Annotated in this window: 45 protein-coding genes and 1 pseudogene (1 of these 46 running past the window's edge); 28 read left to right on the top strand and 18 right to left on the bottom strand. The window is 73.0% G+C overall.

All coding sequences use genetic code 11. The features are described 5' to 3' along the window. A partial coding sequence (locus tag ACFQS1_RS27700; protein WP_378973836.1) for an IS4 family transposase occupies nucleotides 1–1,142 on the top strand: 1,142 nt, incomplete at its 5' end. Here the strand turns inward: ACFQS1_RS27700 and ACFQS1_RS27705 are convergent. The 5 genes from ACFQS1_RS27705 to ACFQS1_RS27725 all read right to left on the bottom strand — a co-directional run bounded on the left by ACFQS1_RS27705 (nucleotide 1,110) and on the right by ACFQS1_RS27725 (nucleotide 3,906). Continuing rightward, entirely contained in the window at nucleotides 1,110–1,652 is a 543-nt protein-coding gene (locus ACFQS1_RS27705; RefSeq protein ID WP_378973838.1) for a hypothetical protein, read from the bottom strand. The genes ACFQS1_RS27700 and ACFQS1_RS27705 overlap by 33 nt on opposite strands. Nucleotides 1,653–1,782: 130 nt before the next feature. Then, complete coding sequence (locus ACFQS1_RS27710; RefSeq protein ID WP_378973840.1) at nucleotides 1,783–2,361, bottom strand: TetR/AcrR family transcriptional regulator; 579 nt, start codon at nucleotides 2,359–2,361, stop codon at nucleotides 1,783–1,785. A gap of 22 nt (nucleotides 2,362–2,383) precedes the next feature. Continuing rightward, nucleotides 2,384–3,067, bottom strand: coding sequence for an ABC transporter ATP-binding protein (locus tag ACFQS1_RS27715; RefSeq protein ID WP_378973842.1), 684 nt, complete (start codon nucleotides 3,065–3,067; stop codon nucleotides 2,384–2,386). Further along, nucleotides 3,064–3,510, bottom strand: coding sequence for an FtsX-like permease family protein (locus tag ACFQS1_RS27720; RefSeq protein ID WP_378973844.1), 447 nt, complete (start codon nucleotides 3,508–3,510; stop codon nucleotides 3,064–3,066). Before ACFQS1_RS27720 ends, ACFQS1_RS27715 begins: the two co-directional genes overlap by 4 nt. 117 nt (nucleotides 3,511–3,627) lie before the next feature. Continuing rightward, nucleotides 3,628–3,906 (bottom strand): ABC transporter permease, encoded by a 279-nt coding sequence (locus ACFQS1_RS27725; protein WP_378973846.1) that lies wholly within the window; start codon nucleotides 3,904–3,906, stop codon nucleotides 3,628–3,630. A 232-nt stretch (nucleotides 3,907–4,138) separates the two neighbouring features. Here ACFQS1_RS27725 and gndA point away from each other — a divergent pair, with 232 nt between their 5' ends. Then, nucleotides 4,139–5,575, top strand: a complete 1,437-nt coding sequence (gndA, locus tag ACFQS1_RS27730; RefSeq protein WP_378973848.1) for an NADP-dependent phosphogluconate dehydrogenase — start codon at nucleotides 4,139–4,141, stop codon at nucleotides 5,573–5,575. 249 nt (nucleotides 5,576–5,824) lie between these two features. On the opposite strand, the gene ACFQS1_RS27735 is transcribed toward gndA, so the two are convergent. The 5 genes from ACFQS1_RS27735 to pgm all read right to left on the bottom strand — a co-directional run bounded on the left by ACFQS1_RS27735 (nucleotide 5,825) and on the right by pgm (nucleotide 13,299). Then, the gene (locus ACFQS1_RS27735) at nucleotides 5,825–6,484 is read right to left on the bottom strand and encodes a response regulator (protein ID WP_378973850.1); all 660 of its coding nucleotides are present in this window, start codon (nucleotides 6,482–6,484) and stop codon (nucleotides 5,825–5,827) included. Next, a complete protein-coding gene (locus ACFQS1_RS27740; RefSeq protein WP_378973852.1) occupies nucleotides 6,481–7,032 on the bottom strand; it encodes a hypothetical protein in 552 nt (183 codons plus the stop codon). Before ACFQS1_RS27740 ends, ACFQS1_RS27735 begins: the two co-directional genes overlap by 4 nt. Nucleotides 7,033–7,154: 122 nt before the next feature. Beyond that, nucleotides 7,155–8,432: a sensor histidine kinase gene (locus ACFQS1_RS27745; RefSeq protein WP_378973854.1), complete on the bottom strand. Its 1,278-nt coding sequence runs from the start codon at nucleotides 8,430–8,432 to the stop codon at nucleotides 7,155–7,157. Between the two features lie 816 nt (nucleotides 8,433–9,248). Further along, nucleotides 9,249–11,582, bottom strand: a complete 2,334-nt coding sequence (locus ACFQS1_RS27750; RefSeq protein ID WP_378973856.1) for a putative bifunctional diguanylate cyclase/phosphodiesterase — start codon at nucleotides 11,580–11,582, stop codon at nucleotides 9,249–9,251. Between the two features lie 73 nt (nucleotides 11,583–11,655). Next, nucleotides 11,656–13,299, bottom strand: a complete 1,644-nt coding sequence (pgm, locus tag ACFQS1_RS27755; RefSeq protein ID WP_378973858.1) for a phosphoglucomutase (alpha-D-glucose-1,6-bisphosphate-dependent) — start codon at nucleotides 13,297–13,299, stop codon at nucleotides 11,656–11,658. Between the two features lie 92 nt (nucleotides 13,300–13,391). On the opposite strand from pgm, the gene ACFQS1_RS27760 reads away from it, so the two are divergent. Continuing rightward, nucleotides 13,392–15,038: a copper resistance CopC/CopD family protein gene (locus ACFQS1_RS27760; protein WP_378973860.1), complete on the top strand. Its 1,647-nt coding sequence runs from the start codon at nucleotides 13,392–13,394 to the stop codon at nucleotides 15,036–15,038. Between the two features lie 92 nt (nucleotides 15,039–15,130). Beyond that, nucleotides 15,131–15,931, top strand: coding sequence for a YaaA family protein (locus tag ACFQS1_RS27765; protein WP_378973862.1), 801 nt, complete (start codon nucleotides 15,131–15,133; stop codon nucleotides 15,929–15,931). Nucleotides 15,932–15,946: 15 nt separating this feature from the next. Here ACFQS1_RS27765 and ACFQS1_RS27770 read toward each other — a convergent pair whose 3' ends face one another. After that, entirely contained in the window at nucleotides 15,947–16,534 is a 588-nt protein-coding gene (locus tag ACFQS1_RS27770) for an FKBP-type peptidyl-prolyl cis-trans isomerase (RefSeq protein ID WP_378973864.1), read from the bottom strand. A gap of 259 nt (nucleotides 16,535–16,793) precedes the next feature. Between ACFQS1_RS27770 and ACFQS1_RS27775 the strand changes: the two genes are divergently transcribed. Continuing rightward, nucleotides 16,794–17,741: a hypothetical protein gene (locus tag ACFQS1_RS27775; RefSeq protein WP_378973866.1), complete on the top strand. Its 948-nt coding sequence runs from the start codon at nucleotides 16,794–16,796 to the stop codon at nucleotides 17,739–17,741. 41 nt (nucleotides 17,742–17,782) lie between these two features. Then, nucleotides 17,783–22,357 (top strand): MMPL family transporter, encoded by a 4,575-nt coding sequence (locus tag ACFQS1_RS27780; RefSeq protein ID WP_378973868.1) that lies wholly within the window; start codon nucleotides 17,783–17,785, stop codon nucleotides 22,355–22,357. A 330-nt stretch (nucleotides 22,358–22,687) separates the two neighbouring features. Here ACFQS1_RS27780 and ACFQS1_RS27785 read toward each other — a convergent pair whose 3' ends face one another. Next, a complete protein-coding gene (locus ACFQS1_RS27785; RefSeq protein WP_378973870.1) occupies nucleotides 22,688–23,425 on the bottom strand; it encodes an SDR family NAD(P)-dependent oxidoreductase in 738 nt (245 codons plus the stop codon). 207 nt (nucleotides 23,426–23,632) lie between these two features. After that, on the bottom strand, nucleotides 23,633–24,994 hold the full coding sequence (locus ACFQS1_RS27790) for a dihydrolipoyl dehydrogenase family protein (RefSeq protein ID WP_378973872.1): 1,362 nt from the start codon (nucleotides 24,992–24,994) through the stop codon (nucleotides 23,633–23,635). Nucleotides 24,995–25,082: 88 nt separating this feature from the next. Between ACFQS1_RS27790 and ACFQS1_RS27795 the strand changes: the two genes are divergently transcribed. Next, on the top strand, nucleotides 25,083–26,210 hold the full coding sequence (locus ACFQS1_RS27795; RefSeq protein WP_378973874.1) for an AI-2E family transporter: 1,128 nt from the start codon (nucleotides 25,083–25,085) through the stop codon (nucleotides 26,208–26,210). 205 nt (nucleotides 26,211–26,415) lie between these two features. Next, nucleotides 26,416–27,245 (top strand): annotated as a pseudogene (locus tag ACFQS1_RS27800) (DUF1028 domain-containing protein). A gap of 92 nt (nucleotides 27,246–27,337) precedes the next feature. On the opposite strand, the gene ACFQS1_RS27805 reads toward ACFQS1_RS27800, so the two are convergent. Beyond that, nucleotides 27,338–28,255 (bottom strand): LysR family transcriptional regulator, encoded by a 918-nt coding sequence (locus tag ACFQS1_RS27805; RefSeq protein ID WP_378973876.1) that lies wholly within the window; start codon nucleotides 28,253–28,255, stop codon nucleotides 27,338–27,340. 70 nt (nucleotides 28,256–28,325) lie between these two features. Between ACFQS1_RS27805 and ACFQS1_RS27810 the strand changes: the two genes are divergently transcribed. After that, nucleotides 28,326–29,213, top strand: a complete 888-nt coding sequence (locus tag ACFQS1_RS27810) for a DMT family transporter (protein WP_378973878.1) — start codon at nucleotides 28,326–28,328, stop codon at nucleotides 29,211–29,213. A gap of 57 nt (nucleotides 29,214–29,270) precedes the next feature. Here the strand turns inward: ACFQS1_RS27810 and map are convergent, their stop codons facing one another. Beyond that, complete coding sequence (map, locus tag ACFQS1_RS27815; protein ID WP_378973880.1) at nucleotides 29,271–30,089, bottom strand: type I methionyl aminopeptidase; 819 nt, start codon at nucleotides 30,087–30,089, stop codon at nucleotides 29,271–29,273. Between the two features lie 74 nt (nucleotides 30,090–30,163). On the opposite strand from map, the gene ACFQS1_RS27820 reads away from it, so the two are divergent. Further along, a complete protein-coding gene (locus tag ACFQS1_RS27820; protein WP_378973882.1) occupies nucleotides 30,164–30,430 on the top strand; it encodes a helix-turn-helix domain-containing protein in 267 nt (88 codons plus the stop codon). 77 nt (nucleotides 30,431–30,507) lie between these two features. Here the strand turns inward: ACFQS1_RS27820 and ACFQS1_RS27825 are convergent, their stop codons facing one another. Then, nucleotides 30,508–32,301, bottom strand: a complete 1,794-nt coding sequence (locus tag ACFQS1_RS27825) for a polysaccharide biosynthesis protein (RefSeq protein WP_378973884.1) — start codon at nucleotides 32,299–32,301, stop codon at nucleotides 30,508–30,510. Between the two features lie 178 nt (nucleotides 32,302–32,479). On the opposite strand from ACFQS1_RS27825, the gene ACFQS1_RS27830 reads away from it, so the two are divergent. The 7 genes from ACFQS1_RS27830 to ACFQS1_RS27860 all read left to right on the top strand — a co-directional run bounded on the left by ACFQS1_RS27830 (nucleotide 32,480) and on the right by ACFQS1_RS27860 (nucleotide 40,285). Then, entirely contained in the window at nucleotides 32,480–33,886 is a 1,407-nt protein-coding gene (locus ACFQS1_RS27830; RefSeq protein ID WP_378973886.1) for a tyrosine-protein kinase domain-containing protein, read from the top strand. A gap of 4 nt (nucleotides 33,887–33,890) precedes the next feature. Next, nucleotides 33,891–35,195, top strand: coding sequence for a hypothetical protein (locus tag ACFQS1_RS27835; RefSeq protein ID WP_378973888.1), 1,305 nt, complete (start codon nucleotides 33,891–33,893; stop codon nucleotides 35,193–35,195). After that, on the top strand, nucleotides 35,192–36,418 hold the full coding sequence (locus ACFQS1_RS27840) for an O-antigen ligase family protein (protein WP_378973890.1): 1,227 nt from the start codon (nucleotides 35,192–35,194) through the stop codon (nucleotides 36,416–36,418). The genes ACFQS1_RS27835 and ACFQS1_RS27840 overlap by 4 nt, the downstream gene beginning before the upstream one ends. A gap of 198 nt (nucleotides 36,419–36,616) precedes the next feature. Next, nucleotides 36,617–37,759: a DegT/DnrJ/EryC1/StrS family aminotransferase gene (locus ACFQS1_RS27845; protein WP_378973892.1), complete on the top strand. Its 1,143-nt coding sequence runs from the start codon at nucleotides 36,617–36,619 to the stop codon at nucleotides 37,757–37,759. Then, complete coding sequence (locus tag ACFQS1_RS27850; protein WP_378973894.1) at nucleotides 37,756–38,403, top strand: sugar transferase; 648 nt, start codon at nucleotides 37,756–37,758, stop codon at nucleotides 38,401–38,403. The genes ACFQS1_RS27845 and ACFQS1_RS27850 overlap by 4 nt, the downstream gene beginning before the upstream one ends. Further along, nucleotides 38,396–39,031: an acetyltransferase gene (locus ACFQS1_RS27855; protein WP_378973897.1), complete on the top strand. Its 636-nt coding sequence runs from the start codon at nucleotides 38,396–38,398 to the stop codon at nucleotides 39,029–39,031. The genes ACFQS1_RS27850 and ACFQS1_RS27855 overlap by 8 nt, the downstream gene beginning before the upstream one ends. 63 nt (nucleotides 39,032–39,094) lie before the next feature. Next, nucleotides 39,095–40,285 carry a glycosyltransferase family 4 protein gene (locus tag ACFQS1_RS27860; protein WP_378973900.1) on the top strand — a complete coding sequence of 397 codons (1,191 nt, stop codon included), beginning with the start codon at nucleotides 39,095–39,097 and terminating at the stop codon, nucleotides 40,283–40,285. Here ACFQS1_RS27860 and ACFQS1_RS27865 read toward each other — a convergent pair. Together ACFQS1_RS27865 and ACFQS1_RS27870 are read right to left on the bottom strand one after the other, a co-directional pair. Beyond that, nucleotides 40,270–41,022: a response regulator gene (locus ACFQS1_RS27865; protein WP_378973902.1), complete on the bottom strand. Its 753-nt coding sequence runs from the start codon at nucleotides 41,020–41,022 to the stop codon at nucleotides 40,270–40,272. The genes ACFQS1_RS27860 and ACFQS1_RS27865 overlap by 16 nt on opposite strands. Nucleotides 41,023–41,094: 72 nt before the next feature. Then, complete coding sequence (locus tag ACFQS1_RS27870) at nucleotides 41,095–42,333, bottom strand: sensor histidine kinase (RefSeq protein ID WP_378973904.1); 1,239 nt, start codon at nucleotides 42,331–42,333, stop codon at nucleotides 41,095–41,097. A 92-nt stretch (nucleotides 42,334–42,425) separates the two neighbouring features. Here ACFQS1_RS27870 and ACFQS1_RS27875 point away from each other — a divergent pair, with 92 nt between their 5' ends. The 11 genes from ACFQS1_RS27875 to ACFQS1_RS27925 all read left to right on the top strand — a co-directional run. Beyond that, nucleotides 42,426–43,274 carry an ion transporter gene (locus tag ACFQS1_RS27875; RefSeq protein WP_378973907.1) on the top strand — a complete coding sequence of 283 codons (849 nt, stop codon included), beginning with the start codon at nucleotides 42,426–42,428 and terminating at the stop codon, nucleotides 43,272–43,274. Nucleotides 43,275–43,383: 109 nt separating this feature from the next. Continuing rightward, nucleotides 43,384–44,193 carry an ABC transporter ATP-binding protein gene (locus ACFQS1_RS27880; RefSeq protein WP_378973909.1) on the top strand — a complete coding sequence of 270 codons (810 nt, stop codon included), beginning with the start codon at nucleotides 43,384–43,386 and terminating at the stop codon, nucleotides 44,191–44,193. Then, nucleotides 44,190–46,760: an FtsX-like permease family protein gene (locus ACFQS1_RS27885; RefSeq protein ID WP_378973912.1), complete on the top strand. Its 2,571-nt coding sequence runs from the start codon at nucleotides 44,190–44,192 to the stop codon at nucleotides 46,758–46,760. The genes ACFQS1_RS27880 and ACFQS1_RS27885 overlap by 4 nt, the downstream gene beginning before the upstream one ends. Nucleotides 46,761–46,874: 114 nt before the next feature. Continuing rightward, on the top strand, nucleotides 46,875–48,422 hold the full coding sequence (locus ACFQS1_RS27890) for a long-chain-fatty-acid--CoA ligase (RefSeq protein ID WP_378973914.1): 1,548 nt from the start codon (nucleotides 46,875–46,877) through the stop codon (nucleotides 48,420–48,422). A gap of 586 nt (nucleotides 48,423–49,008) precedes the next feature. Further along, nucleotides 49,009–50,346, top strand: a complete 1,338-nt coding sequence (locus ACFQS1_RS27895) for a hypothetical protein (protein WP_378973917.1) — start codon at nucleotides 49,009–49,011, stop codon at nucleotides 50,344–50,346. After that, complete coding sequence (locus tag ACFQS1_RS27900) at nucleotides 50,343–51,317, top strand: glutamate ABC transporter substrate-binding protein (protein WP_378973919.1); 975 nt, start codon at nucleotides 50,343–50,345, stop codon at nucleotides 51,315–51,317. Before ACFQS1_RS27895 ends, ACFQS1_RS27900 begins: the two co-directional genes overlap by 4 nt. Continuing rightward, entirely contained in the window at nucleotides 51,314–52,504 is a 1,191-nt protein-coding gene (locus ACFQS1_RS27905) for a hypothetical protein (RefSeq protein ID WP_378973922.1), read from the top strand. Before ACFQS1_RS27900 ends, ACFQS1_RS27905 begins: the two co-directional genes overlap by 4 nt. After that, nucleotides 52,501–54,828, top strand: a complete 2,328-nt coding sequence (locus tag ACFQS1_RS27910; RefSeq protein WP_378973924.1) for a serine/threonine-protein kinase — start codon at nucleotides 52,501–52,503, stop codon at nucleotides 54,826–54,828. The genes ACFQS1_RS27905 and ACFQS1_RS27910 overlap by 4 nt, the downstream gene beginning before the upstream one ends. Nucleotides 54,829–54,883: 55 nt before the next feature. Further along, the gene (locus tag ACFQS1_RS27915; protein ID WP_378973927.1) at nucleotides 54,884–55,918 is read left to right on the top strand and encodes a PP2C family serine/threonine-protein phosphatase; all 1,035 of its coding nucleotides are present in this window, start codon (nucleotides 54,884–54,886) and stop codon (nucleotides 55,916–55,918) included. Between the two features lie 2 nt (nucleotides 55,919–55,920). After that, nucleotides 55,921–57,186, top strand: a complete 1,266-nt coding sequence (locus tag ACFQS1_RS27920) for a vWA domain-containing protein (protein ID WP_378973929.1) — start codon at nucleotides 55,921–55,923, stop codon at nucleotides 57,184–57,186. Further along, nucleotides 57,183–57,671: the 5' portion of an FHA domain-containing protein gene (locus tag ACFQS1_RS27925; RefSeq protein WP_378973932.1), read on the top strand. The gene runs 177 nt beyond the window's last position; 489 of the gene's 666 nt are visible here — the first part of the coding sequence; it begins with the start codon at nucleotides 57,183–57,185; its stop codon lies off the right edge, out of view. The genes ACFQS1_RS27920 and ACFQS1_RS27925 overlap by 4 nt, the downstream gene beginning before the upstream one ends.

Here is a 57,671-nt window from a genome sequence, read left to right on the forward strand (position 1 = left end):
TGCCCAAGGCGACGTGCTCAAACTCATCGGTCAGTGTCATGATCGTGATCCTGTCTGCCCCATCAGGTCATATCTGGCGGAAAACGGATAATCCACTCATCCGTTACACAGACCTACCGACACGCCCGTTCGACCTGGCCGACACCACGCCGATGCGGGCCGTGTTCACCACCCCTTCGAAAGGCCGGTTCCCTCAGGCCCGGATGGTCGCCTTGGTGACCTGCGGTAACCGGTGGATCCTCGCCGCCCGGATCGGCTCGTCCGGGACCAGCGAGCAGGTCCTGGCCGACTCGCTGATCGGCGAGTTACAGGCGGGCACGATCAACCTCGCCGACCGCGGGTTCTTCTCGATGGACCGGTGGATCCGCGCCGCCGCGACCGGGGCGCACCTGGTGTGGCGGGTCAAGAACGGCGCCCGGAGTCTGCCCGCCCGTCTGGACCGGACGTTGCCCGACGCTTCCGCGTGGGTCGTGTTGCACGAGTCCGGACAGATGCTCGCCCGGCGCCGTAAAACCTGTGACGACAAGACCTTGCCCAGGCTGGCCCCGACGCTCGCCCGGCTGGTCGAGTTCACCGTGACCAGCCGCGACCGCTCCGGCCGGCCGGTCAAGACCAGCCGGTACCGGGTGTTGACCACCCTGCTCGACCACACCCGCCATCCCGCCGATCAGATTGCCGCGCTCTACGCCGAAAGATGGCAGATCGAACTGACCTACGCGAGATTGAAGACGACTCTGCGTGAGCCGGGCACTCGGTTGCGCGGGCAGACCCCGGACTTGGCCTACCAGGAACTCTGGGCCCTACTCACCGTCTATAACGCCCTCGTACGCCTTGCCGTGACCACTGCAGCCGATCTGAACGTCGACCCTGACGCGATCAGCTTCACCGCGGTGCTCGCCCTGACCCGCGACCGGTTCACCGCCGACAGCGGCCCCTGCGTCAACTGTGGACACCACGACTCCGATCCGGCCACCGCACTGATCGCCGCCATCGCCGGCCAGCCCCTCACCCGCCACGACCGACAACGCAACGGACCCCGCACGCCCACTCAACGCGAAACAGAACGTACCCGCGACGTCACGTACGAGACAGCCATCACCTCGCCAGACCTATCCAAAACAACCAAACCGACCAAAGTTTAGGTCAGTGCACCAAGAGTCTTGGCATTGTTCATCACTGGGCTGTACGACGTTGGACCTGATGGAGAAGCGGTTCACGCTGAAGTCGGAAAGGAGGCCGGACGCGGCGTCGACTATGAAGTTGGAGTAGGTGTCGCATTCTTCGCTCGACTTGGCCTCCGTGGGGCACTTGATCAGGGTGGTGCCGGATCTGCGTAACGTGTATGCGGGAGGTTTTGCCTCGGAGTCGACACGTCTCTGGGCCACCCAGGTGAGGTATTCGGTACGAGCAAAATTACGTGCCGGGCTGCCGACGGCGGTATAGCCCTGGGCCTCCGCCAGTCCGTCCACGGTGCCCAGGGTGTATGCCGAGAGGAACTTCTTCGCCACCAGATATTCAGGAGATTGATAGCCTGGGAGATGCCAATTGAGGGCGGTGACGACGGTCAGCGCAGCCAACGCTGCCGACAACAAGAAAGATGCGATCGAAATGCCGACAGCCCAGCGTTCCGCCCTCGTCCAACTGGTTGCCACCTCTCGCTCCCACCGTCATTCGTCGGGCGCCAATCGTGGCACGAGTCGCGGCCGGAACGGTAGATCCACTCGGGTGGTATGACATCGGCTCATCGGCAGATCCGAATTCCTCAGCCTGGCCGTGCCGCAGCTAGCTGACGTGGAGGAACGGGGCCAGCAGCTCGCGGACCCGCGCGTCGATGGGGGCCGGGTCGGCTCCGTCCTCGATCATGCGGCTGGCGGTGTAGACGACCGAGCTGATCAGGGCCGCGGTGGTGGCGGGGTCGGGCACGCCCAACTCTTCCAGGGCCGCGGACAACGGCTGGCTCATCTGGTCGTGCATGAGCTGGGTGCTGGCGTTGACCTGATCGCCGGGGATGGACTGGATCAGTGCGGTGGCCAGGGCGTGCTCCCCCTCGGCGACCAGGCGCAGGTTGGCGGCGGCGTACGCCAGCACCTTCTCGCCGGGGGTGCCGGCGGCGTCCATCGCGGCCTTGACCCGGCGGGACCAGTTCGGCAGGACCTCCTGTGCCAGCTCGAGGAGCACGTCATTGCTCGACGCAAAGTATTCGTACACCGAGGACCGGGGCACCCCGGCCCGGGTGGCGACGGCGGTGAGGCTCGGGGTCTCGTGCGGGTTGTCGACCAGCAGGGCGCGTGCGGCGTCGAGGAGGACCCGGCGGCGGTGCGCACGGTGCTCGGCGATCGTGGGTGCGTCGATGCGCGGCACGGGCCCTCCCCTTTCGCGTCGCTCAGCCGGCGGACAGCCGCCCATCGGTCGTCTCGACCACCCGGTCACAGTGCTCCAGCACGTCGTGGTCGTGAGTCACCATAACGGTAGCGACGTCGCACTCCTTCGTCTCGCGGGCGAGCAACTGCACCACGTCGTGGCTGCGTGCCCGGTCCAGGGCGGCGGTCGGCTCGTCGACCAGCAGCAGCGACGGCCGGCCCAGCAGCGCGCGGGCGATCCCGACCCGCTGGCGTTCGCCGCCGGAGAGCTGGTGCGGCCGGCGGGCCGCCTTGTGCGCCATGCCGACGTCGGCGAGCAGTCCGGCCGGTTCCCGGCCGTCCGCCCGGCGGCGGCTGAGCTTGGCGACCAGCCGCAGTTGCTCGATCGCGGTGAGGGCCGGGATCAGGTTGCCGCTCTGGAACACGAATCCGATGTGGTCGCGCCGGTACTCCGCACGCTGCTTGACAGTCATGCCGCCGAGGTCGCGGCCGTCGACGGTGACCGTGCCCTGGTCCGGGACGGTCAGCGCGCCGGCGACCGCGAGCAGGCTCGACTTGCCCGCGCCGGAGGGGCCGACCACGGCGACCAGCTCGCCCGGCGCCACCGTCAGATCGACATCGTCCAGCGCGGTGACCATCGCGTCGCCGTCGCCGAGACGTACGGTCACGCCCGACAGCCGAAGGCCGGTACGGTCGCCGTTGTTCATCGCTGTGCTCCCAGAGCCGTGAGGGGGTCGATGGCCGCGACGCGGACGATGGCGACGGTGGCGCCGGCCAGGCCGAGCGCGGCCAGCAGGAGGCCGGCGATCGTCACCGCGGGCGCCTCGATGGCGAACGGCACCGCGCTGCCGCTGATCAGCGCGCCGAGCCCGACGCCGAGGGCGATACCCACGCCGGTGGCGGCGCCGAGCACCACCAGCGCCTGGACGAGGTCGTCCCGCAGCAGGTACGACCGGGCCGCGCCCGTCGCCCGCAACACCGCGAGCTCGTGCTTGCGGTTGATGGTCCAGACGGTGAAGAACGCGCCGACGACCAGTGCCGAGATGGCGTAGAGGAACACCTGGATGAGTCTCAGCGTCGAGGTCTCGGCGCTGTAGCCGGGCGAGGCGCCGTACGCCTCGGTCTTGCCGAAGCTGGTCGTGCCGGCCACAGCGTCGCCGGCGGCCAGGTCGGCGTCGTCGTCCGCCTGGACGGCGATCGCGGTGGCTTCGGTGGCCGCCGAGCCGCGCAGGTCCTCGCCGGGGCCGGCGCCCTCGTGCAGGCGCTGTCACGCGTCCAGGGGCACGTAGGCGACGTCGACGTGGCCGTACGTGTGCTGGTCCGCCGTCACGCCGACCACGGTGAACCGGGTGCCGATCCGGTCGATGACGACGGTGTCGCCGAGCCGCAGGCCGGCGTCGAGGGCGGTGCGGGACACCACGATGCCGTCCGGGCTGCCCAGTCCGGTGCCCTGTGCGGCGGCCGGAGCCAGGAACGAGCCCGGCTCCACCCCGAACATGGCCAGGTCGATCGGCACGCCCTCGGCGCTGCGGGCGTTGACCAGCATGTTCCCGAAGAGGGCGGAGCTCGCGCAGTGCCAGGAACATCCATCCTCCAGCCGCAGGTTTTTCGACGTAGCGTCGGAAGCTATACCGACACCGAGTCGGAAAAAGCGCCGCGGGCCCCTCTCGCGATCACCGGCCGGTCGCGCGCGGGCCGCACCCGGATCGAACCAAGATCGCCCCAAGCCCGTAGGTAAGAATGGGGGCGTCGAAGCAGCTACGGAAGGACTGGGGAAGATGTCGGAGAAGGCACAGATCGGGGTCACCGGTCTGGCGGTGATGGGTCGCAACCTGGCGCGCAACTTCGCCCGGCACGGTCACACCGTGGCCCTGCACAACCGCTCCTACGGCCGCACCAAGGAGCTGGTGGAGCAGTTCGGCCACGAGGGCACGTTCATCCCGGCCGAGACGGCCGAGGAGTTCGTGGCCAGCCTCGAGCGTCCCCGCCGCGTGGTGATCATGGTGAAGGCCGGCGGGCCGACCGACGCGGTGATCGACGAGTTCGCGCCGCTGCTCGAGCCGGGCGACATGCTGATCGACGCCGGCAACGCCCACTACCTGGACACCCGCCGCCGCGAGGCCGCGCTGAAGGAGAAGGGCCTGCATTTCGTGGGCGCGGGCGTCTCCGGCGGCGAGGAGGGCGCGCTGCACGGCCCGAGCATCATGCCCGGCGGCCCCAAGGAGTCCTACGACGCGCTCGGCCCGCTGCTGGAGGACATCGCGGCCAAGGTGGACGGCGAGCCCTGCTGCGTGCACGTGGGCCCGGACGGCGCCGGTCACTTCGTGAAGATGGTGCACAACGGCATCGAGTACGCGGACATGCAGCTCATCGCCGAGGCGTACGACCTGCTGCGCCAGGTCGGCGGGCACGAGCCGGGCGAGATCGCGGAGATCTTCTCCGGCTGGAACGAGGGCCGGCTCGGCTCGTACCTGATCGAGATCACCGCCGAGGTGCTCAAGCAGGTCGACGCGGCGAGCGGCAAGCCGTTCGTGGACATCGTGCTCGACCAGGCCGAGCAGAAGGGCACCGGCCGCTGGACCGTGCAGGCCGCCCTCGACCTGGGCGTCCCGGTCAGCGGCATCGCCGAGTCGGTGTTCGCGCGGGCGCTCTCCGGCGGCGCGGACGTCCGCAAGGCCGCCGCCGACGCGGGCCTGCCGGGCCCGAGCGCGGCCGCCGCGCACCCGGGCGACCTGCAGGCGGACGTCGAGCAGGCTCTGTTCGCCTCCAAGATCGTCGCCTACGCGCAGGGCTTCCAGCAGATCCAGGCGGCCAGCAAGGAATACGACTGGGAGATCGACCCGGGCGCGATGGCCAAGATCTGGCGGGCCGGCTGCATCATCCGGGCCAAATTCCTGGACTTCATCAAGCAGGCGTACGACAAACAGCCCGAGCTCGCCACGCTGCTGGTCGACGACTACTTCCTGGACGCGGTCAGCGGCGCCCAGGACGCGTGGCGGCGGGTGGTGGCCACGTCGGCCGCCCACGGCATCCCGTCGCCGGGGTTCTCGTCCGCCCTGGCCTACTACGACGGGCTGCGGGCCGAGCGCCTGCCGGCCGCGCTGATCCAGGGCCAGCGCGACTTCTTCGGCGCCCACACCTACCGCCGCGTCGACAAGCCCGGCTCGTTCCACACCCTCTGGGCCACCGACGACCGCACGGAGATCGAAAGCTGAGCTGAGCTGAGCTGGCTGGCTCCGCTCCGCTCCGCGGGCGATCGCCCCTACGGGGCGGATGATGAGCTGAGCTGGCTGGCTCCGCTTCGCTCCGCGGGCGATCGCCCCTTTCACGCTGATGAGGAGCCAGTCGGCTTTCCGGCGCCGCAAACCCCGCGGCGACGGAAAGCCGACTGTCTCCTCATCAGCGGGGCGATCGCGGGGTGGTGCGCTCGCCGAATACGGGGCTTGCGCGACGGCGTCCCGGGGTCAGCGGTCGGGGCGGACCAGGCCCGTCTCGTAAGCCAGGACGACGACCTGGACGCGGTCGCGCAAGCCCAGCTTGGTGAGCAAGTGGCCGACGTGGGTCTTCACGGTCGCCTCGGAGAGGAACAGGCGGGCGGCGATCTCGGCGTTCGAGGCGCCGGTGGCGACCTCGAGCAGGACGTCGCGCTCGCGCTCGGTGAGCCGGGCGACCTCCGGCGGCACCCGGGCAGGCCCGGGCAGGCTGCCGGCGACGGCGTCGAGCAGCCGGCGGGTGGTGCTCGGCGCCACCACCGCGTCGCCCCGGTGCACCGCCCGGATCGCCTGGAGCACGTCCTCGGCCCGCGAGTTCTTGAGCAGGAACCCGCTGGCGCCGGCCCGCAGCGCCGCGAAGGCGTGCTCGTCGACGTCGAAGGTCGTCAGCATCACGATCCGCGGCGGATCCGGGTGGCCCAGGATCCGCTCGGCGGCCCGCACGCCGTCCAGCACCGGCATGCGGACGTCCATCAGCACCACGTCGGGCCGGGCGCGCAGCACGCCCGCGACCGCGGCCTCGCCGTCGGCCGCCTCGCCCGCCACCTCGAGGTCGTCCTGCGACTCGACGATCATGGCGAGACCGGACCGGACCAGCTCCTGGTCGTCGGCGAGGAAGACGCGGATGGTCATCCTCCGATCGTACGGACCGGGCTTGGGCGCGCGGCGGTTCCGGCCCGCCGCCGGTGGTAGAGGTAGGTGACGCGGAGCAGCAGCGGGCCCCACAGCAGGGCCGGCAGGTAGCAGCCGACCATGAGCACCCACCATCCGGTCCCGCCGGTGAACTCCTCGACGCCGGCGAGGAACAGGCGGGCGACCGCGAAGCCCCAGATGGCGATCAGCAGGATCCCGCCGACCGCGGCCGGGACGACGACCGCCGCCGGTGGGATCGGCCGGCCGCGCAGCCACGGCACCCAGGCGGGCACCACCTCGCCCCACGGTCGGACCAGGCCGAGGGTCAGCAGGGCCAGGGCCTCGGACGCGATGGTGAGGAAGAAGACCCACGCCGACCCCCACCCGGGGATGTGCGAGGCGCGCAGGGCGTCGGCGCTGAAGCCCAGGCCGAAGCCGAAGCCCATGATCGACCGCCAGACGCCCGCGGGCAGCACGGTCAGCGGCACCAGGTGCGCCAGGATCACGGCCTGCCGGGGAACGGGCCGGCCGGAAACGGTGGAGGTCATCGTCTTTCCCTCGAGGTCACCGGGCGCCACGGTGGCGCTCCGTCACATCGAGGGTGGCTCGCCGGGGCCCCGGCCGGCGTCGGTCTCAGGTCGCGGGCGCATCCGTCCCAGGGATGATCCGGTCAGGCCCCGGCCGCCCGCGCCGGCAGGACGGCGTCGACCCGGAACCCGCCGTCGCCGTTGGCCGCGGCGGTCAGCGTGCCGCCGAGCAGCGCCAGCCGCTCGGTCAGACCGGGCAGCCCCCGCCCGCCCGGGGCGGCCAGCACCGGGCCACGGCCGGGACCGTTGCGCACGGTCAGGCGCAGGGCATCGGGCTGCCAGTCCAGGCAGACGCTCGCCTCGGCCTCCGGGCCGGCGTGCTTGAGCACGTTGGTGAGGGCCTCCTGGACGACCCGGTACGCGGCCAGCTCGCCCGCCGCGCCCAGGCGCCGCCGCTCGCCGCGCTCGGTGACGCGTACCGCCGGACCGGCCTGCCGGACCCGGTCGATCAGCTCGGCCAGGTCGTCCAGGCCCGGCTGGGCGGCGTCGGCCGGCGCCGCGTCGTGGTCGTCGAGGGCGCGCAGCAGCTGCCGCATGTCCCCCATCGCCTCCTGCCCTGCGCGGGCGACCGTCTCCAGCACCGGGACGGCCGCGGCCGGGTCCTTGCGGGCCATCAGCCGGCCGCCCTCGGCCTGGGTCACCATCACCGAGAGGGAATGCGCCACCACGTCGTGCATCTCGCGGGCGATCCGGACCCGCTCGTCCCGCGCCGCGCGGCGGGCGTTCTCCCGCCGGTCCTCCGCCTCGCGCCGGGCGCGTTCCTCCAGCTCCAGCAGGTAGCTACGGCGCAGCCGGCGGTAGCGCCCCAGCGCCCACGGCGCCAGCACCGTCGCGAGCACGGCCAGCACGAGGAACAACGGCCAGCTCCGCACCGGGTCGGCCGGATCGGTGAGGCCCGGCTCGGTGAGCGTCAGGTAATCGGCGCCCCACAGCCGCGCCACCACCAGGGCCGCGCCCGCGCCGGACAGGGCCAGCGCCAGCCGCGCCACCCGGCGGGGGCGCCAGGCGGCCACGGAGTACAGCGCGATCGGGAAGATGACGACGCTGGGCACCAGGACGGGCGCGAACGGGCCGACGCCGCCGGCCTCCACCCCGGGCAGGGCCACCAGCAGGAGCATGACGGCGCCGGCCACCCCGAACGCGGCGCGCGGCGCGGTCCGGCGTACGGCGACGGCGGCGTGCCCGATCGCCAGCGCCGCGACCGTCACCACCCGCAGGGCGCGCGGCCACGAGCTGTCCAGGATCACGCCGGCCGAGATCGGCAGCGTCAGCACCGCGACGGCGGCCGCGAACACCCCGTCGACCAGCCACCGGCGGCGCCGGACCCACTGCTCGACGGACGTCCCGATGCCCGTGCCCACCCGGCCATCCTAGATTCGGCACCCGCCCGCGAGCTCCGTCCACCGGCGGCGCGGCCGCCCGCCTGTGGACACCACCGCATTCTTGTCGTACCCCCCTGCTCTACTCGTCCCCACCCAGTGCCGGGGCGGGGGATGGACTGTGGGCGGCTCCGGAGATCAAAAACTGCTTGCGGAGCTGTGCTTGCCATGGCCGGGGCGGGTACGGCCGGCCCCGGCAGATGCGGGGGATCCCGAAATGTGATATGCGCCTCCTGCAAGGTGGGAGGCAGTCTCGCTTGGTGAGCATGGCGGGTGGCGGGGTCCCACATGTTGGCTGAGCGGTCCACGTCATGGGACCGCCGCCGGGAATATCGGTTTATGTCGGTTCGGCTCGGATGGGCGCGGGCAAGGATGGTGAGTCCCGGCTCGACCCGCACCGGAGGTCATCAAGATCCCGCGGAGGCACCGGCGACGAGGCCCGGGCGCAGTTCGCGCGGGCAAGGATGGTGAGTCCCGGCTCGACCCGCACCGGAGGTCATCAAGATCCCGCGGAGGCACCGGCGACGAGGCCCGGGCGCAGTTCGCGCGGGCAAGGATGATGAGTCCCGGCTCGACCCGCACCGGAGGTCATCAAGATCCCGCGGAGGCACCGGCGACGAGGCCCGGGCGCAGTTCGCGCGGGCAATCGCGCCGAAGCGCAAGACGCACACAGCGCAAGACGCACACAGCGCAAGGCGCACGCTGCACCAGGCGCAAGCAGCGCAAGGCGCCCGCAGCACCAGGCGCGAGCAGCACGACGCACATGCAGCGCAAAGCGCAAGCAGCGACCGCGAAAGGCTAGACGACCGGGATCGGGTTGGCGGCCATCAAGTTGCCGGCCTCCTCGGCCGGGAGCGGCTTGGCCATGAAGAAGCCCTGCCCGAGCCGGTATCCCATGTCCCGCAGCCGGTCCAGCTGGGCCGCCGACTCGATGCCCTCGGCCACCGCCGACAACTGCAGGTACTCGGCCAGCTGGGCGACCGCCGCGGCCACCGCGAGGCGCCCTCGGTCCTCGCCGTCGGCGATGCCGTCGACGAACGACTTGTCCAGCTTGAGCACGTCCACCGGGAACGCCCGCAGCAGCGACAGCGACGACTGCCCGGTGCCGAAGTCGTCCAGCGCCAGGCGCACGCCCATCTCGTGCAGCGCGGTCAGCGTCTCGCGCACCTGCCGCCCGTCCGCCACCGACGACTCGGTGATCTCGATGACCAGGTTGTCCGGCAGCAGGCCGGTCTCCGACAGCACGGCCGCGACCTCGTCCACGAAGCCGGGCTCGCGCAGCTGCCGGACCGCGACGTTGACGTTGATCGCCTTGATCGCGCCGTCGCCGTGGGCCGCCTGCCAGCGGGCCAGCTGCGCACAGGCCTCGCGCAGCACCCACGAGCCGAGCGGCACGATCAAGCCGGAGCGCTCGGCGACCGGGATGAAGTCGCCGGGCGAGACGAACCCGCGCGCCGGGTGCTTCCAGCGCACCAGCGCCTCGGCGCCGTGCAGCCGGCCGGTGCCGATGTCGAACACGGGCTGGTACAGCAGGTACAGCTCGTCGCGGATGATGGCGTTGTGCAGCTCGCTGCCGAGCCGGGCGTGGTTGACCACGTCCTGGCGCATCCGCGGCTCGAAGCGCACCCACGCCGCCTTGCCGCCGGCCTTGGCCTGGTACATGGCGATGTCGGCGTTGCGCAGCACCTCGTCCGCGCTGTCGCCCGGCCCGGCGATCGCGACGCCGAGGCTGGCGTGCGCCAGCAGGTGGTCCTCCCCCACCCGGAACGGCTCGGCGAGCGCCTGCAGCACCCGGCCGGCCGCCTCCTCGGCGATCGGGACGTCGTCGGCGTCGAGCAGCACCGCGAACTCGTCGCCGCCGAGCCGGGCCGGCAGGTCGTGCGCGGCGCTGCTCTGCCGCAGCCGCTGGGCGACCTGGTAGAGCAGCTGGTCGCCGAAGGCCGGGCCCATCGTGTCGTTGATCGTCTTGAAGTCGTCGATGTCGATCAGCAGCACGGTGACCGGCCGGTGCGCGCCCAGGCGCTCGGCGAGCGCGCCGGCGAACCGGGTGCGGTTGGCCAGCCCGGTCAGCGGGTCGGTCATGGCGAGGCGCTCGAGCTCGGTCTGCTGGGTGCGGATGCCGGCGAGCAGCCGCTTGTTCTCGCGCAGCCCGAGCAGTTGCCGCGCCACCACGCACACCACGATCAGCACCCCGCCGATGATCACCGCCCGCTCACGGCCGGCCATGTTCCGGGCCGACACGGTGATCACCAGGCCCGCGGTGGTGGTGACGGCCAGGAAGGGCAGCAAATCCCATAGCGTACGGCGGGAGCGCGCCGTCCCCGCGGCCGGCGGGGCGGAGCCGGGCCCGTGCGGGGCCGGGGCGGCCAGCGTGATGCGCTGGCGATACGCCGAGGTGGTGAACGCGACCGCGACCAGCGGGCCGCCGAGCACCGCGAGGGCCAGGCGGGGTCCGGGCGGCCCGGCGATCAGCACCACCGCCATCACCACCGCGACCATCGGGGCGATCGCGAGCAACCGCAGGGCGAGCGAGTCGACCGGGGCGCCGGGGACGGCCGCGGCCTTGCCGATGATCACCAGGCCGAGGAGCCCGGCCACGCCGACCATGCCGGCCGCGACCCGGGCGCTCATCCCGGTGCCGGCCGGGGCGAAGCTGAGCACGACGTACCAGAAGATCAGCGTGCCGGCGACGGCGACGGTGACCGCGTCGAGCAGGATCCGCAGCCGGGCGAGCGGGGTCTTGTCGCTCAGCGGCAGCCGGCCGAGCGCGAACATGCCCCAGAAGATGCCGACGACATTCGGCACGGCGGTGTACATCGACATGCCGACGTCGTCGTTGGCCAGCACGGCCCCGGCGCACGAGGCGAAGATCAGCAGGATCGAGGCGTGCGAGATCTGCCGCCAGAACCCGCGCACCGGGCGGGAGATCCGGATCTGGGAGCCGATCCGCCGGCACGCGAAGAACGAGGCGGCCATCGCCACCGGCGCGCCGAGATAGCCGGGAACGAGGTTGTCCGAGTCGTGCGCGACCAGCCACACCGACACGTACGCCACGCAGGCGACCGCCAGCACCACGGGTCCGAGCCCGCCGCCCAGCCGGATCCCGGCGGCGCGCACCACGGGACTTGACATGCGCTCCCTCGGCTCCCGAGTCGACAGGTACTGTGCGGCATACCTGTCGGCGGGTGCCGGGAAAAACTGAGACTTATCCCTTCAGGGCGGCGGAGACGACCGCGCGGGCCTCCTCCTGGATCCGGGCGAGGGCGTCGGCCCCCCGGAACGACTCGGCGTAGATCTTGTAGACGTCCTCGGTGCCGGACGGGCGGGCCGCGAACCAGCCCGACGCGGTGGCGACCTTGAGCCCGCCGATGGCGGCGCCGTTGCCGGGCGCGGTGGTCAGCACCGCGGTGATCGGCTCGCCGTCCAGCTCCTCGGCGGTTACCTGGGCCGGGGAGAGCTGGGCCAGCACCGCCTTCTCCTCCCGGGTGGCGGGCGCGTCGATCCGGGCGTAGGCGGGCTCGCCGAACTTCGCGGTCAGGTCGCGGTAGTGCTCGCTCGGCGTGCGCCCGGTGACCGCGATGATCTCGGAGGCGAGCAGGTCGAGGATGATGCCGTCCTTGTCGGTGCTCCAGGCCGAGCCGTCGCGGCGCAGGAACGAGCCGCCCGCGCTCTCCTCGCCGCCGAAGCCGATCTCGCCGGAGAGCAGGCCGGGCACGAACCACTTGAACCCCACCGGCACCTCGTCGAGGCGCCGGCCCAGCTCGCCGGCCACCCGGTCGATCATCGAGGAGGAGACCAGGGTCTTGCCGATGGCCGCGCCGGCCGGCCAGCCCGGGCGCTTGCCGAACAGATAGCCGATCGCGACCGCCAGGTAGTGGTTGGGGTTCATCAGGCCGGCGTCCGGCGTGACGATGCCGTGGCGGTCGGCGTCCGCGTCGTTTCCCGTGGCGACCTGGAACTTGTCCTTCTGATGGATCAGGGACGCCATCGCGTACGGCGACGAGCAGTCCATCCGGATCTTGCCGTCCCAGTCGAGCGTCATGAAGCCGAACGTCGGATCCACGCGCGGGTTCACCACGGTCAGGTCGAGGCGGTGCCGCTCGGCGATCTCGCCCCAGTACGCGACGCTGGCCCCGCCGAGCGGGTCGGCGCCGATGCGCACGCCGGCCTCGCGGATCGCGTCGAGGTCGATCACCGCGGGCAGGTCGGCGACGTACTCGCCGAGGAAGTCGTAGCCGGTGACCAGCTCCGACGTGCGGGCCCGGGCGGCCGGCACCCGGCGCACCTCCTTGAGGCCGGCCGCGATCAGCGCGTTGGCCCGGTCCTGGATCCACGTGGTGGCGTCGGTGTCGGCCGGGCCGCCGTTGGGCGGGTTGTACTTGAAGCCGCCGTCCGCGGGCGGGTTGTGCGAGGGGGTCACCACGACGCCGTCGGCGAGACCGGCGGCGCGGTCGCGGTTGTACGCCAGGATCGCCCGGGAGACCGCCGGGGTCGGGGTGTAGCCGTCGCGGCTGTCGATCAGGGTGGTCACGTCGTTGGCCGCGAACACCTCCAGCGCGGTGATCATGGCCGGTTCGCTGAGGGCGTGCGTGTCGCGGCCCAGGAACAGCGGGCCGTCGGTGCCCTGGGCCCGCCGGTACTCGACGATCGCCTGGCTGGTGGCGGCGATGTGATCGGCGTTGAAGGCCGTGTTCAGGCTCGAGCCGCGATGCCCGGACGTCCCGAACGCCACCCGCTGGGCGACCTCGCCCGGGTCGGGATGCTCGGTGTAGTAGCGGGAGATCACCCGGGGCACGTCGATGAGATCGCGGGCCTCGGCGGGGGTCCCGGCGCGGGGATGCACGGACATGCTGGCCTCCTTAGTACCCTGCCTGGCAGCCTATCGATACCCGGTTGAACCTTTCCGATACGGGATACGAACTACGAGATGTGACGAGGCCCGTGCGCGTACTTCTGGTTCTGCTCGTCGCGCTCGGCGCGCTCCTCGCCGCCCCGGCCGGCCCGGCCAGCGCCCACGCCGCGCTCCTCGGCTCGACCCCGGCGCCCGGCAGCGTCATCGGCACCTCCCCCACCGAGATCGTCGTGACGTTCAGTGAGGCGGTCACCCCGGTCACCGGCCGCGTGCAGGTCCTCGGCCCGGACGGCAAGCGGATCTCCGGCACCCCCGGCGTCGCGGGCGCCGTGCTGCGCATCCCGGTGCGCCGGGCCGGCCAGCCGCTCGGGACCTACCTGGTCAGCTACCGGGTGATCTCGGCCGACAGCCATCCGGTCGGCGGCGCGATCACGTTCTCGGTCGGCGCCCCGTCGGCCACGCCCGCGGCGCCGGCCGACGGGACGACCCATCGTTCGGTCGCGGTGGCGACGCCGGTCACGCGCTTTCTCGGGTACGCCGGGCTCGCGCTCACCGCCGGGCCGGTGCTGTTCCTGGCCTTCCTGTGGCCGCGGCGCCGATCCCGCGCGGGCGCGGTGCGGCTCGCGTACACCGGACTGGGTCTGATTCTCGTGGCGACGCTCGCGTCGCTGTGGACGCAGGCGCCGGCCAGCAGCGGGTCGGCCCTGTGGGATGTCTCGGGCGCCGAGCTCGGGCAGGTCCTGACCAGTTCCTTCGGCCTGACCCTGATCGCCCGGACGGCCGTGCTCGCGATCGTCGCCGGGCTCCTGCGCCCGCTGGCCCGCGGCGGCCTCTCCCGCCCGCGCGGCGTCGCCCTGACCGTGCTGGCGCTCGGCGGGCTGGTCACCTGGCCGCTGACCGGGCACGCGGCCGCCGCGCCGCTGTCGCCCGCGATCATCGCCTCCGACGTCGTGCACCTGTCGGCGATGGCGGTCTGGATCGGTGGTCTGCTCACGCTGAGTGTCTTCCTGCTGCGCCGCACCGACCCGCGCGTGCTCGGCGTCGTGCTGCCGGCCTGGTCCCGCTGGGCCGCCCTGGCGGTGGTCTGGCTGGTGGCCGGCGGGGTGGTGCAGGCGGTCGTGCAGGTCGGCTCGGTCCCCGCGCTCTGGCGCACCGACTACGGCCGGCTGCTGCTCGCCAAGGTCGCCGTGCTGGCCGCGGTGCTGGGCACCGCCTTCTTCGCCCGCCGCATGGTCAACCGGCGGCAGGTGGTGACCGCGGGTCCGGGCAGGATGCGCCGCGCGGTCGGGACCGAGGTGCTCGCCACCGCGGTGATCCTCGGGCTGAGCGCCGTGCTGGTGCAGGTCAACCCGGGCCGCAGCGCGGCGGTCGACCAGGGCGCGGTCCGCGACGAGGGGGTGTCGCAGACGCTGACCTGCCCGCTGTACACGCTGCAGTTCAACATCTTCCCGACCCAGATCGGCGACAACAACACCATCCACGCGTTCGTCTACACCCCGGCCGGCGCGCCGCTGCCGGCCGACGAGTGGACGGTGACCTCGCGGCTGCTCGGCCGCGACCTCGAGCCGGTCACCGAGCCGCTGCTCCCGCTGCAGCCGCGCAACCACGCGGCCGGCGCGATCACGTTCCCGTTCCCGGGCCGGTACGAGGTCAAGTTCACGGTGCGCATCGGCGAGCTCGACCAGGCGGCCGTCAAGACCGTCATCTCGGTGCCGGCGGATCCCGCCAGGAGCTGACGCCCGGCCCCCGTCGGGTCCCCGCCGCCCGTCGCGGGCCCGCGACGCCCTGGTGGCGCCGGGCGCCCGGCCGGTTGTCTACGCTCGCGGGCGTGCTGATCCTGCTTCCGCCGTCCGAGGGCAAGACCCCCGCGGCCACCGGCGACCCGGTGCGCCACGACGAGCTGTGGCTGCCCCGCCTGGCCACGGCCCGCAAGCGGGTGCAGACCCGCCTGGTCGCGCTGAGCAGGCGCACCAGCGCCCGCGCGGTCGCGGAGTCGCTGCGGGTGCTCGGCCTGACCGACGGCCAGAAGGCCGAGCTGGCCCGCAACGCCGCGCTGCCCTCGGCGCCGGCGGCGCGAGCCGACCGGGTCTACACCGGCGTGCTCTACGAAGCCCTCGACCCGCCGACCCTGGCGCCGGGCGCTCGCGAGTGGCTCGACCGCAGCGCCGTGGTGTTCTCCGGGCTCTGGGGCGTCGTCCGGCTCGCCGATCGGATCCCGGCCTACCGGCTGTCGGTGGGCGTGACGCTGCCGCCGCCGGTCGGCGGGCTCACGGCGTACTGGAAGAAGGTCCTGAAACCGGCGATGGACCCGGCGGCCGCCGACGGCCCGGTGCTGGACCTCAGGTCCGGCGCCTACGCGGCGATGTGGACGCCGCCCGCCGGCCGCTCGGCCACCCTGCGGGTCCTGCACGAGCGCGTGGTGGACGGATCGCCGCGACGGTCGGTGGTGAGCCACTTCAACAAGGCCACCAAGGGCCGCCTGGTGCGCGACCTGGCCCGCTCGTCCCTCGAGCCCGCCTCGGTCGACGAGGTCGTCGCCGCGCTGAAGGATCTGGGCCACCAGATCGAGGAGACGCCGGCGCCGGCGGGGCAGCCCCGCCGGCTCGACCTGATCGTGCGGGAGCTCTGAGCTACGAGCTCGGAGCTATTGGGCGTCGAGGATGTCGACCACGAAGCGCAGGTCGCCCTCGGACGGGCCGTACGCGTCCTTGGCCGGCACGTCGATCTGGAGCCGGCTGCCCACCTTCTGGCCCGGAATGCCCTCGTCCCAGCCCTTGATCACGGCGCCGACGCCGATCTGGGTGGTGAACGGCTGGCCGCGCGACCAGGAGGAGTCCTTGACCTCGCCGGTCTTGAAGCTGACCAGCGTGTAGTTGGCGGTGATCGTCTGGCCCTTCTGGACGGCCGGGCCGGTGCCCTTCACCAGCGGGGTGACCACGAGGTCGGTGAGCGTGCCGGTGCCCGCCTTGACCACCGGCTCCTTGGCCAGCGCGGGCGGCGTGCTCACCTGCGCCGGGGCGGGCTCGGCGGCCGGGGGCGCGGCCTGCGGCTCGGCGGCCGACGGGGCCGGGGCGGACGCGGCCGCCGACTTGTCGGAATTATCATGCCGGACCACGAAGAACACGACGGCCAGGACGACGAGGACCGCCACTCCGGCGATCGCGCCCGCGAACGCCTGCCCGCGGCGTTTCGCCGACTCCCCGCTGCTCGGCCGCACGGTCTGGGTGCTCATATGGTGTCGACTCTCTGGTAGGGGACGCTGGGGAAACTTCGGACACGGTACCCGTACGCATCGGCCACCCCGCCGGAAACCTCCGCCGAACCGCCAAGGGGGGTGATCGACCTTTCGGATCGTCACTGAAATAGTTCTTCACCGTCACTGCGTGAGATGAGATCGTTTACCGGCTCGCCGCACGCGCTCACTGTGCGAGACCGTACGAAAAAGTTTCACGGCCGGGCGGGGCCGTGCGAACGACCAGGGGAGGGTCGGTTTGCCGTCGACCGGTAATGGTCGCTTTCCCGCGCGCCGCGGCGGTCCGGACCGACGGACCGCCCACATCGGACTCCGGCGGGCCGCGGCCTCCCCCGACCTGGCGTCCGACGACCGGCGTGGGTGGAACGAGCTGCTCTCGTCCGGCCTGGTGATCCTGGCCGGCGTGATCGTCGTGATCGGCTTCGGCATCGTCGCCTCGCGGGTCATGCGCTCCGCCGACGGCAATCCGCTGCCGGACCCGCCGCCCACCGCCGCGCTCGGCGGGGCCGCGCTGCCCAGCACCGGCCCGGGCGGGCTGATCCCGCTGGAGCCGGCGTCGCCGTCGCCGACCTCCTCGTCGCCGTCGCCGAGCCCGTCGCTGCCGCCGTCCACGCCGCCGACTCGCAAGCCGGTGGACCAGGGCGCGATCGCCGTCGCGACCGGCGGGGCCCCCTCGGCGGTCGACCTGACCGCCGAGGGCAAGCGGGACTGGGTGCATTGGGGCGAGGACGGCACCTTCTCCCTGGAGCGGGACAAGAACGGCGGGTTCGCGATCCTCGAGGGGACCCCGGCCGCGCCCCGGTTCCGGCACGCGCTGAGCCCGTCGCGGTTCTCGTGGACCGGCGGCGACCCGGTGGATCACAGCGACGGGACGCCGACCGGGATCCGCACGTGCGGGGCGGGGAACGGCTTCACGCTCTCGGCGCCGGCCTCGACGGCGCGGCAGACTCTGCGGCTCTACCTCGGCGTCGTGTCGGCGAAGGGGGTGTTGCACGCCCGGCTGTCGGCGGGCGGCGCGACGTCCTCGGCCACGGTGGAGCAGCGGGACGGCCAGTTCCGCGGCGTGGTCTACACGATCACGTACCGGGCGCCCCGGGCCGCGAAGATCGATCTGACGTGGACGACGGCGCGGGCCTTCGGGGACGGGTGCGGCGGGGTGGCCCTCGAGGCCGCCACGCTCTTCTAGCTACAAACCGGATCTAGCTACAAACCGGAAAAGAGGAAACATTGTTCGCGGGCTGGGGATCGTGGGTCGCCCGCTTCCGGTGGCCGGTGCTGGCCGTCGCGCTCGTCGCGGTGATCAGCGCGGGCGTCTGGGGGCTGGGTGTTTTCGGGGAGCTGACCGAGGGTGGGTACAACGACCCGAACAGCGAGTCCACCCAGGCCGCGGAGGTCGTGCGGGACACCTTCGGCGAGCAGGGCGGCGACCTCGTCGTCATCTACACCCCGGCCAAGGGCAAGATCGACGATCCGGCGCTGGCCAAGCGGGTCAAGGAGTCGCTGGCCAAGCTGCCGGAATCGGCGGTCACCGGCACCACCTCGTACTGGTCGGCGAAATCGGCCGAGTACGCGGCCGAGGACAAGTCCAGCGCCATCGCGGTGATCACCCTGGCCGGCGACGACGACTCGGCGAAGCTCGACTCGTACCGCGCGGTGAGCGACAAGTTCGCCGTCGGCGGCGCGACCGTCCGGCTCGCCGGCGCGACCACGCTCGCCGACGCCTCCTCGTCGCGCTCCACCGCGGATCTCGCCACCGCCGAGGCGATCTCGGTGCCGATCACGCTGATCCTGCTGGTGCTCATCTTCGGCTCGCTGGTGGCGGCGTCGCTGCCGGTCCTGGTCGGCGGCGCGGCGGTGCTGGGCTCGCTGGGCATCCTGCACGCGATCGCGTCCGGCCACGACGTGAACTCGTTCGCGGTCAACGTGGCCAGCCTGCTCGGCCTCGGCATGGCGATCGACTACGGCCTGTTCATGGTGGGCCGGTTCCGCGAGGAGCAGGCCCAGGGCCGTACGCCCGCCGAGGCCGTCGCCCGCACGGTCGGCACCGCCGGCCGCACCGTCGTCTTCTCCGCCACCCTGCTGATGATCGCCCTGGCCGGCCTGCTGCTGTTCCCGCAGGGCTTCCTGAACTCGCTCGCCTACGGCGGCCTGGCCTCGGTCTTCCTCGCCGCGGTGCTCTCCCTGACGCTGCTGCCCGCCATGCTGGCCGTCCTCGGCCCGCGCGTCGACAAGATCCCGGTCCGCCTGCCCCTCGGCACGTCCAGGACCGCCGGCGGCGGCTGGGCCCGGGTCGCCGCCTTCGTGCTGCGCCGCCCGGTCGCGGTCGCGGTGCCGATCCTCGCTCTCCTGCTGCTGCTCGCCTTCCCGATCCGGCACGTGCACTTCGCCGAGAGCGACGAGCGGATCCTGCCGGCCGGCGACCCCGCCCGCGTCGCCGTCGAGACGCTCAAGGCCGACTACCCGCAGTTCACCGGCGACAGCGTGGAGATCGTGCTGCGCGACGCCCCCAGCACCGCCGACTTCGCGGTGCGGCTGCGGCAGATCCCCGGCATCTCCGAGCTCAGCGCGGCCCGCCGGGACAAGGGGGTCACGCTGTTCACGGCCACGCTGAAGACGCCGGACGCCTTCAGCGACGAGGCCCGCGACGTGGTCGAGGCGATCCGCGCCGTCCCCGTCCCGGACGGCGCGCAACTGCTGGTCGGGGGCACCACCGCCCGCAACGTCGACAGCCTGGACGCGACCGCCGACCGCCTCCCCTGGATGGTCGCGCTGCTGGTCGGCGCCACGCTGGTGCTGATGTTCCTGGCCTTCGGCTCGGTCCTGCTGCCGGTCAAGGCCGTCCTGATGAGCGCGCTGAGCCTGAGCGCCACCTTCGGCCTGCTCGTCTGGATCTTCCAGGAGGGCCACGGCTCCGGCCTGCTCGACGTCAGCCCCGCTCCCCTCGAGGTCGGGATCGTGGTCCTGATGGCCGCCGTGGTGTTCGGCCTGTCCACGGACTACGAGGTGTTCCTGCTGTCGCGCATGGTGGAGGCCCGCACCCGCGGCGCCACCACCGACGAGGCGGTGACCACCGGCCTGTCCCGCACCGGCCGCGTGATCAGCGCCGCCGCCCTGCTCCTGATCGTCGTCACCGGCGCGTTCGCCCTCTCCGCGGTGACCACCATGCGCTTCGTCGGCGTCGGCATGATCATCGCCCTGCTCCTGGACGCGACGGTCGTCCGCATGCTCCTGGTCCCCGCCGTCCTGCGCCTGCTGGGCGACGCGGCGTGGTGGGCGCCGGGCCCGCTGCGGCGGCTCCAGCAGCGTGCCGGCCTTGCCGAGTACGAGGGACAGCCCGCACCCGCCACGCCGCCCGGCCGCCACGCCGCCCCCGACGACACCCAGATCATCCGGTACGCGCCGTACGGCGCCGGCACCCGAGCCCTCCCGGTCGGCGTCGCCGCCTCTTCTTCTTCCTCCCTCTCCTCTTCCCCCTCCTCCGCCTCCTCTTCTTCCGCCGCTTCTTCGTCGGCCGTTTCCTCTGCGGCCGCCTCCTTCGCCTCCTCTGCGGCTGCCTCCTTCGCCTCGTCTGCGGCTGCCTCCTTCGCCGAAGCCGATCGTCACGCCCTGCCGGCCGGCTCCTCGCCGTTCGCCCTCCCCGCCGGCTCGCTCTCGGCCGACGACGCGACCCAGGTCTTCGCCCGCTTCGAGGACACGGCCGTCATCAACCTGGCCGGATCCCCGCCGTTGGAGGAGGTGGAGGCCGAAACAGTCCCCGACGACACCCCGGCGCCCCCGCCCTCGGACGACGACGACTCGATCGTCGACGCCCTCATCCTCGACGACGAGCCCTACATCGAGGAGGCCGATCCCGTCGCCGAGAAGCCGGCCCTGGCCGGCACGCCCACGGCGTCATCCGAGACCACCGACGAGGCGCCCTCCGCCGCCGACAGCGATTCCGCCGCCGACGGTCAGTCCTTCGGTGACGACCCCTCTTTCACCGCCGACCGCTCCCTCACTGACGACCGCTCGCTCGGCTCCATCGCAGAAGACGACCGCTCGCCCGACGACGACCTCTCGATCGCCGGCGACCGGTCGTTCGCCGACCGCCAGTCCTTCTCGGACGGCGGCTCCTCCGCATCGTCCGCGGACGCCACCGAGTTCCAAGAAGCCGCCGTGTTCGAGGACACCCCCGCGTTCGAGGAGGCGGCCGACGACGAAACGCCGGCATTCGCCGAGGCGTCCGAGGTCCGCCCGTGGGACTCCCCGACGGGCGTGTCCAGCACCCCCTACGTGCCCGGCAACCCTCTCTCGTCCGACGTGACCACCTGGCTCCCGACGGTCGCGTCCCACCCGTTGTCGGAGCCCACCCCCGACTGGACCGTCGCCGACGACGACGGCTTCTTCTTCAGCCCACCGACCACCTCCAGCACTGTCCCGCCTGCCGCCCCACCGCCGGTTCCATCCGACCCGAGCCCCTACGACAGCCCATGGACTCCCCCGTCCTCCTACATCCCGCCGTCCTCCTACGTCCCCCCGTCGTCCTACGTCCCGCCGTTCGAGGAAGCCGCCGCGTTCACGGAGGCCGCCCCGTTGGCCGAAGGCGCCCCGTTCACGGACGCCACTCCGTTGGCCGAAGGCGCCCCGTTCACGGACGCCACCCCGTTGACCGAAGGCACCCCGTTGGCCGACGGCGCCCCGTTCACGGAGGCCGCCCCGTTCACGGACGCCGCCCCGCTCACGGACGGCGCGGAGGCGGCCAGCGCGCCGGACACTGCGCAATCCGGTCCGGCGCAACCGGTTCCCGCCGAGCGCCAGGCCGTCGACGAGACGGGTCGAGCAGCGCGGCGGCCGTCCTCGCTGGCCGACCGGTTCCCCTCGCGGCGGCCCGCGAGCACGGACAGTAGGCCTGCCGATCTCGATGCGTACACCCAAGCCCGTGCCTCCCACCTGGTAGCGAACCTGCCGCCGCAACCGGACGGCCTCGACGGGCAGACATCGACGCGTAGCCCGGCTACGCTCGGCGATCAGCCGCTCCCCCGGCGGCCTATCCCCTCCCTTCCGGAGCAGCAGTCCATGACCGAGCCACAGCCGCAGCCGCAAGCCGCAGCCGGGCCGGCTGCCTCAGCCCCTGCCGACATAGCTGCAGCCCCTGCCGACATAGCTGCAGCCCCTGCCGACATAGCTGCAGCCCCTGCCGACATAGCGACGTCACCCGAGCAGACACCTGCCACCGCGCCGGCGCCCGCCGAAGCGCAAGCACCCGACGCGGCAGAGGCACCGGCCGCCGGGCAAGCACCGGAGGCGGAGCAAGCAGCCGCCGCCGCTCAGCCACCGGCCGCGGCGCAAGCACCCGCCGAGACAGAGGCACCCTCCACCAAGCCGGCATCGGCCACCGAGCCGACGCCAGCAGCGCCCACGCCAGCACTGCCCACGCCAGCACTGCCCCGGCCGACGATGCCCACGCCAGTGGTGCCCATGCCGGCACCGATACCTCCGGCATCCACCCCGGTGACACCCGCGCCGGTGGGGGCGCCGAGCGTGCCGGCCAACGTGCCGGTGGCCAAGGCGCCCGTGGGCAAGGCGTCCACCGTCGCGCCCGCGCGGCGGCCCGCCGATCTGGCGGACCACCTGCGGGAATCACGACCGGCGGATCTGAGCGACTACACGTCGGGCAAGATCCCGCGTATGCGCCGCCCGGTCGACGAGCCGCCGGCGCCGGCGCCCGCGCGGCGACCGGCCACCCTGGCCGACCATCTCTCGGCGCGTACGGCGAGCGAGGAGACCACGCGCGACCTGCGCGACCACGCCACCCACGACTGACACCAGTCCCGCGGCCGCCGGAGCGCACGCCGCCCGGCGGCGGCGGGCACGGTCAGGACGCCGGCCACGTGGGCGGTCAAGACCAGCCTGAGCACGGCGGCGGCGGGATACGACCTGAGGTTGTCCATCGAGCTGACCCCTTCGGCTTGTGGTTGCCCCCTGGCGGGGATGGCCAGCACGTTAGGCAGAGCCGGGCGGCGACGGGGAAAATCTTGGCGGCCTGTGGACAACCGCGGTTGTCCACAGGCGGCGGAATCGGCACTCGCGCGCCGGGCGATCAAGGCCACCATGGCCGCCATGCGACAGAGCCCCGAAGCGAACGGGCCGCGATCAGCGGAAGATCAGGCCGCCGCCCACCTCGATCACCTGGCCGGTGAGCGCCCCCGAGCCGTCCGAGACCAGGAGGCGCACGGTGGCGACCAGGTCTTCCGGCACCAGCGAGCGCGGGATCGCCTGCGTGGCCACCAGCGGGGCGTGGGCCTCCTCGTCGCGGCCGTCCGCCAGCTCCGCCTCGCCCTCGGTGCGAATGGCGCCCGGCGAAAGGGCGTTGACGGTGATGCCGGCCGGCCCGAGGGCGCGCGCCAGCGAGCGGGTCAGCCCGATCAGCGCGGCCTTGCTGGCGACATAGGCCGGGCCGGACGGCCCGCCCATCCGCACCGTGGGCGAGACGACGTTGATGATCCGGCCCCACCCACGCTCCGCCATCCCCGCGCCGAGGGCCTGGGCCAGCAGCATCGGCGCGGTCACGTTGACGGCGAAGGTCTTCTGCCACTCGTCGAGCGCAAGCACGCTGATTTCCACGTTCGAGGCCTTGGCGGCGTTGTTGATGAGGACGTCGACCGGGCCGGCGGCCTTGGCGAGCGACCGCACAGCGGCCGGGTCGGCGAGGTCGGCGTCCAGGAGCTCGGCCTGCGCGCCCAGGTCGCGGCAGAGGCCGGCCACCGTCTCGGCTTCCGACGCGGCATCGAGATGGTGCAGCAGCAGGGAGTTCCCCGGGCGGGCCATGCCCACGGCGAGGGCGGCGCCTATTCCCCGGCGGGCGCCCGTGATCAAAATCCGCTGACCCATGTCGTTCACCTTATGCGGCCGGAGGCTCACCTGCGGCTCGGCCGGCCATCGGCGCCACCGGCAACGGCGGTGGCGACCTGTGCCGACCGGCATGACGGTGTTCGTCGGGATCGGCGCGATGTGGCGCGTTCCGGCCGCATGACGAGCGTCGCGTGCGCAAGGCCGTCCCGAGGCCCCGACCCGGGGACGGCCTTGCGCGATGGAGCGTCAGAGTCCCAGTTCGTTGAAGAGGTACAGCCAGATCTCGCTGCGCGTGGGGAACGGCGGGATGGCGTGCCGCAGCCGCCGCAGCGGCACCTCGCCCACGATCGCGATGGTGGCGGCGTGCAGGAAGTCGGCCACCTCGGAGCCGGTGAACGTGACACCGACCAGCACCTGCCGGTCCTCGTCGACCACGAACCGGCAGGTGCCCTGGCCGCCGCCGGTGAAGGCGCCCCCCGCGTTCGCCTCGGTCCCGATGTCGACCACCCGCACCTTGATGCCGGCGGCCGCCGCGGCCGCCGCCGTGTAGCCCACCGCCGCGACCTCCGGCTCGGTGAAGATCACGCGGGGCGCGCCGGGACCGTCCGCGAGGTGATCGACGACCATGTCGCCGCCCTGGATGTCCGCCGCGGCGATGGCCGCCTGGTACTTCGCCATGTGGGTGAACAGCGACCGCCCGTTCAGGTCGCCGATGACGTAGAGCCAGTCCTTGCCCGGCACCCGCATCCGGTCGTCGACATCGATGTAGCCGTCGGCGTCCAGGCCCAGGTCGCGCGACTGCGGCGTCCGCCCGGCCGCCACCAGCAGCTGGTCGGCGGTGGCCGTGCCGCCGTCCGCGAGCGTCACCGTGACCTTGTCGCCGTCACGCCGCACCGACGTCGCCCACTGCCCGGTGCGGATGTCCACCCCCTGCGCCGTCAGCGCATCGGTGACCTGCACGCAGGCGAACTCCTCCTCGCGCGACAGCAGCCGGCGCTCGCCCTCGACCAGCGTCACCTGGCACCCGAGCGACGCGTACGCCTGGGTCATCTCGGCCCCGACCACGCCGCCGCCGATGATGATGAGTGTCGCGGGGATCTCGGACGCCGTGGTCGCCTCGCGGTTCGTCCACGGCGACGCGTCCCGCAGCCCGTCGATGTCGGGGATGGCGGCCACCGTCCCGCCCGCGAGGATCACCGCCTTTCGCGCCGACAGGATCTCCACGCCCGCGGCGGAGGCGACGGAGACCTGTTTCTCCCCGGCGATCCGCCCCCAGCCACGCACGAGCGTGATTCCCCGGTCGGTCAGCCAGGGCACCTGCCCGGCGTCGTCGAGGTGGCCGATGTTGTCGTCCCGTTTGGCCAGCACCGCCGCCACGTCCAGCTTGCCGGTGACCGCTTCGCGCACCCCGGGCACCCGCCGCGCCTCGGTGAGCAGCTCACCGGGGCGCAGCAGCGACTTCGACGGTATGCACGCGTAGTAGGAACACTCGCCGCCGACCTTGTCCGCCTCGACGATCGCCACCGACAGCCCCGCCTCGGCCAGCCGTCCGGCGGCGACCTCGCCCCCGGGCCCGGCCCCGACGACCACCACATCAAAAGTCTGCATACCTTGCATCCTTCCCGAGGCGCCCGGCGGGAAGCACGCAGAGTCGATATACCGGGAAGCGGGGACCCGCCATGGCAAGGTGATCTTCATGCCGTTGAGCGCCCGGAAGACCCGCGACGCGTTGCGCACCTCCGCGCGCCTGTCCGGCCAGACCCTGCTGGTGCTGCTGATGACGGCGGTGGCGCTGTGGATCCTCGGGAAGATGTGGGCGGTGGTGTGGCCGCTCACCGTGGCCCTGCTGCTGACCACGCTGACCTGGCCGCCCGTGCGCTTCCTCCGGCGGCACGGCTGGCGACCGGCCCTGGCCGCCTCGGCGGTCATGGTGGTGTTCCTGCTGGCCGCCTGCGGCACCGTCGTCGGCATCGCGGTGCCGGTGGCGTCGCAGTCGCCGGAGCTGGCCACCGGCGTCGAGGACGGCATCCAGAAGCTGCGCACCTGGGCAGCCGGCCCGCCGTTGAACATCGGCGACGACCAGGTCACCCAGGCGCTCGATGCCGCGGTCGAGAAGATCCAGGACAGCGTGGGCAGCATCGTCACCTACACGGTCTCCGGGGTGAGCACGTTCGTCAACGGCGTGGTCACCACGGTGCTCGCGCTGTTCCTGATGTTCTTCTTCCTCAAGGACGGCCCCCGGTTCCTGCCGTGGCTCGCCCGGCAGCTGCCGGGCCGTCTCGCCACGGATGTGCCGGCGGTGGCGGCCCGCAGCTGGGACACCCTGGGTTCTTTCGTACGGGGTCAGGCGTTCGTCGGCCTGCTCGACGCCGTGTTCATCGGCCTCGGCCTCTGGATAGTCGGCGTGCCGCTGGTGCTGCCGCTGGCCGTGCTGACGTTCGTCACGGCTTTCATCCCGATCGTCGGCGCGCTCTTCGCCGGCTTCGTGGCCGTGCTGATCGCGCTGGTCTCCAACGGCCCGGCCGACGCGCTGATCGTGCTCGGCATCATCGTGCTGGTGCAGCAGCTCGAGGGCAACGTCTTCCAGCCCATCCTGCAGAGCCGAGGCCTGGGCCTGCACGCGGCGGTCGTGCTGCTGGCGGTGACGCTGGGCGGCAGCCTGGCCGGGATCGTCGGCAGCCTGCTGGCAGTGCCGGTCGCGGCCGTGCTCGCGACCGTCTGGTCCTACGTCAGGGAACGACTGCAGCCACACGAACAGCCGCAGCCGGAGGAGCAGCCGCAGCCGCAGGAGCAGCCCCAGCCAGACGAACAGCCCCAGCCATAGACGTGCTGCGGGCGTACCGGTCGCGGCAACCACCATGCGCGCCCGCAGCACCTCGGACCGGGCGCCGTCAGGCGTTCAGTCCAGCGTCGGCCCGCCAAGGGCGGCGACGGGCACCGACGGGGATCACGTCTCCAGAGCGGAGCATAAGCCTCCTGTCGTGTCGGTACACATAGGCCGGATGGGTCCGGGATGTTAAATACTGCGCATGACTTTCTCGATCGTCGCCCGCTCCGCCGACGGCCTCGCCCACGGTGTCGCGGTGGCCAGCAAGTCCTCGGGGTCGGCGCGGCCGTCCCCGCCGCCCTCGCCGGGGTGGGCGCGGTGGCCACCCAGTCGTATGCGAATCTCGCCTACCGCCCGCAGGCCCTGACCCTGCTGCAGACCGGGGTGAGCGCGGCGCACACCGTGCAGGCGCTGGTCGCCGGCGATGCGGGCCCGGTCGCGCAGCGGCAGGTGGGGGTGGTCGGCCCCGCCGGGGAGGGCGGCACGTTCACCGGCCGCGACTGCCATCCGTGGGCGGGCGGGACGGCCGGCGACGGGTTCGCGATCCAGGGCAACATGCTGGCCGGGCCGCAGGTGGTCGACGCCATGGGGGTGGCGTGGCAGGCGTCCGCGGGCGAGGCCCGCCTGGCGTACCGGCTGCTCGCCGCGCTGCGCGCCGGCGATCTCGCCGGGGGTGACCGTCGTGGCCGGCAGAGCGCGGCGCTCCTGGTGGTGGCCAGGGGCATGGGGTACGGCGGCACCAGCGACGTCTGGGTGGACCTGCGGGTCGACGACCACCCGGATCCGGTCGCGGAGCTCTCCCGCCTGCTCGAGCTGCACACGCTGTACTTCGAGCGCCCGGATCCCGGCTCGCTGCTCCCGCTGACCGGCCCGGCCGCCGAGGAGGTCCGCGAGCTGCTCGCCGGCAAGGGCCACACGCAGCCCGATCTCGACGAGGCCCTGGCCGACTGGGCCGGCATCGAGAACCTCGAGGAGCGCCTGGTGGCCGGCGCCATCGACCCGCTGGTCCTCGACGTCCTGCGCGGCCGATAGCGCAGCCCCCGCGCGGCGCGCAGGGGCACGAAGCTCCCGCGCGGCCGGCGGGGCCACGCCGCGGCGCCACCGGCACGGCCACCGGCAAGCTCCTACGCGGCCGGCAGGGGCAGCCCGGCCACCGTGTCGTGCAGCGCCGCCGCCAGCGCGTCGGCGAGCGGCCGGGGGCGGCGCTGCGCGGTGACGATGCCGACGAAACGGGACGGGCACGGCTGGTCGAGCGGCACCGTGGCCAGGCCGCCCAGGTCGGCGGTGAGCGCCACCTGCGGGATCATGCTGACCCCGACCCCGGCCCGCACCAGCGACTGGGCGAAGATGTAGTCGGTGCCCCGGCAGGCCGTGACCACCTCGAACCCGGCCATCGCCGCGTAGTGGTCGAGCAGGTCGCCGACCACCAGGCAGCCGTGCACCCACCGCTCGCGGGCCAGGTCGGCCAGCGCGACCGACTCGCGCCCGGCGAGGCGGTGCCCGGCCGGCAGGACGATCCACATGGGGTCGTCGAGCAGCGGCGTCCAGGTGAGCCCCGAGCGGTCCCCCGGCCGGACCGGCGGCGGCCCGTCGAAGTGGTAGGCGAGCGCGAGGTCGGCCCCGCCGGAGCGCACCAGCGGCAGACTCTCCTCCGGCTCGACCTCCAGCACGGTCAGCTCGACGCCCGGGTGGGCGGCGGTGAGGCGCAGCAGCGCCGGGGGCAACAGCCGCTGGCCGCCGCTGGTGAAGGTGGCCACGGTCAGCCGTTCGGTGCGCCGGCTGGCGAGCCGGGCGATCTCCTCCTCGGCGTTGGCGAGCTCGGCGGTGATCGCGTCGCTCGCCCCGGCCAGCACGCGCCCGGCCTCGGTCAGCTCGACGCCGCGGGTGCTGCGCCGCACCACCGCGACACCGAGGCCCCGCTCGAGCGCGCTGACCTGCTGGGAGACGGCCGACGGCGTCAGGCGCAGGGCCGCGGCCGCCCGGTTGAAGCTGCCCTGCCGCGCCACCTCGCGGAGCACGGCCAGCCGGCGTACGTCTATCATCAGCTCCCCTTAAAACGGCATCAGCAAGTCACCACTACCGCTTATGACTGTAAAGCGGGAGGGTCGAGGTGTGAATCGACGTGCCTGGCTGCTCTTCCTCCTCGTCTCGGTGCTGTGGGGGATCCCGTACTTCCTCATCAAGGTCGCCATCGACGACCTCTCCCCGGTCTTCGTGGTCGCCGGCCGCGGCCTGATCGCCGCCCTCGTGCTGCTGCCGGTCGCCGCCGCCCGCGGCACCCTCGGCGCGCTTCGCGCCCGCCTCGGAACGGTGTCGGTGCTCGCGGTGGTGCACATCATCGGGCCGTTTCTGCTGATCACGTACGGCGAGGTGCACATCACCAGCTCGCTGACCGGCCTGCTGATCGCCGTCGAGCCGGTCGTCATCGCGCTGCTGCTGTCCCGGTCCGAGCCCCTCACCCGCATCCGGGTGGCCGGCCTGGTCCTGGGCTTCGCCGGCGTGGCCGTGCTGGTGGGCCTCGACGTCTCGGGCGACCGGCTGGGCCTGCTCGGCGCCGGCATGGTCCTGCTGGCCGCGGTGAGCTACGGCGTCGCCACCATCTTCGTCCAGCGTCGGGCTGCCGACATCCCGCCCGAGACCCTGGCCGGCGGCACCACCGCGATCACGGCGGTCGTGCTGACCCCGTTCGCGATCCTGACCTGGCCCACCGAGCCGGTGCACGCGAACGCCTGGGCCGCCCTGGCGGCCCTCGGCGTGTTCTGCACGGCGGTCGCGCTGCTGGCCTTCTACGCCCTGGTCAACGAGGCCGGCTCGAACCGCGCCGGCCTGGTCACCTACGTCAACCCGGTGGTCGCCGTGCTGCTGGGCGTCCTGCTCCTCAACGAGTCGCTGCGCTGGAGCACGGTGGCCGGCTTCGCCCTGGTCGCCGCCGGTTGCTGGCTCTCCACCCGGCCCACGCCGATCCGCGAGCAGCCGGCCGAGCCGGTCCCGGTCGCCTAGCGGGTCAGAAAGCCGCGGCGGGCCGAAAGCCGCCGCGGGCCAGGACGCCGCCGCGGATCAGGACGCCGCGGCGGGCCTCTTGGCGGGGCCGGCCGCGGTGGCGCCCGGGGCGGGACGCCGGGTCAGGACCCGCGGGCCGTCCGCCGTGATCGCGACCGTGTGCTCGGAATGGGCGGTGCGGGAGCCGTCGGCCGAGCGGATCGTCCAGCCGTCCTCGTCGTACCGGATCTTGTCGGTGGTGCGGCAGAACCAGGGCTCGATCGCGATGGTGAGGCCGGGCTCGAGCTTGATGCCGCGCCGGGCCCGGCCGCTGTTGGCCACGTGCGGGGACTCGTGCATGAGCCGCCCGATGCCGTGCCCGCCGAACTCGCCGTTGACGCCGTAGCCGTACGTGTGAGCGACCTCGCCGATCGCGGCCGAGATGTCGCCGAGCCGGCCGCCGGGCCGGGCGGCGGCGATGGCGGCCTCCAGTGCGACCTCGGTCGCCTCGATCACCTTCAGGTCCTCCGGGTCGGGGACACCGACGACCACCGAGAGCGCGGAGTCGGCGACCCAGCCGTCGACGCCGACCGCCATGTCGATGCTGAGCAGGTCACCGTCGCGCAGGACATAATCGTGCGGCAGCCCGTGCAGCACGGCGTCGTTGACCGACAGGCACAGCACGTGGCGGAACGGGCCGCGGCCGAACGAGGGGGCGTAGTCCCAGTAGCAGGAGACGGCGCCGCGCTCCTTGATCCGGCGGCGGGCGTGGTGCTCGAGGTCCATCAGGTTGACCCCGACCGCGGCGATGCCGCTCAGCTCGGCGAGCAGCTCGCCGACGAACTGGCCGGTCACCGCCATCCGGCCGATCTCCGCGGCGGACTTGAGCTCGATCACGACAGCCTCCCTCTCCGTGGCGGTATTTTTATACCATGCCCGGCCGGCCCGCCGCGGAGGTCTATCCTGCTGGCATGGTTCGCCAACCATTGACCCCCGAGCAGGTCGCCGCGGGCCGTCGCCTCGGGGCCGCCCTGCGCGCCGCGCGAGCCGGCCGCGGCCTCGTCGAGGTGGCCCTTGCCGCCGGCATCTCGCCCGAGACGCTGCGCAAGATCGAGGCGGGCCGCCTGCCCGCGCCGGCGTTCGGCACCGTGGTCGGCCTCAGCCGGGCCCTGGAGATCCCGCTCACCGAGCTGGCCGACATCTGGCTGGCCGACACGCCGGTCCGCCAGGCGTCCTAGCCGGCATCCGCACACAAAGCCGGCCGCGTCCAAAGCCGGCCGCGCACAAAGCCGGCCGCGCCAAGGCAGCCGAGACCTCAGGCGGCCCGCCGCACCGATTCCGCCGGCACTGCGCACAACCGGGCCAACTCCGCGATCAGCAGCGCGGGGTCGGCGTTCGCGTCGATGCCCCGCACCATCTCCGGGTCGAGCGGCGGCACCTGGACGTGGGAGATCATCGGGTGGAACGGGCGCACGTCGGCCTCGCCCTCGCCGAAGAGCACCTCGGCGATCTTTTCCCCCGGCCGCAGCCCGGTGTAGCGGATCTCCACCTCCGACGGCGCCAGCTCGACCATCTGCCGGGCCACCTCGGCGATCCGCACCGGCTCGCCCATCTCCAGCACCAGCGCCTCGCCGTCGCGGCCGATGGCGGCGGCCTGGATGACCAGGTGGACGGCCTCCTGGGTGGTCATGAAGTACCGCGTCACATCCGGGTGCGTCACCGTGACCGGGCCGCCGCCGGCGATCTGCGCGCTGAACGTGGTGAACACCGAGCCCCGGCTGCCCAGCACGTTGCCGAAGCGCACGCTCAGGAACGTCCCGGGGCTGCGCCGCGCCACGTACGCGGTCAGCCGTTCGGTGATCCGCTTGGAGTAGCCCAGCACGCTGACCGGGTCGGCCGCCTTGTCGGTGGAGATGTTGACGAAGCGCTCGACCGCGGCGGCCGCCGACAGGACGGCGAGCGTGCCCCAGATGTTGGTCTTGATCGCCTCGCCCGGATAACGCTCCAGCAGCGGCAGGTGCTTGAGCGCGGCGGCGTGGAAGACCACCTGCGGGCGCCGGGTGCGGAAGATCTCCCGTACCCGGTCGACGTCCCGCAGCGAGGCCAGCAGCAGCGACGGATCGGTCAGCGAGGCCTGCGTGTCCAGCGACAGCTGGACCGCCTGCAGCGACGTCTCGTCGCGGTCGAGCATCATCAGCTCGGCCGGGGCGAACCGGTGGATCTGCCGGCACAGCTCGGAGCCGATCGAGCCGCCGGCCCCGGTGACCAGCACCCGCTTGCCGGTGAGATAGCCGGCGATCGAGTCGAGGTCGGTGTCGATCTGGCGCCGCCCGAGCAGGTCGGTCACCTCGGGCTCGCGCAGGTCCCGCAGGTTCAGCTCGCGGTCCATCAGCTCGGTCACCGACGGCACCACCAGGAATCCGGCGCCGGCGCCGGTCGCCAGATCGCGGATGTCACGCACCAGCTCGGCCGCGGCATTCGCCACGGCGAGGACCACGGTGGTCGCTCCGGTGCGGCTCACTTGCGCCGCGATGTCGTTGCGGTTCCCCAGCACGGGTACGCCGTAGAAGACCATCCGGCGCTTGCGGGGATCGTCGTCGATCACGCCGACCGGCAGGTAGCGTCCCCGGGGGTCGTAGCGCATCGACTGGATCAGGTTGCGGCCCGCCGAGCCGGCGCCGAACAGCAGCACCCGGGTGGCGACCCGCTCGTCGGGCCGGTAGCGGGCGTCCAGCCGCAGCCGCCAGACGAGCCGCACCGCCAGCATGCACACCAGGGCGAGCAGCCCGCCGACCAGCGGCGCGCCCCGCGGCAGCCGCGAGCCCGGCAGGAGCAGGTCCAGCACCAGCAACGCGATCGTGGTGGCCAGCACGGTCTGCCAGACGGTGCGGACGTCGTCGAGCGTGCCGAACGGGTAGCGGCCCCGGTAGAGCCGGCCGGCGTAGCCGAAGCCGGCCTGCAGCAGGATCGCGAGCAGGATCATCGGGACGAGGACGGCCTCGCCGCGTTCGTCGAGGCCCCACTCGTACCGGATGAGCACCGCCAGATGCAGCCCGGCGGCCCAGGCGACCGCGTCCACCAGCAACGGCAGGAATCGCCTCGCGATCACGACGCACCACCCGTCTCATTGGTCCCGTCCGAGCCGCTGTCGTGCGGTATTCCGGCGTACGTGCGGTATTCCCAGGTTAATTGCCCGATGGCCGGACAGCGGAAGTTACCGGATATCACCACAGGCCCCGATCCGGCCGCTTAGTTTGATCGGGAACGCGGCGGCCGGGAGGGGAGATGTGGAGCTACGCGACTACCTCCGGATGATCGGGCGGCAATGGTGGGTGCTGGCCGTCGTGGTGCTGTTCGCGCTCGGGGTGACCCAGCTGATCAACCGGCGGACGCCGGCCGAGTACCGGGCCACCGCCGTCTTCTTCCTGTCCGCCAACGGCCCGGAAAGCACCTCGATCCTCGACGGCAGCAGGTTCGTGGCGTTCCGGCTGAGCACGTACACGGAATTGATCACCGGAGCGCGCATGGCCGGCGATATCGCCAAATCGTCGAACACCGGAATGGCGCCCGGGGAAATTCAGCAAAGAATCGGGGTGATCAGCTCGGCCGACAGCGCCCTGCTGACGGTGACGGTCACCGACCCGTCGCCCCAGCGCGCCCAGAAAATCGCCCAGGCGGTGATCAAACTCCTTCCGCCGATGATCGAGACCCTCGAGGCGCGCCCGGCCCCGCTCGGCCCGGCGACGGTCGTCACGCCGATCGAACCGGTCGCCCGGATCAATCCCCGCCCGGTCTCGCCCCGGCCGATGCACAACAACGCGCTCGCCGTCGCGATGGGCCTGCTGCTCGGCGCCGCCGCCGGGGTGATTCGCGAGGTTTCCGACAGATCCATCCGGGACGCCGACGCGCTGCCCGGCCTGACCGGCGTGCCGGTGCTCGCGCTGATCCCGGACGATCCGAAGGCCCGCCGGCGGAAGGGGCCGTTCGTCTCGGAGAGCGGCTCGCCGCGCGCCGAGGCGTTGCGGCAACTGCGCACGAACATCCAGTATTCGGGTCGTCCGGCGAAGATCCTGGCGGTGACCAGCGCGATGCCCGGCGAGGGCCGGTCGTCGGCCGCGTGCGGCCTGGCCATCCTCTTCGCCGAGGCGGGCCAGCGGGTGCTGATCGTGGACGCCTCGCTGCGCCGGCCCCGGCTGGCCGCGTTCCTGGGCCGCGACGGCGCGCCGGGGCTGGCCACGGTGCTGGTCGGCGCGGCCACGCTCGACCAGGTGCTGCAGCCCTGGGGCACCGGGCTGTGGCTGCTGGCCGGCGGGCACCGGCCACCCAACCCGAGCGAGCTGCTCGACTCGCCGAAGATGGCCGAGCTGATCGACGAGCTGCGCGGCCGGTTCGACAAGATCATCCTGGATTCGCCGCCGCTGCTCCCGGTCACCGACGGCGCGGTGGTCGCGGCGCGCGCGGACGGGGCGATTCTGCTGGTCCGCGCGCGCCGGACCACCCCGGCGCAGGTGACCGCGGCCATGCGGGCGCTCGCCGCGGTCGACGCGAAGGTGCTCGGCACGGTGTTCACCATGGTCGCGGGGCCACGCCGGCGCCCCGGCCTGCCGACCGGCGACGGCCCACCCGGCCCGGCGTCGCCGCCGGCCCACCGGCCGGGCTGGTGGAACGCGGTCGCGCTGAGCAACGCGGCGTGACGCCGTGCCGGCGATGCGGTTCCTGGCCCGCGTGCCGGCCGTGGTGCGGCGGGACTACGTCGCCACGGCCGCATCGTCCTGGCTGACGCTCGCCTCCGGGTTGTTGCTGTTCCACCTGGTCGCGCAGCGGTCGGGGGTGGCCGGGTTCGCCTACTACCAGGTCGCGCGCGGGGCGGTCGCCACGGTTCAGCCGCTCGCGCTGGCCGGGATGGTGCCGGCGCTGCACCGCTACCTGCCCCGGGCCGGGCACCGGGTCCGGGTGCTGGCCCGGCAGGCGTTCCTCTTCGAGGTCGTCGTGCTGAACGTGCTCGGCCTGATCACCCTGTTGTACGCCGAGGACGCCGGCCGGCTGTTCGGGATCGGCGGAGCGGCGCAGGTCCGCGCGGTGATGCTGCTGACCGCGGGCGGCGGCCTGTGCGCCCTGGCGGTGGCGGCGCTGCGGGGCTGCGGGGACGTCCGGGCGTCGATTCTCGCGTCGCTGACCGGGTCCGCGCTGGCGCCGCTCGCGGCCTTCGCCCTGACCAGCAAGATCGACGTCTTCCTCGCGCTGCAGGGAGCGGCGATGGCGGCGGTGGCCGGATGGGCGATCACCAGGGCCGGGCCGCGCGGCGCCGGGAAATCGCCCGCCGGCCCGCGGCCGGCGCCCCGGTTGCGCACCCTTCTCCGGTACGGGATCGGCCGCGCGCCCGGCGACGTCGCCCTGCCGGGCCTGTTCGCTTTTCCCACGTTCTTCGTGGCCGGCGCCGCGAGCGATCCGGCCGGCGCCGGGTACGTGGGGTTCACCACGTCGGCCATCACGCTGGTCTGCTCGATCTTCGGGATGCTGACGCCGGTGCTGCTCCCCCGGATCAGCGGGCATGCCCACGAGGCGGCGGCCGCGGGCCGCGGTTTCGACTCGGACCTGGCCCATGGGCTGCGGATCCTGCCGTTCGCCGCGGCCGGGGTCGCGGCCCTGGCGAGCGCGGTGGTTGTCGTCACCGCCGGGCCGGTGGTGCATTGGTTTCTCGGAGCCGACTTCCACGAGGCGGTCGCGGTCCTCCGGTTCGGGGTGCTGGTGTCGGTTCCGCTCGCGGTGTTCTACGCGGTCCGGCCGACGATCGACGCGCTGCACGAGGCGCCGGTAGCCACGGTGCTGCTGGTGGGCGCTCTCGTGGCCGAGGTCGTGGCGACCTACCTCGCCGCCCTGGTGGTGCCGGCCTGGCCCGCCGCGTTGTTGGGATTCGCCGCGGCGGCCATGCTGCTCGCCGTCGTCTCGTACCTGGCGATGCTGCGGGCGATCCCGCGGGCAGCGGGGACACCGTCGCGGTGAAACCGCCGCGGCCCAGCCCGTTCCTGGTGGTCGTCCTCTTCGTGGCAACGCTCGCCGGGCACTTCACCCTGTCCCGTGCCGGGTTCACGATCCCGTTCCTCAACGACGTACGGATGCTGCTCTTCCCGGCCGTGCTGGCGGTCTTCGTGCTCGAGGTGAACCATGCCGGGGTCCGCCCGTTGCACTCCGCCCCGGCCCGCCGTTCGCTGCCGCCGGTGCTGGTCCTGTTCGGGTACCAGATGCTCTCCGCGGCGTGGGTGCCCCGCACCGCCGTGGTCGGTGACGTCCTCGCCGACCTGGTGTCGATGGTGGTCCTGGTCCTGGTCTACGCGAGCCTCGCGGAATGGGACCGCGACCGGGTCGTGCGCCTGACCATGGGCTGCCTGTACGTGGCCGGCTGGCTCTATTTCCTGTACGCCGCGTCCGGCCGGGGCCGCGTGCAGCAGGACCGGTGGACGGCCTTCGGCGGCGGCCCGAACGTCTTCGTCCGGGTCGAGGCGCTCGCCCTGTTCGCCACCGCCTACTTCTACTTCCGCCGGGGCCGTGCGGTCTGGCTGATCGCGGCGCCGGCCTTCCTGTTCGGGGCGATCGCGTCCGGATCCCGGGGCGGCCTGATCGCGCTGGTCCTGACCACGGCGCTGGCCTTCCCGAGCCTGGTGCGCTTCGGACGCCGGCACGGCGTGCGCAAGCCCCTGGCGATGATCCCGGTGATCGCCGCCCTGATCTGGCTTCTGCTGGGCGACACGATCATGTCGCTGATCAACAACCGCTTCCTCGCCGCCACCGTCGATCAGGGGTACACCTCCGACCGCGACGTCCTGTACACGAAGGGCCTGTGGCTCTTCTTCGAGCGTCCGATCGTGGGTGTCGGCGTGCACGGTTTCTACGCCGTCACCAACCTCGGCCCCGGGGAGAAATACGTCCACAACCTCCCGCTGGCGGTGGCCGTCGAGGGCGGCGCGGTGGGCCTGCTGTTGCTGCTGCCGGCCCTCTGGGCGCCGCGGCACGAGTACGCGGCGGTCCCGCGGGCGCGGCGCCCGCTGGAGGCGCGGGTGTCGGCCTACTCCGCGCTGTTCATCCTGGGGGCGAGCCTCTTCTCCGGCGATTACTACGACGCCCGGCTCCTCTGGATCTTCCTCCTCCTCGCGGCGGTGCCGGCCTCTCCCCCGCTGCCGCTGCACGCGGGCGCGGCGAGCCGGCCCGGGGCTCGCCGCCCGCCGTAGCGTCACGCACGGCGGGCCGGCAACCGCGATCCGCACCCCGGACCATCTGGACCCGGCTAGAGTCGTGGGAGAACGCAAGCTGCTGGCCCGCCAGGCCGAACGCATCCCCCTCGTGCCGGCGGGACTTGCAGGTGGCCGACTCGCAGGTGTGGCCCGACTCGCAGGTGTGGCCCGACTCGCAGGTGTGGATGGTGGGGGATGATCGGCAATCGGCACGCCGTCCTGCTGTCCGCCCCCGACGTCGGGCATCTGGAGCAGGAGTACGTCATGGCCGCCCTCCGGTCGGGGTGGGTCGCGCCGCTGGGGCCCGAGGTCGATGCGTTCGAGCGGGAGATCGCCGACCGGGTGGGCGTGCCGCACGCGGTCGCCCTCAGCTCGGGCACCGCCGCGCTGCACCTGGCCCTGCTGGGCATCGGCGCCGGCCCCGGCGATGCCGTCGTCGTGCCGACCCTCACGTTCGTGGCCACGGCGAACGCGGTCGCCTACACCGGCGCGACGCCGGTCTTCGCCGACTGCGACCCGGCGACCGGCAACCTCGACCCCGCGCTGCTGTCCGGCCTGCTCGCCGCGCTGAGCGCCGAGGGCGTGCCGGTGCGCGCGGTGCTGACCGTCGACCTGTACGGCTTCTGCGCCGACTACGAGCGGATACTCCCGATATGCGACCACTACGGCGTCCCGCTCGTCGAGGACGCCGCGGAGGCGCTCGGCTCCCGGCACCACGGCCGGCCGGCCGGCTCGTACGGCGCCGCGGCCGCCTTGTCGTTCAACGGCAACAAAATAATGACGACGTCCGGCGGCGGCATGCTGCTCACCGCCGACCCCGGCCTCGCCGTCCGGGCGCGGCACCTGGCGACCCAGGCGCGGCTGCCGGCCGAGCACTACGAGCACGCCGAGATCGGCTACAACTACCGGCTGAGCAATCTGCTGGCCGCGCTGGGGCGAGCCCAGCTGCGCCGCCTGGACGAGATGATCGAACGCCGCCGGGCGCTGCGCGACGCGTACGCCAAAATCCTCGCCCACGTCGAGGGCGTGCGCCTGCTCGGCGGCGACGACCCGGCGGCGAACTGCTGGCTCACCAGCATCGTCGTCGATCCCGAACGGGCCGGCTGGCGGGCCCGCGACCTGGCCGCGCACCTGGCGGAGCGGAAGGTGGAGACCCGGCCCCTCTTCAAGCCGATGCACCTTCAGCCGGTCTTCGCGGGAGCCCGCACCGCCCTGAGCGGTGCCGCGGAGCTGCTGTTCCGCGACGGCCTCAGCCTGCCCAGTGGCTCCGCCCTCGGCGACAGCCAGATCCGGCGGATCCTCGACGACGTGACGGAGTTCCTGGAAGGCCGGGGGTGAGCGTCGCGACCCGCACCACCGACGTGGTGCAACGCGCGGTCGACATCGTCGTCGCCGCCGCCATCCTGGTCGTCCTCTCTCCCGTCATGGCGCTGGTCGCTGTGGCCGTCGCGGCCGGGCTCGGCCGGCCGGTCCTGTTCCGCCAGCAGCGGCCGGGCCGGCACGGCCGGGCGTTCACCTTGGTCAAGTTCCGCACGATGCGGGACGTGGACGAGCGGCGCGGCCTGGTGACCGACGCCGACCGGCTCACCCGCCTGGGCCGCGCTCTGCGCTCCACCAGCCTGGACGAGCTGCCGACGATGTGGAACGTCCTGAGGGGTGAGATGAGCCTGGTGGGCCCGCGGCCGCTCCTGATGCGCTACCTCGACCGGTTCACGCCGGAGCAGGCACGCCGTCAGCTCGTGCGGCCCGGCGTGACCGGACTCGCGCAGGTCAGCGGGCGCAACGCGCTGAGCTGGGAGGACAAGTTCGCGCTGGACGTCTGGTACGTCGACCACCGATCTCTGGCACTGAACGGACGGATCCTGGCGCGGACCGTCCGGGCCCTGCTGCGCCGGGAGGGTGTCGCGGCCCCGGGCCAGTCGACGATGTCCGAGTTCACCGGCACGACGAAGCCCGGCAGGAAGGGGAGCGACAGTGTCTGAACCCGTCGTCATCGTCGGGTGCGGTGGCTACGGCCGGGAGGTCGCCGCCGTCATCTCGGCCGTCAACGACGCCGGCGGCGACTCCTGGAAGATCGCCGGCTTTCTCGACGACGCGCCGACCGAGTCGAATCTTCGCTGCCTCGACCGGCTCGGTATCGCCTGGCTCGGGCCAGGCAGTCTGCTGGGACAACTCGACGTGCACTACGTCATCGGCATCGGCGATCCGCGCACCCGCGCCGACGTCGCCGCCAAGCTGGACCACCTCGGCAGGCCGGCGGCCCGGCTCATTCATCCGGCGGCGACAGTCGGGCCGGCGAACGACCTGGCCGACGGCGTCGTGGTTTTCGCCGGCGCCCGGATCACCACGAACGTGACTCTCGGCCGACACGCGCACGTCAATCTCAACGCGACGGTCGGCCACGACGCGGTCCTGGCCGAGTTCGTCCAGGTGAATCCCCTCGCGGCCATCTCCGGCAACTGCACCATCGGACGGGAGGCGCTCATCGGCACCAATGCCTCGATCCTTCAGGGCCGGACCGTCGGCGACCGGGCGACGGTGGGGGCCAACGCCTGCGTCGTCCGGGATGCGAGCGCGGGGACGACGGTCAAAGGCGTGCCGGCGAGGTAGACGTGATTATGGGGCATTTAGATGGTTATAACGTATATACACCAACATTTTAAGACGCCAAGCATGGTTGGCGCGACGCGTTCCTACGAGTTCGCCCGGCGTCTGGTCGAGCGCGGCCACCAGGTCCACATGATCGCTGGCGATCCGGACACCCGCCGGGCCCGGATCAGTACGGAGTCCGGCATCGTGGTGCATTGGCTTCCGGTGCCGTACGACAACACGATGAGCTACCGCAGCCGGCTGTGGTCGTTCCTCGGCTTCGTCTGCCGGTCGGCGATCGTGGCCGGACGCCTGCGGCACGATCTCGTCTTCGCCACCAGCACACCCTTGACGGTGGCGATCCCCGGCGCCTACGCGGCCCGGCGGCGGCGAGTGCCGATGGTGCTCGAGGTACGCGACGTGTGGCCGGAACTGCCGATCGCGGTCGGCGCCCTCCGCTCGCCGGTCACCCGCTGGGCCGCTCACCGGCTCGAGGCGTGGGCCTACCGCCGGGCGGCGCACGTGATCGCGCTCTCCCCCGGCATGGCCGCCAGCATCCGGCGCCGGTTCCCGCGGGTCCCGGTCACTGTCGTGCCCAACAGCTCCGACCGTGCCCTGTTCGCCGGCGCCGACCGGGCCGGCGAGGAGTTGCGCCGGTCCACGCCCTGGCTGCGGGACCGCCCACTGGTCCTGTACGCCGGGTCTCTCGGGCTGGCCAATGGCGTGGACTACCTCGCCCGGATGGCGGCCCGGCTGGCCGACACCGACCCGGACGTGCGGATAGCGATCCTCGGCGACGGGCGGATGCGGAACGAGATCCGAGATCTCGCCACCGGCCTGGGCGTCCTCGACCGGAACTTCTTCATGCTGGGCGCGGTCTCCAAGGCGGAGGTGGTGGCCTTTTTCGGCGCCTGCGACCTGGCGACCTCCATGTTCGTCGACATCCGCGAACTGGGCGACAACTCGCCGAACAAGGTGTTCGACGCCTTCGCCGCCGGCCGGCCGGTCGCCGTCAACCACGGCGGGTGGATCGCCGAGTTGCTCGCCGAGACCGGCGCCGGCCTGGTGCTGCCGCCCGGCGATCCCGAGGCCGCGGCCGGCGCCGTGTCGGCTTTCCTGCGCGACCCCGCCGCGGTGAAGGCCGCCCGGGCGGCGGCGTCCGATCTCGCCCGCGACCGCTTCGATCGGGACGTGCTGTTCCAAGACTTCGAACGAGTGCTGACCGAGGCGGCGGTGCCCGCCGGCCGATCACCTTCCGGTCAGCCTCGCAGGTAGGCCAGGACCGCGCGGACCCGGCGGTGGTCGTCGGCGTCCGGCGGCAGGTCGAGCTTGGTGAGCACGCTGCCGATGTGCTTCGCGACTGCCGCCTCGGTGACGACGAGTCGCCGGGCGATCGCCGTGTTGGACCGCCCCTCGGCCACCAGCCCGAGCACCTCCCGCTCCCGCGTCGTGAGCAGGCTCAGCGGATCCCGACGGCGCCCGAGCAGCTGCCGCACCACCTCCTGGTCGACGACCGTCTGCCCCTCGGCCACCGCGACCAGCGCGTCCACGAAGTCGGCCACGTCCCCGATCCGGTCCTTCAGCAGATACCCGACCCCGGCGCCCGGAGTGGCGTCGTGCTCCCCCGATTCGCGCTTCCCCGTGTCGCGTTTCCTGGCGTCCTGCGTCCCGGCGTCGAGCAGCTCTGCCGCGTAGGCCGGCGCCACGTACTGGCTGAGCACCAGCACCGGAAGCCCCGGATCCGCGGCCCGCAGCTCGATCGCCGCCCGCAGCCCCTCATCGCTGTAGTCCGGCGGCATCCGCACATCGGTCACCACGATGTCCGGCCGGTGCTCGGCGACCGCCGCCCGCAACTCGTCCGCGTCCCCGACCGCCGCCACGACCTCATGCCCGAACCGGCGCAGCATCACCGCGACGCCCTCCCGCACGATGAGCCCGTCCTCGGCGATCACCACCCGCAGTCCGGCCTGCGCCGTCTCCGGCCGTCCCGGGCTCTCCCCCACCATCCTCATGTCAGCACCGACCGCACGTCCGCACCTGAACCTGACCTCATGCCGGCACGCCCCTCACGACGGCACGCCCCCTCATGTCAGTACCGGCATTTCCACGTGCAGGACGGTGGGGCCGCCCGGCGGGCTGGAGAGCGCCACCGTGCCGTCGACCGCCGCCACCCGGTCGGCCAGCCCCACGAGACCCGACCCGCCCGACGGCTCCGCGCCACCCCGCCCGTCGTCGCGGACGTCCAGGATCAGCCGGCCGCCCGAGACCCCGGCCGTCACCGAGGCCCGGCGCGCCCCGCTGTGCTTGGCCACGTTGGTCAGCGCCTCCACCACCACGTAGTAGGCCGTCACCTCGACGATCGACGACAACCGTCCCGGCAGCCGGACGTCGACGTCGACGGGCAGTGGCGCCATCCCCGCGACCTCGGCCACCGCCGCCTCCAGCCCTCGATCGGTCAGCACCTTGGGGTGGACGCCGCGAATCAGCTCGCGCAACTCGGTCAGCGCCTGTTTCGCCAGCTCGTGGGCTTGCGCGACCTGCTCGGCCGCGACCGAGCCGGCGGGCAGCTCCAGACGGGCCAGGCCCAGCTGCATGCTCAGCGCGACGAGTCGCTGCTGGGCTCCGTCGTGCAGGTCGCGCTCGATGCGCCGCCGCTCGAGCTCGAACGCGTCGACCAGCCGGGCCCGCGACTGGGTCACCTCGACCAGCTTGACGCCGGCGTCGTCGAGCCTCGGCGCCAGAATGGCCCGGGCCATCGCCGCGCGGGCGCCCGCCCAGGCGGTCACCGGATAGAACATGATGATCGCCATCGGGATGCCGCTGATCGCCACCGGGATCGTGATGTACAACGGCGAGTCGCGGATGTAGAACGGCCCCGCCAGGAAGTTCAGCGGCAGGAAGACGGCGCCGACCAGGACCAGCGCGTCCATCCAGCAGAGGATCAGCGCGGACAGGGTCGTGTAGCCCAGCTCGCGCCACGTCGCCTGCTCACGCAGGCGGAGCATGACCCACGCCCGCAGTCCCGCTCGCGGCGCCGGCCGGTGCGGGTCGGGCAGCGCGTTGTCGTCGACCAGCCGCATCCGCCACCGCTCCAGCCGCCCGACCGCGACCCCGGAGAGCACGGTGGCGAGATATCCCGCGATGCCGACGACCACCACCGAGAGCACGATGCCGGCTGCCACCAGCACGAGCACCGCGAGGATCGTCGCCAGCCCGATCAGGACCCCGCCGAACAGGTAGGCGAGCGACCGCCAGGGCCAGGCCGACCGGAGAAAGTCTGTCGGCCGCATCGTGAGCGCTTCGAGCGCGTTGCGAACCGGCATGGCCACGACGCTACCGGCCGGCCGCTGCCGCGTCGGTAGTGCTGGATATACCTTCGAACCTCGGCGTCGGCGCGCTTCCGTAAGCTGGCGCGATGTCCCCAGGGTGGTCCCGCCGCTGTGCATCGATCACGGAATCGCGCGCGTTCGAAATCTTCATCGTGCTCACGATCGGCGCCAACGCGGCACTTCTCTGCCTCGAGACATATCCGGACGTGGAGTTGGCCGTTCCGGAGTTGTCCTGGCTCGAACGGCTCTTCCAGGGCATCTTCGTCGTCGAGATCGTGCTGCGGATCCTCGCGTTCGGCCGGCGGCCGCAGGACTTCTTCAAGCACGGCTGGAACGTCTTCGACTTCGTGGTGATCGCCGCCGTGTTCGTCCCCGGCCTGCACGGCGACACCGCCGCGCTGCGCGTCATCCGGATCGCCCGGGTGGTGCGGCTCGTGCGCTTCTCGCCCGGCCTGCGCACCATCGTCACGGCGCTGCTGCGCAGCCTGCCGGGCGTCGGCGGTTTTCTCGCGCTGGCGTTGGTGACCTTTTACGTGTACGGGATGGCAGGCTGGCTCATCTTCGCCGAGTCCGATCCGGAGCACTACGGGACGATCGGGCGCGCCGTGCTGACTCTCTTCGTGCTGCTCTCGCTGGAAACACTGCCCGAACTGATCGGCAGCGGCCTGGAACTGTCGCCGTGGACGCTCGTGTACTACGTCAGCTACGTGATCATCACGGTGAACCTGCTGCTGAACATCCTGATCGCGGTCATCGTGAACTCGATGGAGGAGGCCCGCCGCCTGGAGATGACCGAGAGCCTCGCCACCGACGAGGACCGCGACGGCGTCCCGGACGACATCGACCGCATCATGATCACTCAGCGCCTCGACGACCTCCGCACGATGATCGCCGAGCTCGAACGCGACCTGCGTATCGACCGGAGCAGCACCTGACCGCGCCGCGGGACGGTCCGGCACCGCCCTCAGGGTAGTGCTGGATATACCTGCGATTCTCCATCTGGCTCTACTGTGCCGGAGCCGCCCAGGCGGTTGGCTGGTCAGCATGACAACGGGGCACACAGCGGCGGTCGAGCTCCAGGCCGTCACCAAGAAATACGGCGCCGGCGAGCGCGGGGTCATCGCGCTGCACGAGGTCGAGGTGGCCTTCCCGGCCGGCACCTTCACCGCGGTGATGGGGCCGTCCGGTTCCGGCAAGTCGACGCTGCTGCACTGCGCGGCCGGGCTCGACCGGGCCACCTCGGGCGCCGTTATCATCGACGGCACACCGGTCGCCGGCCTTTCGGAGCGCGCCCTGACGCGGCTGCGCCGGGAGCGCGTCGGCTTCGTCTTCCAGGCGTTCAACCTGATCGCGGCGCTGACCGCCGCGCAGAATGTCGCGTTGCCGCTGCGGCTGGCCGGCCGCAGCCCGGCGCCGGGCGAGGTCGCGGCGACGCTGGCCGAGGTCGGGCTGGCCGACCGGGCCGGCCACCGGCCGAGCGAGATGTCGGGCGGCCAGCAGCAACGCGTGGCCATCGCGCGGGCGCTGGTGACCCGGCCGGCGGTGCTGTTCGCCGACGAGCCGACGGGCGCGCTCGATGCCCGGTCGGGCCGGGAGGTGCTGCGGCTGCTGCGCGCGTCGGTCGATCGGCACGACCAGACCGTCGTGATGGTCACCCACGACCCGTTCGCCGCGGCGCACGCCGACCGGGTGCTGTTCCTGGCGGACGGGCGCCTGGTGGATTCGCTCGATGGTCCGGCCGGCGCACAGGAGATCGCGCTGCGCACGGCCCGGCTCGAGGAGGCACAGCTCGAGCGCCAACAGCCTGAGCCGGCGCGGCCTCAGCAGTCCCGGTTCCCGGGGATGGCGTCGTGAGGATCGCCTGGCAGATGGTGCGGCACCGGTTCGCCGGCTTCGCCGGCACGTTCGTGGCGATCGCGCTCGGCGTGGCGGTGGTGGCCGGCGCGACGACGATCTACCTGTCGTCGCGGCCCGAGGCCCCGGAACGCTACTCGGCCTCCCCGGTCCTCGTGCGCTCGCCTTCGGTGGGCACCAACGATTACGGCGAGCCGGAGTACCGCTCGTGGACGGCGGCCCAGGCGGCCGACCTGACGGCTCGGCTGGGCGCGGTGCCCGGAGTCGTCACCGCCGCCGCCGATCCGGCCTTCTACGTGCAGCGGTTGGCCGGCGGGAAGGCGACGGGCGATCCGGAGGCCGCCCGGATCGACGGGCACGCCTGGTCGTCGGCCGCGCTCGGCGGCTATCGGCTCACCGCGGGCACCGCGCCGCAGAGGCCGGGCGAGGTCGCGATCGCCGGGTCACCACCGGGCAGCCGGATCGAGGTGCTGACCGCCGACGGCCCGGCCAACTGGACCGTGACCGGCACGGTCGGCGGGCCCGGGTTCTACGTCGCCGACGATGTGGCGCTGCGGATGTCGCCCGGCGTGCGCGTGATCGGGCTGACCGTCGGCGGCGACGCGGCCGCCGTCGCCGAGGCGGCGCGGGGCGTGGCCGGCTCGGCCGGTGAGGTGGTGACCGGTGCGGGGCGTGACTCGCTGGAGCCGGTCAGCGTGACCCGGACGCGCTGGCTCGGGGCACAACTGCTGATCGCGCTGGTGGGGCTCGGCGCGTTCGTCGCGGTCTTCGTGGTCGCCTCGACCTGCGCGCTCAGCGCCGCGCAGCGGCGGCGCGAGATCGGCCTGCTGCGAGCGGTGGGTGCGACTCCCGGACAGGTGCGCCGGATGATGTACGCGGAGACGCTCGTCGTCGCGGTCCTGGGCGCGCTCGCCGGGCTCCCGATCGGCGCGCTCACCGCGCCGCTTCTGGCCGGCCCGCTCGTGGACGCCGGGCTGGAGCCCGCCGGCTTCACCGTGACGGCGCAGCCGCTCGCGCTGGCCGCGGCGTTCGCGCTCGGCATGGTCGTGGCACTGGGCGGCGTGTGGGTCGCGGCGCGGCGGGCGAGCCGGGCGCCGGCGCTGGACGCACTGCGTGAGGCGGCGATCGAGCGCCGGGCGATGACGCCGGCGCGGTGGATCGTGGGCGCCGGCTCGGCAGCCGGCGGCGTGCTGTTGCTGTCCTTCCTGCCGCGGATGGATGTCAGCGTGCAGTCCGACGCCGGCATGGGCGCGGCGATGCTCCTGCTGACCGCCGCCGCGTTGCTCGCGCCGGTGGTGATCGTGCCGCTGGTGCGGCTTGTCACCTGGCCGTGGCGGAGCGCGGCGATCGGCATGCTGGTGCGGGAGGGCACGCTGGTCGCGGTTCGGCGGGTCGCGTCGACGTCCGCGCCGGTCCTGCTGACCGTGGGATTCACGGTTCTGCTCACCGGCACGATCGCCACGATCGAGGACCTCGCGGGTGCCGACGAGGCCGCCAAGCTTCCGGCCGCCACGGTGGTCGCGCCGGACGGCACGCCGGGCCTGAGCGACGCCGCCGTACGGGCCCAGTCCGGCACCTCCCGCCTGCCCACCCGCGTGCTGATCGCCCACGGCGGCGCCACGACCGGCTACGACGCCGCCGGCGTCCCCGCCGCGGAGTTCGCCGAGGCCGCCGGCATCCCGGCCACCGACTCCGCCGACTCCGCCGACACCGCCGGCACCGGCTCCCGTGACACCGCCAGCACCCAAGCCACCGAGACCACCGGCGCCTCCGCCCCCAACTCCCCCGGCGCCCCGGCGTCCGACTCTGCGGAGGCCGGCGGGCCGGGTTCGCCGACGGGGAACGCGACCGCGGGAGGCACGACGGCCGGCGACGGAAGCGCGGCGGCGAGCGGGCTCGTGCTCGATCCGGCGGCGGCCAGGATGCTGGGCGCGGTCGAAGGCAGCGTCGTGGCGCTGCGGTGGGCGGACGGGACGGCCGAGCGGGTCCGGGTGGCCGCGGTCGCCGACGCGGACCCTGGGCTGCTGCTCCCCCGCGAGGCGGTGCGGCGGCACGATCCGGCGGCACTGACCGACGCCGTCCTGCTCAGCGGGCCATCGGTGGCCGCGGTGGGGGCGCGGGCGATGCCGGTGCGGGAGTACGTGCAGATCTCCATCGACGAGGAGGGCGACCTGGTCGACCTGTTCCTGGCCGTGCTGATCAGCCTGACCGTCGGCTACACGGGTCTCGCGGTGGCGAACACCCTGCTGATGGCGACGGCGGCGCGCCGGCCCGAGTTCCGGGCTCTGCGGCTGGCCGGCGCGACCACCGGGCAGGTCCTGCGGGTCGTCTCGGCCGAGGCGGTGCTCGCGGTCGTGGTGGGCACGGCGCTCGGCGGGCTGGTCGCCGGGGTCTGCCTCGGCGGTGTCCGGGCCGCGGCCGAAGCCGAGCTGTCCCGGCCGGTGCCGCTGGTCGTCCCGTGGGGCGCCGCCGCCACGGTGACCGCGGCTTGTGCGCTGGTGGCCCTGGCGGCCACCGCGGGCCCGGTGCTCCGCCACCGGGCCGCCGCGGCCGGAGGCGCATCGTGAACACGCGGAAGAGGTGGATCATGAAACAAGGGCGGAACGGAGGGTTCATCATCTCGGCGGGGCGTGCTCGAATGAGACCCAGGCCACACCGCCGATACGAAGGGGACCGCCCGCATGCTCAACCTCTCCGTCCTGCTGGAGGACAGCGCCCGCAACTACCCGGAGCGCGCCGCGGTCGTGCTGGGCGACCAGCGCCTGACCTACGCCCAGGTGGACGCGGCGGCCAACCAGGTCGCCAACCTGCTGGTGGAGCGGGGCATCCGGCCCGGCGACAAGGTCGCGCTCTCGTGCCCGAACCTGCCGTACTTCCCGGTGGTCTACTACGGGATCCTGAAGGCGGGCGCGGTGGTCGTCCCGCTGAACGTGCTGCTCAAAGGGCGGGAGATCGCCTACCACCTCGGCGACTCCCAGGCGAAGGCCTACTTCTGCTTCCAGGGGACGGCCGAGCTGCCGATGGGCGCCGAGGGCCACGCCGGGTTCGGCCAGGCCGAGGGGTGCGAGCAGTTCTTCCTGATCACGGCCGACCCGGCCGCGCCGTCACCGATCGAGGGGACCGAGACGCTCGGGGCCGCGCTGGCCGGCAAGTCGCCGAAGTTCGAGGCCGTGCTGCTGCCGGAGACCGACCCGGCCGTCATCCTGTACACGAGCGGGACCACCGGGCAGGCCAAGGGCGCCGAGCTCTCCCACTCCAACCTCATCCTCAACGCGCTGACCTGCAACCGCCTGTTCGGCAGCGTGCCCGGCACCGACACGCACCTGCTCGTGCTGCCGCTGTTCCACTCGTTCGGCTCGACCGTGAACATGAACGCGGGATTCTCGACGGCGGCGACGCTGGTGCTGCTGCCCCGGTTCGACGCTCCGGCGGCGGTGAAGCTGCTGGAGAAGGAGGACGTGACCTTCTTCGCGGGCGTTCCGACGATGTACTGGGGGCTGCTCAACGCGCTGACCGACGAGGTGGACGTCGCGCGGATCGCCCGCAACATGCGGGTGGCCGTGGCCGGCGGGTCCAGCCTGCCGGTGGAGATCATCAAGGAGGTCAAGCAGCGGTTCGGGGTGACGATCCTCGAGGGGTACGGGCTGAGCGAGACCTCGCCGGTCGCGACGTTCAGCGACCCCGACAGCGATCCGCGGCCCGGGTCGATCGGCATCCCGATCTGGGGCGTCGAGGTGAAGCTGATCGACGAGTCGTGGAACACGATCGAGGGCACCGACGAGATCGGCGAGATCGCGATCCGCGGCCACAACATCATGCGCGGCTACTACAACCGTCCCGAGGCGACCGCCGAGGTGATGCGGGACGGGTGGTTCCGCAGCGGCGACCTGGGCCGGCGCGACAAGGACGGCTTCTACTACATCGTCGACCGGGCCAAGGACATGATCATCCGGGGTGGCTTCAACGTCTATCCGCGGGAGATCGAGGAGGTGCTGATGACGCACGAGGCGATCTCGCTCGCGGCGGTCATCGGCGTGCCGCATCCGAGTCACGGCGAGGAGGTCAAGGCGTTCGTCATCCTCAAGGACGGCGCGACGGTCACCGAGGACGAGCTGATCGCCTGGGCCAAGGAGCAGATGGCGGCGTACAAGTACCCGCGCATCGTCGCGATCGTCGAGTCGCTGCCGATGACCGCCACGGGCAAACTGCTCAAGCGCGCCCTGAGCTGACGCCCACGCCCGGCGGCGGGCGTGCAAGCGCGCCGGCCCGCAGCTCAACGCCCGGCCGCGGCCCAGACAACACGGGCAGCGGCAGCGGGCAGTCCCGGGCACGCATGCTCGCGCAGGCGGGCAGCGCGGGCCCGCAGCCCCACGCTCGACGAGGAGCACGGGCAGCGGGCACAGCACGGGCGGCTTGGGCAGCGGAGGCGCGGGCGGCGCCGGCAGCACGGGCGGCTTGGGCAGCCGGGCGCGCGGGCAGCGCGGGCAACACGCTCTGCGGAGTCCCGGCAGCGCGGGCAACGCCGGCAACGTGGTCGGGGAAGTCCGGGCTGCACGGGCTGCACGGGCAACACCTCGGCGGGAGTCCGGGCTGCGCCGGGCGAACGGCCGATCCGGCGGCCGGTGCGCGCCCGGCGGGGGACCCCGCCGGGGGCCGCTCGTCCGTAGACTCTTGCTCTCACCTCGGGGTGGCGGCGCCGGGGCGAGCAACTCAGGCCGGGCCGGTGGCGGGGGCGCGTACCGGGCCGGGTTGAATGATCACTTGCGTGGATACCGCACAGTTGGACGCGCGGTGACACGGCCCGACGGAGGAAGCTTGAGCACAGCCTTGGTGGCCCGGCCAGCGCCGGGCGCGCGCATACCGGCAGGACCCGCCGGACCGGCGGGCGGCGTGCCCGCGCCGCGGCGACGACGAGGGCTTCTGCGGCGCCTGGGCGGCCTGCGGCACACGTCGCCGGGGCGGCTGAAGCTCCTGCTCGGCGCCCTGCTGACCCTCGGTTTGCTCACCGGTCTGGTCGCGGGCCTCACCGGCAACGCCGCCGCGGGCGGCACCAGCGATCTGGGCAGCCGGGCGCAGCCGCTGCTCGTCGAGGCGGAGACCATCTACTCGGCGCTGGCCGACGCCGACACCACGGCCGCGCAGGCGTTCCTGGCCGGCGGGCTCGAGCCGGCCGAGCTGACCCGGCGCTACAACGACGATCTGGAGCGCGCCACCACGGCGATCGCCTCGGCCGCCCGGCGCACGCCGGAGGGCAGCGCGGCCGCCGCCGCGGTGGGCACGCTGTCCGCGGGCGTCGCCAAGTACGCGGCTCTGGTCGCCACCGCCCGGGCGGACAACCGGCAGGGCCTGCCCATCGGCGCGTCCTATTTGTCCGCCGCGTCGCAGCTCAACCGGGACACGCTCCTCCCCCAGGCGCAGAACCTCTTCCGCATCGCCCAGGACGAGGTCCGCGCCGGCTACTCCAGCGCCTCCAGCACGGGCTGGGTGCTGCTGCTGGTGGTCCTGGTCCTCGCGCTGCTGGTCGTCCTGGTGCTGGGCCAGCGCTACCTGAGCCGCGCCACGCACCGCACGTTCAACGTGCCGCTGGTCGCCGCGACCGTGCTCACCGTGGTCCTCGCGATCGGCGCGCAGATCGTGCTGACCGGGCAGCACGCGCACCTGAACCGGGCCGAGGACAACGGCTCGACCCCGGTCGCGACACTGGCCGAGGCGCGCATCCTGGCGTTGCGCGAACGCGGCGACGAGGCGCTCACCCTGGCGGCGCGCGGCAGCGGCGGCACGTACACCGAGGACTTCGCCCAGTCGTCCGCCCGGCTCGACGGCATTCTCGGCCGCGAGCGGTCCACGGCCTACCTGCGCGACGAGCACCAGGCCTACCTCGCGGCACACCGGAAGGTGCGCGCGCTCGACGACAACGGCGACTACGACCGCGCGGTGAAGCTGGCCGTCGGGCCGGAGACCACGGGGGCGTTCCAGACGTTCCTGGCCGGGCTCAACACCGAGATCAACGTGCACAAGCTCCATTTCACCCGGGAGATCAACGCGGCGGGACGCGGCCTCGGGCTGCTGACCGTGTTCGGCCCGCTGCTCGCGCTGGTGATCTGCGCGCTGGCGTTCATGGGCATCCGCGCCCGGCTCGAGGAGTACCGATGACACGTACGCGAATGGGGCTCGCTGTCGTCGCGACCGGCGCCATCCTGCTCGCCCTCGCCGGGTGTTCCGGCGACTCGTCGCCGCTGCCCTCGGCCGCCGGGCGGGCCACCACCACGACGCCGCCGCCGGAGCAGGCGCCCGGGAAAGCCGCGGCGCCCGACAAGTCGTGCAATCCGCGCGCCAGCCTCAAGCCCACCGGCGCGCTCCCGGAGCCGGGGCACATGCCGGCCGGCACCTACATGGCCGAGATCCAGAAGCGGGGCCGGCTCATTCTCGGCACCAGCCAGGACACGCTGCTGTTCAGCTCGCGCAACCCGTTCACCGGCAAGGTGGAGGGCTTCGACGTGGACATGGGCCGGCAGATCGCCGAGGCGATCTTCGGCAACCCCGACAAGATCCAGATCAAGGTCATCGGGTACGACAAGCGGGTCAGCTCCGCCGCCGACGGCAGCGTGGACATCGTCGCCGACACGATGACGGCGAACTGCGAGCGGTGGAAGGACGTCAACTTCTCCACCATCTACTACGAGGCGGGCCAGAAGGTCCTGGTGTCCAGCGACTCCACCGCCAAGGGCATGGCCGACCTCGGCGGCAAGCGGGTCTGCGCCGCGTCCGGCTCGACCTCCTACGACAACATCGCCAAGGCCCCGAGCAAGCCGATCGCGGTGGCGCGGGCGGCGTTCGGCGACTGCCTGGTCGCGTTCCAGCAGAACGAGGTCGACGCGATCTCCACCGACGACACCATCCTGGCCGGGATGGCGGCGCAGGACCCGTACGCGAAGGTGGTCGGCGCCAAGTTCACCGAGGAGCCGTACGGGATGGCGATGTCGCAACAGCATCCCGAGTTCACCCGGTTCGTCAACGCGGTGCTGGCGAAGAACCGGGCCGACGGGACCTGGACCGAGACGTACAAGCGGTGGCTGGGCGCGTTCGGCCCGGCGCCGACTCCGCCCGCCGCCGAGTACCGATGACCGCACCGTCGATCGCGCCGGCCGACGCCGAGCTGCTCCGCCTCGAGACGGCGATGACCGCCATCGCGTCCAACCTGGTGGACCTCGACGACAACCCGGCCCGCAAGGATCTCGACAAGACCAAGCTGACCGGCAAGACGGCCGAGGCCTGGGCGGACGCCACCGACGCGCTGACCCAGCTCTGGGACGGCTACCGCATGCTGACCGACCTGATCGCGCAGGCCCGCTCGCTGCGCGACCAGCGCAAGCTCAGCGACGCCGACCGGGCCGCGTTCGTGCACCGGGTGCTCGGCAAGTCGATCACGCTGTCCACCACCACCGTGCCGCTCGCCCAGCGCGGGCTGCTCGGCGCCGGCCAGGTGCACACCACCTGCACGCCGGCCGAGCTGCTGTCGGCGATGGAGGCCGCGTTCCACACCGCGGTGTCGGTCGCGACCCGGGCGGGCGAGGTGTGGCAGCGGCTGCTCCCGGCGGCCGCCGACGCCACCGCGTCCGTCGACAACGTGCGCGTGCTGATCCGGTTGCACGGCGGCAACCAGACGACGATCGACGAGGCCGACCGGCGCCTGGGCCGGTTCACCGCGGCGCTGGCCACCGATCCGCTGGGCGTCGACGAGCGCGAGCTGACCGCCGTACGCGATCTGGTCGCCCGGGCCGACGCGGAGCGCACGTCGGCCGCCGAGCTGAAGGAAACGCTCACCCAGCGCCTCGCCGACGCGCATGCCCTGGCCGGCGAGCTGGCCGAGGCCCAGGGGGCCGCGGACGCCGCGGGCGAGAAGGCCGCGGACCGGTTCCGGGAGCAGGACATCATCCGGGTACGCGGCGGCGACCTGCGCCCGGATCTCGCGGCGGTCGACGCGCTCGCCGCCGCCGGGCAGTGGGCGCTGATCAGCCCGCGCCTCGCCGACTGGGCCCGGCGCGCGCGGGAGAGGCTGGCCGCGCTGCGGCACGCCACCGCGCACAACGACGGCCTGCTCGTCACCCGCAACGAGCTGCGCGGGCGGCTCGACGCCTACCGGGCCAAAGCGCTGCGCCGCGGGCTCGGCGAGGACGCGCAGCTGACGCCGCTCGCCGACGCGGCACACGCGGCGCTGTACACGGCGCCGTGCGATCTCGACGCGGCCCGCGTGGCCGTCAACGCCTACCAGGACGCGCTCACCGGCACGATCGCGAGGGACGGACGATGAAGTGCGAACGCAACTGCCCCGGCACGATCGAGGACGGCTACTGCGACACCTGCGGGATGGCGCCGGCCGCCGGCGCGCGGGCGGCCGCGGCCGGCGGTAACGGGGCCGGCGGCACCGCGACCGGCAACGGCGCGGGCGGCACCGGGGCGGGCGGCACCGGGGCGGGCGGCACCGGGACCGGCAACGGCGCGGGCGGCACCGGGGCGGGCGGCACCGGGACCGGCGCGGGCACCATCCCGAGGCAGCGCACCGGGGGCACGTCGCCGTCCTCCCGGACCGGGGCGCTGTCGACGCGTACCGGATCGAGCGGCCGCACCGGCAGCTCCCGCACCGGATCGCGGCGCCGCCGCTTCGGCGGCGGCCTGGTCGACGTCGCCCCGATCGTGCAGGCCGACCCGGCCACCGCCGTGATGTCCAGCGCCGAGGTGCCCGAGGAGAAGCGGTACTGCGCGAAGTGCGGCAATCCGGTCGGGCGCTCCCGGGGCGAGCGCGCCGGACGCGCCTCCGGCTTCTGCCCGTCGTGCGGCGAGCCGTTCAACTTCACCCCGAAGCTGGTCAAGGGCGACCTGGTCGGCGGGCAGTACGAGGTGGTCGGCGCGCTCGCGCACGGCGGCCTCGGCTGGATCTACCTGGCCGTCGACAAGAACGTCTCGGACCGCTGGGTCGTGCTCAAGGGCCTGCTCAACTCCGGCGACGAGGACGCTCTGGCCGCCGCGGTGGCCGAGCAGCGCTTCCTGGCCGAGGTCGAGCACCCGAACATCGTCAAGATCTACAACTTCGTCGAGCACGACGGCGCCGGCTACATCGTGATGGAGTACGTCGGCGGCCAGTCGCTCAAGGACATGCTCAAGAAGCGCCGCGCGGCCAACGGCGGCAACGCCGACCCGATACCGGTCGACCAGGCGCTCGCGTTCGTCCTGGAGATCATGCCGGCGTTCGCGTACCTGCACGACCGCGGCCTGATCTTCTGCGACTTCAAGCCGGACAACGTGATCCAGTCCGGCGACCACATGAAGCTCATCGACCTCGGCGGTGTCGTGCACGTCGACGACATGGACGCCGCGATCTACGGCACGGTCGGATATCAGGCGCCCGAGATGGCCACCGACGGCCCGTCCGTCGCCTCGGACCTTTACACCATCGGGCGTACGCTCGCGGTGCTCACCACCGATTTCCGCGGTTACCAGAGCACGTTCTCCGACAGCCTGCCCGACCGCGGCGAGTTCGCCGTCTACCAGCAGCACGAGTCGTTCTACCGGCTGCTGCTGCGGGCCACCCGCACCGACCCGGCCGAGCGCTTCGTCGACGCCGACGAGATGAGCGGCCAGATGCTCGGCGTGCTGCGCCAGATCCTCGCGGCCCGCGGCGAGCCCCGGCCGGCGCCGTCCCGGCTGTTCACCGGCGAGCTGCGCACCGACCTCAAGTCCGACGTCCCGCGCTGGCAGGACCTGCCCAGCCCGATGATCGACCTGACCGATCCGGCCGCGCCGTTCCTGGCCTCGGTCACCGTCACCGAGCCGGCCAAGGTGCTGACCGTGCTGGCCAGCGCTCCGGAGAACACCATCGAGGTGCGGCTGCGGGCCTTGCGCGCGCACATCGACCTGGGTGGCGACTTCAAGAGAGCACGCGCGGCGCGCGACGCGCTGGTCGCCAGCGACGGCGCGGACTGGCGGGTGGCCTGGTACGACGGTCTGCTCGCGCTGGCGACGGAGCAGTTCGAGTACGCCCGGCAGCGGTTCGACGCCGTGTACTCGGCGCTGCCCGGGGAGCTCGCGCCGCAGCTGGCGCTGGGCCTCGCGCTGGAGCTGGCCGGCGACCCGGCGGCGGCCGGCTACTACGACGTGGTGAGCCGCACCGATCCGGCGTACACGACGGCGGCGTCCGGGCTCGCGCGGTGCCGGCTCGGCGCCGGCGACCGCAGCGGGGCGGTCGAGGCCTACAACCGGGTGCCGGGCACGTCGTCGGCGTACCGCAGCTCGCAGGTCGGTGCGGTGCGGGCGCTGGTGCGGGCGCATCCGTCGGCGGCGGCCGACGTCACCTCGCTGTCCGCGGCGGCCGCGCTGATCGAGCGGCTCGAGATCGAGGCCGCCCAGCTGGCCGCGCTCCGGGCCGAGCTGCTGGAGCAGGCGCTGCGCACGGTCACCGGGGGCGGGGCGCTGCCCGCCGCGGTGCTCGGATCGACCCGCACGGGCAAGGTCCGGGAACGGGACATCCGGTTCGCGCTCGAGCAGGCGTACCGGGAGATGGCCCAGGCGGCCCACGGCCCCGAGAAGATCCGGCTGGTGGATCTCGCGAACGCGTCCCGCCCGCGGACCCGGACATGAGGGGCGCGGCTCGCGACATGACGGACGGGGAACGGCACCTGAGGAACGAGGCACGATGACGATGACCGACTGCGCCTCGTGCGCTGACGAGCGCGCCGCCGGGGCGGCCTTCTGCGAGGCCTGCGGGCGGCCCCTGGCCTCGTCGCCGGGCTCGCCGCCGGCCGAGATCGCGCCGCCCGGCGAGCCGTGCCCGAACTGCGGCACGCCGGGCGGGGTCGGCGCCGACGGGTACTGCGAGAACTGCGGCATGCTGGCCGGCCGGCCACGCGACCACCTCGAGGCGGACTGCGGCGCGATCGCGGCGGCGGTGACCGACCGGGGGCGGCGGCACCACCGCAACGAGGACCACATGTGGCTGGCCGTCCGCGACGGCGAGGTCGACGTGGTGGTCTGCGACGGCGTGTCCGCGTCGTTCGATCCGGACGTCGCCTCGGAGACCGCGGCCACGACGGCGGGCGCGCTGCTCGCCTCCTCGCCGGACGTGTCGGCGGCGATCCTCGGCGCCAAGGAGGCGGTGGCCGCGCTCGCCGCCACCGGCGACCCGCGCCGGGCCGTCTCCAATCCGGCCTGCACGATCGTGGCCGCGGCGGTCCGCGGCTCCGAGATCAACATCGGCTGGGTCGGCGACAGCCGCGCCTACTGGCTCCCGCCGGACGGGCCGGCCGAGCAGCTCACCGAGGACGACTCCTGGGCCACCCACGCGATCGCGATGGGCGCCGATCCGATCGCCGCGATGCGGGATCCGAAGGCACACGCGATCACGGCGTGGCTGGGCGCCGACGCCGCGCCGGTGCTGCCGCGGACCGGGGCGTTCACCGTGGTCGGGGCCGGGCACCTGGTGCTGTGCAGCGACGGGCTGTGGAACTACCTGACCGATCCGGCCGACTTCGCGGCGACGGTGCGGGAGCACTTGCGCGCGGGCGGCACCCTGATCGATGCGGCCCGGGGCCTCGCCGGCTTCGCCAACGACGCGGGTGGCGCCGACAACATCACCGTGGCCATCGTCCCCGTCTCGTCCACGCCCGTCTCCGCCCCGTCCCCCGCCACGGAAACCGACACCACCGCCGCCACCGACACCGCCAAGGAGTAGGAATGCCGTACACCGCCGAGGCCTTCCAGAACGAGTTCCTCGCCCTGGGCGCGACCGAGGTCAACGCGATCGTCACGGTCACCTCGTCCGGGGCCGAGGGCGGTCGGCGCACGTCCGGCGCGACCGAGATCATCATCGTCGACGCGTCCGGGTCGATGCAGGCCGAAGGCCGGATCAACGCCGCCCGGCAGGCCGCGAAGGCCGCCGTCGAGTGCATCGACGACGGCGTCAACTTCGCGATCATCGCGGGGGTCAGCACCGCCCAGCAGCTCTTCCCGGCGCCGGGCCAGCTCGCGGTCTCCTCGCCGCAGTCGCGGGCCGACGCCATCCGCTCGATCGACCGGCTCCAGGCCAGCGGCGGCACCGCGATGGGCGCGTGGCTGCTGCTCGCCGCGCAACTGTTCGGCCAGCGGCCCGGCGACATCGCCCACGCCATCCTGCTGACCGACGGCGACAACGGCGAGCGGGCCGGGTACCTCGAGCAGGTCCTCGACTCCATCGCCGGCCGGTTCACCTGCGACTGCCGCGGCGTCGGCGTGAACTGGAAGGTCTCCGAGCTCCGCAAGATCGCCCAGGCGATGCTGGGCACCGTCGACATCGTCGCCCAGCCGTCCGGGCTGACCGCCGCCTTCGAGCAGATGATGGTCAAGGCGATGGGCAAGACCGCCGCGGACGTCCAGCTCAAGGTGTGGACGCCGGTCAACGCGACGGTCCGCTTCGTCAAGCAGGTCGAGCCGGAGGTGATGGACCTGACCGGCAAGCGCCTCGAGGACGGGCCGCGCGCCGGCCGCTACCCGCTCGGCTCGTGGGGCGCCGAGAGCCGCGACTACCACATCTGCGTCGACGTGCCGGCCGGCGCGGCCGGCGACGAGATGCTGGCCGCCCGGGTGTCGGTGGTCGAGGGCGACACCGTGCACGCGCAGTCGCTGGTGCGCGCGCTGTGGACCGAGGACACCGCGCTGTCCACGAAGATCAACCGGCAGGTCGCGCACTACACCGGCCAGGCCGAGCTGGCCGAGGCGATCCAGGCCGGCATCGAGGCCCGCAAGGCCGGCGACGACCGGACGGCGACGATCAAGTTCGGCCGGGCCGCGCAGCTCGCCCACGCCAGCGGCAACAAGGCCACCGAGGAGCTGCTGGCCACGGTCGTCGACATCGAGGACGCGGCGACCGGCACGGTCCGGCTGCGGCGCAAGGTCGAGGCGGCCGACGAGATGGCGCTGGACACCCGCTCCACCAAGACGGTACGGGTGGGGCGGGCGCAGTGAGCACGTACACCTGCCCGAAGGGGCACGCGTCCAGCACCGACGACTTCTGCGACGAGTGCGGGGCCAAGATCGGCGGGACCGGGACCGTCCCGATGACGCCGCCCTCGGTCCCCGCCCAGGCCCCGGCGGCGGCGTCACCCGCCGCCGAGCCGTGCCCCAACTGCGGGGCGCCGCGGGCGGCCGGCAGCCGGTTCTGCGAGGACTGCGGATACGACCACAGCACCGGCAAGGTGCCGGCCCTGGCGCAGCCGGCGGTGACGCCGGCGCCGGTGGCCGGGCAGTGGACGGCGACGATCGAGGTGGACCGCAAGTACTTCGAGGACAACGCGATCGAGGGGGTCGAGTTCCCGGCGGACGCGCCGTCGCGCGAGGTCGACCTGCCGGCGCCGCAGGTGCGGATCGGCCGGCGGAGCGCTTCGAAGGGCACCAACCCGGAGATCGACCTCGCCGACTCCGACCCGGGGGTGTCGCACAGCCACGCGCTG

The sequence above is a fragment of the Paractinoplanes rhizophilus genome, from assembly GCF_042664765.1.
GTDB lineage: Bacteria > Actinomycetota > Actinomycetes > Mycobacteriales > Micromonosporaceae > Actinoplanes > Actinoplanes rhizophilus.

Coding starts and splice junctions, on each gene's coding strand:
- ACFQS1_RS27805 (WP_378973876.1), bottom strand. CDS start 28,255: ATGATAGACGTACGCCGGCTGGCCGTGCTCCGCGAGGTGGCGCGGCAG.
- ACFQS1_RS27875 (WP_378973907.1), top strand. CDS start 42,426: ATGTCCCCAGGGTGGTCCCGCCGCTGTGCATCGATCACGGAATCGCGC.
- ACFQS1_RS27910 (WP_378973924.1), top strand. CDS start 52,501: ATGAAGTGCGAACGCAACTGCCCCGGCACGATCGAGGACGGCTACTGC.
- ACFQS1_RS27905 (WP_378973922.1), top strand. CDS start 51,314: ATGACCGCACCGTCGATCGCGCCGGCCGACGCCGAGCTGCTCCGCCTC.
- ACFQS1_RS27860 (WP_378973900.1), top strand. CDS start 39,095: ATGGTTGGCGCGACGCGTTCCTACGAGTTCGCCCGGCGTCTGGTCGAG.
- ACFQS1_RS27790 (WP_378973872.1), bottom strand. CDS start 24,994: ATGCAGACTTTTGATGTGGTGGTCGTCGGGGCCGGGCCCGGGGGCGAG.
- pgm (WP_378973858.1), bottom strand. CDS start 13,299: ATGTCCGTGCATCCCCGCGCCGGGACCCCCGCCGAGGCCCGCGATCTC.
- ACFQS1_RS27770 (WP_378973864.1), bottom strand. CDS start 16,534: ATGAGCACCCAGACCGTGCGGCCGAGCAGCGGGGAGTCGGCGAAACGC.
- ACFQS1_RS27735 (WP_378973850.1), bottom strand. CDS start 6,484: ATGACCATCCGCGTCTTCCTCGCCGACGACCAGGAGCTGGTCCGGTCC.
- ACFQS1_RS27725 (WP_378973846.1), bottom strand. CDS start 3,906: ATGCTGGTCAACGCCCGCAGCGCCGAGGGCGTGCCGATCGACCTGGCC.
- ACFQS1_RS27750 (WP_378973856.1), bottom strand. CDS start 11,582: ATGTCAAGTCCCGTGGTGCGCGCCGCCGGGATCCGGCTGGGCGGCGGG.
- ACFQS1_RS27715 (WP_378973842.1), bottom strand. CDS start 3,067: ATGAACAACGGCGACCGTACCGGCCTTCGGCTGTCGGGCGTGACCGTA.
- ACFQS1_RS27915 (WP_378973927.1), top strand. CDS start 54,884: ATGACGATGACCGACTGCGCCTCGTGCGCTGACGAGCGCGCCGCCGGG.
- ACFQS1_RS27920 (WP_378973929.1), top strand. CDS start 55,921: ATGCCGTACACCGCCGAGGCCTTCCAGAACGAGTTCCTCGCCCTGGGC.
- ACFQS1_RS27785 (WP_378973870.1), bottom strand. CDS start 23,425: ATGGGTCAGCGGATTTTGATCACGGGCGCCCGCCGGGGAATAGGCGCC.
- ACFQS1_RS27845 (WP_378973892.1), top strand. CDS start 36,617: ATGATCGGCAATCGGCACGCCGTCCTGCTGTCCGCCCCCGACGTCGGG.
- ACFQS1_RS27900 (WP_378973919.1), top strand. CDS start 50,343: ATGACACGTACGCGAATGGGGCTCGCTGTCGTCGCGACCGGCGCCATC.
- ACFQS1_RS27880 (WP_378973909.1), top strand. CDS start 43,384: ATGACAACGGGGCACACAGCGGCGGTCGAGCTCCAGGCCGTCACCAAG.
- gndA (WP_378973848.1), top strand. CDS start 4,139: ATGTCGGAGAAGGCACAGATCGGGGTCACCGGTCTGGCGGTGATGGGT.
- ACFQS1_RS27890 (WP_378973914.1), top strand. CDS start 46,875: ATGCTCAACCTCTCCGTCCTGCTGGAGGACAGCGCCCGCAACTACCCG.
- ACFQS1_RS27820 (WP_378973882.1), top strand. CDS start 30,164: ATGGTTCGCCAACCATTGACCCCCGAGCAGGTCGCCGCGGGCCGTCGC.
- ACFQS1_RS27870 (WP_378973904.1), bottom strand. CDS start 42,333: ATGCCGGTTCGCAACGCGCTCGAAGCGCTCACGATGCGGCCGACAGAC.
- ACFQS1_RS27865 (WP_378973902.1), bottom strand. CDS start 41,022: ATGAGGATGGTGGGGGAGAGCCCGGGACGGCCGGAGACGGCGCAGGCC.
- ACFQS1_RS27795 (WP_378973874.1), top strand. CDS start 25,083: ATGCCGTTGAGCGCCCGGAAGACCCGCGACGCGTTGCGCACCTCCGCG.
- ACFQS1_RS27740 (WP_378973852.1), bottom strand. CDS start 7,032: ATGACCTCCACCGTTTCCGGCCGGCCCGTTCCCCGGCAGGCCGTGATC.